Here is a 56,112-nt window from a genome sequence, read left to right as displayed (position 1 = left end):
TGCCGGCGGCCGCGGCAAGGGCAAGTTCGTCGAGCTCGGCCCCGATGCCAAGGGCGGCGTCCGCCTCGCCAAGACCGAGGACGAGGTTCGCGCAGCCGCTACCGACATGCTCGGCAACACGCTCGTCACCATCCAGACGGGTGATGCCGGCAAGCAGGTCAACCGCCTGTACGTCACCGACGGCGTCGACATCGACAAGGAATTCTACCTCGCGCTGACGCTCAACCGCACCACCGGCCGGGTGATGATGGTCGTCTCGACCGAAGGCGGCATGGACATCGAGGCGGTCGCGCACGACACGCCCGAGAAGATCCAGTCGATCGACATCGACCAGGCGACCGGCTTCATGCCGCACCACGGCCGCGCTGTCGCTGCCGCGCTGAAGCTGACCGGCGATCTCGCCAAGCAGGCCGCGAACACCGCGTCGAAGCTGTATGACGCGTTCATGGGTACCGATGCCGAGCAGATCGAGATCAACCCGCTCGCCGTGACGAACGACGGCAAGCTGATGGTGCTCGACGCGAAGGTCGCGTTCGACGGCAACGCGCTGTTCCGCCACAAGGATCTGCTCCAGCTGCGCGACGAGACCGAGGAAGATCCCGCCGAGCTCGAGGCGTCGAAGTACGACCTCGCCTATATCAAGCTCGATGGCGACATCGGCTGCATGGTCAACGGCGCCGGCCTCGCGATGGCGACGATGGACATCATCAAGCTGAACGGCATGTTCCCGGCCAACTTCCTCGACGTCGGCGGCGGCGCCAACAAGGAGAAGGTGACGGCCGCGTTCAAGATCATCCTCGCGGATCCGAACGTGAAGGGCATCCTGGTCAACATCTTCGGCGGCATCATGAAGTGCGACATCATCGCCGACGGCATCGTCGCCGCGGCGAAGGAAGTGAACCTGTCGGTGCCGCTCGTCGTCCGCCTCGAGGGCACGAATGTCGAGAAGGGCAAGGAAATCCTCGCAAACTCCGGCCTCGCGATCGTTCCCGCGAACGACCTCGGCGATGCGGCCAAGAAGATCGTCGCAGAGGTGCAGAAGGTCGCGGCGTAATCGCCCGGTCCTTCACATACTGACTTCGCGAAAAACGGGGCTCGGACGGAAACGTCCGGGCCCTTTTTCGTTGGACATGCGACTTGTCGGGCTCGTCGCTCGCCGTGACGCTACGGCACGGCGATGTTTCCATACCGGACTTGCGAAAACGGCTCGAAACAGCCATCTGTCGCCGCAACGGCCCCTGGGCAACAGGCGGGCGAAACGAATAGATTCACCTTGGAAGGAATCCCGATGAAGGTGCTGGTGCCGGTCAAGCGCGTGCTTGACTACAACGTGAAGCCTCGCGTGAAGGCGGACGGAACGGGCGTCGATCTGGCGAACGTCAAGATGAGCATGAACCCGTTCGACGAGATCGCGGTCGAAGAAGCGATCCGCCTGAAAGACAAGGGCGTGACCGAGATCGTCGTCGTCTCGATCGGCGAGCAGAAAAGCCAAGAAACGCTGCGCACCGCGCTCGCGATGGGTGCCGACCGCGCGATCCTCGTCATCAGCGAGACCAAGGTCGAGCCGCTCGGCGTCGCCAAGATCCTCGCCAAGATCGTCGAGGAGGAGAAGCCCGACCTCGTGATCCTCGGAAAGCAGGCGATCGACGACGACAACAACCAGACCGGGCAGATGCTCGCCGGGCTGCTCGGCTGGGGCCAGGGCACGTTCGCGTCGAAGGTCGAGATCGCCGACGGGTCGGTCAACGTGACCCGTGAAGTCGATGGCGGTGCCGAGACCGACACGCTGAAGCTGCCCGCGATCATCACCACCGATCTTCGCCTCAACGAGCCGCGCTATGCGTCGCTGCCGAACATCATGAAGGCGAAATCGAAGCCGATGGCGCAGAAGACGCCGGCCGATTTCGGCGTCGACGTGACGCCGCGCCTGACCACGCTGAAGGTGGTCGAACCCGCCAAGCGCTCGGCCGGGATCAAGGTCGCCGATGTCGACGCGCTGGTCGGCAAGCTCAAGGAAATGGGAGTCGCCAAGTGAAGACGCTCGTCTGGGTCGAACATGACGGTCAGGCCGTCAAGGATGCCACGCTGTCGGCGGTGACTGCCGCTTCGCAGCTCGGCGAAGTCCATCTGCTGGTCGTCGGCCAGGGCGTCGACGGCGTCGCGGCCGAAGCCGCCAAGATCGCGGGCGTCGGCAAGGTGCACGTCGCGGACGACGCTGCATTCGCGCATTCGCTTGCCGAGAACGTCGCGCCGCTGATCGTCGAGCTGATGGCCACCCACGACGCGTTCGTTGCGCCGTCGACCACGCACGGCAAGAACATCGCGCCGCGCGTGGCAGCGTTGCTCGACGTCATGCAGATCAGCGACATCCTGTCGGTCGAGAGCGAGGACACGTTCACGCGTCCGATCTACGCGGGCAACGCGATCGCGACGGTGCAGTCGTCGGATGCGAAGAAGGTCATCACGGTCCGCGGCACGGCGTTCGCCAAGGCCGCGACCGAGGGTGGTTCGGGCGAGATCGAAGCGGTCGCATCGACCGGCGACAAGGGTCTGTCGACCTTCGCCGGCTCGGAGATCGCCAAGAACGAGCGTCCCGAACTGACCAGCGCGAAGATCATCGTCTCGGGCGGCCGTGCGCTTGCCTCGAGCGACCAGTTCCACGCGCTGATCGATCCGCTGGCGGACAAGCTGGGCGCCGGCGTCGGTGCTTCGCGCGCCGCGGTCGACGCCGGTTACGCCCCGAACGACTATCAGGTCGGCCAGACCGGCAAGATCGTCGCGCCGGAAGTGTATGTCGCGGTCGGCATCTCTGGCGCGATCCAGCATCTGGCGGGGATGAAGGACTCGAAGGTTATCGTGGCGATCAACAAGGACGAGGACGCGCCGATCTTCCAGGTCGCGGACATCGGTTTGGTGGGCGATCTGTTTAAGATCGTGCCGGAGTTGACGGCGAAGCTGTAGGCGAATGCCGATGCGCAAGGCGAAGCCAAGCGCAACAGCAAGCCCGGCCGGCGGCGCTTCAGCGCCGACCGACGACGCGGGATTTACTCCCGCGGCGCGCGCCACGAACGGGCGGTGTGACTTAGGTCGCACCGCCCGTTCTTGCGTCTGCCGAACGTGCAGGTCGCCAATGCCCAACCGATACGCTTACAAACCGACGTCTATTTCACCCAAAGTGACCACCACCCCGGCGAAGGCCGGGGCCCAATTAGGAAACGGAGGTGACGACGGACGGTCCTTCGTTACATCGACCTTTCCACTTGGACCCCGGCCTGCGCCGGGGAGGTGCATCTGTCGGAGCGGGGTAAGTACCGAACACGTCCGGAGTACCGAGATCGTTCTCGCGCTCTCTCACACAGTTGCCGCACAATACCCGCCTACCCAATTACCCTGCATGTACGGCGCCCACCCGAACCCGCGCGACCGCCTGATATCCGCGGCCAGCGCCGCGGTACTTTGCGCCATCGTCGGCTACGCCCTCATCCTCGGCCTCGGCGTCAGCATCCCCACCGCTATCCCCAACGCGCTGAAGACGTTCGCCGTTGGCCTCACACCCCCTCCACCGCCGCCGCCTGAAAAGATCATCCCCCGCCCCGCGAAAAGCCACCGCCCTGAAGGCGCGGCCTCCCCGGCAAATCTCCGTTCGAAGGCGACCGAAGTCGTCGTCCCCGAACCGATCGTGCCGCCGATCATCCCTCCACCACCCGTCATCGCCACACTCAAACCCGGCCCCGGCAGCGATGCCACGATGGGTGCCGCGCCCATCCCCGGACCGGGCGCAGGCGCAGGCGGAGAAGGGAACGGCACGGGCAGCGGCCGCTCAGGGGATGGCGACGGCGACGGTGGCGAGGAGACCCCGCCCCGCCTCCTCAAGGGCCGCTTCAAGAACAAGGATTTCCCCAACGCCGAGGCGGTGATCGGTGCGGGCGGGATCGTCGGCGTACGCTACACCGTCGAGACCGACGGCAGCGTCACGCACTGCAGCGTAACACGCTCCAGCGGCAATGCGGTGCTCGACGCGACAACCTGCCGGCTGATCGAACTGCGCTTCCGCTACCGCCCCTGGCTCGACTCCGCCGGCCTTCCGGTCCGTTCGACCGTCGTTCGCAACCAGGAATGGGTGAACCAGCTCGGCCCGCCGCCACGCAGTAACTGAAGCCTACCGCCCCAGTCGCCCCCCGCTGAGCACCCGCGCCGCGGCTGGTGAAACCGTCATCACCCCCCGCCCCAGAACGACCGTGGCCCCGAGCACCAGCAACGGCTGCACCAGCAGATATGCCGGATACAGCCCGGCCCCGAGCGCGCCTGTCGCCAGACCGATCACCGGCCCGAACAGCCACAGCAGCACCAGATGATCGCAGAATGCGAGAAACCCGTAGCGCTCCGCAGCCCGCAGCCCTTCCGAAAAGCTACTCCCCGCCAGCGCCCATGCCAGCCGCCAGAACAGCATCGCCGACGCCAATCGAAACAATACATCGAACGCCGCCATCGCATGCGGATGCGCGTCGAAGAAGACGTTCCCCAGCAACGCGGTCCAGAGCCGCGGCGCGATCAGCACCACGAACGGCAGTGCGCAAAGGGCGACCGGCCACCCCGCCACCCGTTCCGCCACGACAAACCGCCGCGCGGCGATCCCGGCGGTGAAGAACAACAGGATCTGCGGCCGCAACAGCAGCGGGATGTGCACCCCGGACACGCTCCACACGACCACCACAAGCGAGACCAGCGCCAGCCAGATACTCGACGCGCGCACTAGAACCGGCGCGATCATCATGCAGACAAACAGATCGCGCAGGAACGGCATCTGCACGTTGATGTCGTTGGCGTGGGCGATCGGCACGAGTTCGTTCAGCGTCCAGCCGATGCTCGACGGTGTCGGCGCCTTCAGATCGCCGAACGTTGCCGCCGCCCCGACCAGCATGATCGCGATCGCATTCCACAGCAGCATCGGCAGCAGGATCGTCCGCGCCCTGCCGAGCAGGAACGGGCCGTAACCTTGGCGCGTCGCAGTCGAGACCACCAGCCAGCCGGAGATCATCCCGAGCAGCGGCACCGCGCTGCGCCCGAACATCTCGCTCAGGACGGTACGAAGAACCGCCTGCCAACTGAACGCGACCGCCGCCAGTTCCTCCGCGGTCCGTCCGGTCCAGGCATGGACATAGACGATTCCCATGATACCGATCAGTCGCGCGATCGCAATTGCGGTGGAGAGGCGGGGATCCGCCTTGCGCGCCGGTTCGGCCGTTACTGTGTCCACTTCCGCCCCTCTTCTCGCGTTCGGCGAGCGCCTTAGCCGGCTTGTCGCATGCGAACACCTCCTTCAGGATGGAGCGGACGCCACGGGGGACCAAGACATGATCGCCGCATTCCTGCTGCTGGCCGCGCAGGCGAGCCCGGACGCTGCCCTGTCGCGCCGGGTCGAACGCGTGCTGGAGCGTAGTCCGGTGATCGACGGGCATAACGACCTCGCCTGGGAAATCCGCGACCTGCACGACGCGAGAGTCGAGGCGGTCGATCTTTCCGTCGACACCGCGCGGCTGCCGAACCCGCTCCAGACCGACATTCCCCGTCTGCGCAAAGGTCATGTCGGCGGGCAGTTCTGGTCGGTCTACATCCCCGCCGACGCGCCGCGTGCGGTCGAGATGACCCTGGAGGAAATCGATATCGTCCGGCGATTCGTCGCCGCAAACCCGGCGACGTTCGAACTCGCCACGACCGCCGCGGACATCCGCCGGATCGAGAAGGCGGGACGGATCGCGTCGCTGATCGGCGTCGAGGGCGGGCACCAGATCGATGGGCGGCTGTCGGTGCTGCGGCAATATCGTGCGCTAGGTGTGGCGTACATGACGCTGACGCACGGCAAGAGCCTGAACTGGGCGGACAGTTCGACCGATGCGCCGCGTGCGAACGGGCTCAGCGATTTCGGGCGGCAGGTCGTCGCCGAGATGAACCGGATCGGGATGATCGTCGACGTCAGCCACGTCTCGGACGCGACGATGCCGGCCGCGCTGGCTGCGACCAAGGCGCCGGTGATCGCATCCCACTCCAGCGCGCGGGCGATCGCCGACGCGCCGCGTAACATCCCCGACGAGTTGCTCCGCGCGATCGGCGGGAACGGGGGCGTGGTGATGGTGAACTTCTACCCGTCGTTCCTGTCGGCCGAGTGGCGTGCCTGGGACGTCGTGCGGTCGGCCTATGCGAAGAGCGTCGGCGTGCCGGCGAACGTCTACGGCGCCAAGTCGCCCGCACCGCTGGTGGCTTGGGACGCGGCGCATCCGGAGCCGCAAGTCACCGCCGCGACGGTCGCCGATCATGTCGAGCATATCGCGAAGATCGCCGGTCACGACCATGTCGGGATTGGCGGCGATTTCGACGGGATCCAGGGGACCGGGCCGATCGGGCTGAAGGGCGTCGACGGCTACCCGCTGCTGTTCGCGGAACTGGCGCGGCGGGGGTGGAGCGATGGCGACTTGGCGAAGCTGTCCGGCGGCAACGTCCTCCGCGTCATGGAACGGGTCGAAGCGGTCGCGAAGGGGATGGCGGGTATGCCGCCGGTCGACGCGACGGACGTGGCGTCGCGATAGAGGAGGCGAATACTCGTTATCGAGCTTCGACCAAGCCTGCCAAATCTCGTCACCCCAGCGAAAGCTGGGGTATCCCTTCGTATCAGATGACGCGTGCCCCACCATGATATCCCAGCTTTTGCTGGGATGACGGGAATGGTTGGGATGCCGGATGGAGGGGCGTCAAGGATCCGGCATCCGCTGCGGCGCGGGCGGTTCCACCACCAGCGGTGGCACCGTGCGCAGCACCAGACCGATCAACAACGCGGCCACGCCGAGCAACAGGCAGAACGCCGTCACCCCCGGCCACCCGGCATGCGTCCACGCGAATCCGCCAGCCGATCCCAGCACGCTCGACCCCATATAATAGAAGAACAGGTAGAACGCCGCCGCCTGTCCCCGTGAGCCCTGCGCGCGACGGCCGACCCAGGCACTCGCGATCGAATGCGCGCCGAAGAAGCCGATCGTCACCACCGCGATCCCCGCGATCACCAGCACCAGTGGCGTCATCGCGGTCAGTGCGACGCCGGCGATCAGCAGCACGACGGGGATCCAGAACACCTTCCGCCGCCCGAGTCGTCCGGCGAGCGTCCCGAACTTTGCCGAACTGACCGATCCCAGCACGTAGAGCAGGAACACGCCGCCGACCGCCGCCTGGCTGAGCCCATAAGGCGGGCTCATCAACCGGAAGCCGGCATAGTTATAGATCGTGACGAACACCCCCATCAGCAGGAATGCCTCGATATACAGCAGCGGCATCGCGCGGTCGGTGAACAGCGACCCGGCACTCCGCACCAACGCGCCTGGCCGCCCAACACTCGGCGTGAAATTCCGCGAGAGCGGCGCGAGCCGGCGAAACGCCTCCGCCATCGCGAGGCCCGCGATCCCGACCGCGGCGAGCGCCCAGCGCCAGCCTTCGAGATCGGCGACGACGCTGACGACCAGCCGCCCAGCCATCCCGCCGAGCGCGCTCCCGGCGATATACAGCCCCATCGCCGCGCCTACCGCGCCCGCATCGACCTCCTCCGCGACATAGGCCATCGCCACCGCCGGCACGCCTGCGAGCGCGACGCCGGTCAGGAAGCGCAGCACCAGCAACCCGCTCCACCCCGGTACGACCGCCGCCGCCAAGGTCAGCGCACCCGCCGCGAACATCGCCGCGATCATCAGCGGACGCCGCCCGACCCGGTCCGAGACGAACCCCGCGAACAGGATACCGATCGCCAAAGGCCCGGTCGCGAGCGACACCGCCAGCGATGCCGCCTCTGCGGTCAGCCGATATTGTGCGGCGAACAGCGGCAGCAACGGCTGCACCGAATACAGCAGCGAGAAGGTCGAGAAGCCCGCGAACAACATCGCCAGCGTCAGCCGGCGATAGGCTGGCGTGCCCAGAGCGATCGGCGTCTCAGAAGCCACTCAGGAAGCTCGCGACGTTATGCCCCAGCGCGTCGACCGCGTAGCCGCCCTCCATGACGATGACGGTCGGCCAGCCGCGTGCCGCGATGTCGGCGGCCAGCACCGCATAGTCGGGCGTGGTCAGTTTGAAATGCGAGATCGGATCGCCCTCCCACGTGTCCGCGCCGAAGCTTACGACGAGCAGGCCGGGATCGAACGCAGCGATCGCATCGAGCGCGGTCGTCTGCGCCGCACGGAAGGCATTGATCGTCGTGCCGTGGGGGAGGGGGAGGTTCAGTGTCGTACCACGTCCTTCGCCTTCGCCGGTCTCGTCGGCATGGCCCCAATAGAACGGGTAGTCGGTTTTCGGATCGGCGTGGACCGAGGCGTAGAACACGTCGCCTCTCGTGTAGAAGATATCCTGCGTGCCGTTGCCGTGGTGATAGTCGATATCGAGGATCGCGACGCGGGCGACACTGGCGTCGCGCGCGGCTTGGGCGGCGATCGCGGCGGTGTTGAGGTGGCAGTATCCGCCGCAATAATCCGCGCCGGCGTGATGGCCGGGCGGGCGGCACAGCGCGAACGCTGCGCGGTCGCCGTCGAGGACCGCGTGCGTCGCAGCGAGCGCGGACTGGGCGCTGCCATAGGAGGCGGCCCAGCTCTCGGGCGTGATCGGCGTGGTCGCGTCGAAGCTGTACGCGCCGATCAGCGCGTCGATGCGGGTGAGGTCGAGCGGACGGCGGCCGCGGATCGGGAAGGTGTAGGGGATCGCGTCGCCGTCTCGCCCCGCTTCGCGCCAAAGTAGCGCGGCGTCCTTCAGGAACGCGACATAGGGCGCGGAATGGACGGCGAGGATCGGCGCTTCACCGCGATCCTCCGGCACCTCGACCGGGCCGATCGCGCGGAGGATCGAGTCGACGCGCGCAGGCGTCTCGGCATAGGCGGTGAATGCGCCATTGTGGAGTTCGCGCGCGGGCGCATGGGTCCGCTGAGCCTCGTCGAAAAATAGTCGCATTGTCGATCCTCCACGCGCGATCACTAGGGAAGAACCAACCGATCGCGCTGTGGGTCCTACCGGGTCGCGCGAGCCGGGCAAAACCAAAGCCTCAGAACAGCGCCAGTTGTCGATCGTCGTCGCCGTTCAGCAACCAGCGGCCGATCACGTCGTGACGCGTCCGGCCGACATGGCTGTGGACCAGCACGAACGCATCCACGTCCCAGCCGATCGGCGCAATGGGCTGTGTGAACGACACGCCGTCGCGGTAGCCGAGCGTCATGTGCGGGCTGAACCGATAGTGTTCGCGAGCGCGCAACCCCGCGGCCTCGCGCGCCACTGCGATCCGTTGATGCAATGCCGCGAGCGAGGCGTTCTTGTTGCGTGGACGCAGCGCGATGGATCGATCGCTGCCGATCGCCGTGTCGAACTGGAGCGCGAACGGCGCCGCTTCGACCGCATCGCCGATTGCCTTCAGGTCGCGTTCCAGCGCGGTCGAGACGCGATCATGGTCGTCGAGGATGTCGATCGTGACGTGGAGGTGCTCGGGGCGCAGCTTGTCTCCGTCCGTTTCGAACCACACCGCTGCGGCGGTAATCTGGCGCGCGAGCGGCAGTGGTGGGCGGATCGCGAAGAACAGGCGATGACGGGCGATCGCTCGATGAAACATGCCGGATTCCGAATCGGGGGAGGCGGGCCTGTTGCTAATATGTTCCACTGCTTTCGTCTAGTTGGCGCGAGAGATCGGACGACTCAAACACCACCCCGGCGAAGGCCGGGGCCCAATTGAAAAGGTCGGAGTAACGAGGCGTGGCGGCCAGTTAACAGCGTATCCCAATTGGGCCCCGGCCTCCGCCGGGGTGGATATCTCCTTCCGGGGTGAAGCCTTACCGCGCCAACGCTTCCGCAATCAGCTTCCGCGAGTTCGCCACGCTGTACAGCGCGATGAAGCTCCCCATCCGCGGGCCCTGCTCAGAGCCGAGCAACGTCTCGTACAGCGCCTTGAACCAGTCGCGCAGGTTCTCGAACCCGCCGGTCTTGCCGATCTCGTAGACGATGTTCTGAATATCCTCCGCGCTCGCCTCCGCCGGCAGCGCCGCGAGTTCCGCGTCGAGCCGCTCCAGCGCCGCGACCTCGACACCCTCGGGCGCGCGGCGCTTCAGCGTCGGCGCGACGAAATCGCGGCTATACGCCAGCGCATAGCCGATCAGCCGGTCAAGCTCGGGGTATTTCGCAGCGGACGCATCGGGCACGTAGTTCGCCAGATAGCCCCAGACCTGCTCCTTGCTCGCATCGCCCATCACGCCGACGAGGTTGAGCAGCAGCCCGAACGTCACCGGCAGTTCGCCGGTCGGCAGCTTGCCGTCGTGGATGTGATGAACCGGGTTGCCGAGCTTCTGCTTCACATCTTGGCCCGCATAATTGCCGCGGAACTGCCAATATTCGTCCACCGCGCGCGGAATGACGCCCATGTGCAGCGACTTGGCCTTCTTGGGCTCGCGGTACGCGTAGAACGCGAGCGATTCCTCCGGGCCGTAGGTCAGCCACTGCTCGAGGCTCAGGCCATTGCCCTTCGACTTCGAGATCTTCTCGCCATTCTCGTCGAGGAACATCTCGTAGTTGAACCCCTCGGGCGGGCGCCCGCCGAGCACGCGCGCGATCTTCGACGACTGGGTGACCGAGTCGATCAGGTCCTTGCCCGCCATCTCGTAATCGACGCCGAGCGCGACCCAGCGCATCGCCCAGTCGACCTTCCACTGGAGCTTGGCCTTGCCGCCGAGCACGCTCTGTTCGATCCGCTGGCCTTCATCCTCGAACGCGATCAGCCCGGCTTCGGCATCGATTACTTCGATCGGCACCTGCAGCACGATGCCGCTGGTCGGCGAGATCGGCAGCACCGGCGAATAGGTCGCGCGACGTTCTGCGCGGAGCGTCGGCAGCATCACGTCCTGGATACCCTGGAAGTGACGAAGTACGCCCTTGAGTGCCTCGTCGAAGCGGCCGGATGTGTAATATTCGGTGGACGAGGCGAACTCGTAGTCGAAGCCGTAGCGGTCGAGAAATTCGCGCAGAATCGCGTTGTTGTGCGCGGCGAAGCTGGAGTGCGTGCCGAACGGATCGGGGATCTGCGTCAGCGGCTTGCCGAGATGCTCGCGCAGCATGTCGCCGTTGGGGACGTTGTCCGGAACCTTGCGCAGGCCGTCCATGTCGTCCGAGAACGCGATCAGCCGGGTCGGCGTATCGCTGAGCGCGTGGAAGGCATTGCGCACCATCGTCGTGCGGAGGACTTCGTTGAACGTGCCGATATGCGGCAGGCCCGACGGTCCGTACCCGGTCTCGAACAGCACCGGCGCGCCCTGCTTGCCCTGCGGGTAGCGTTTGAGGAGTTTGCGCGCCTCCTCATACGGCCAGGCTTTGGACTCGAGGGCGGCGGTGCGGAGTTCGTCGGTCATGCTGGCGGCGATAGCGTGTGCGTCGTATTTCGTCACCCCGGCCGGTTCGGCATTATCGTCGCAAACCAACTGCACCTCCCCGGCGGAGGCCGGGGTCCAGTTGGGAGACGTTGCCAACGGAGAACTGCACGTCGTTACAACTGCCTTCTCTACTGGACCCCGGCCTCCGCCGGGGAGGTATAGTTGGTAAAGGCGAGCAGCCGCGCGAAAGCGCACTGCAAAAGGTTGCCCTTTCGTTCCTCTTCGCACAAGGTCGCGCGGTGCTCCCCTATCCCGCCCTCCACGCCAGCCACGCCGGCATCTGGATCGCGAACGCCGAGGGTGCGCGTCCGATCGGGCGGGGCGAGGCGATCCGGATCGCTGCCGATACGCCGGTCATCATGCTCAACGCGCCGCTGGTCGGGCAGCGGCTGGGCTATCCCGATCTGTCGGGGCTCGACCTGCTCGAACTCTACGCTTTCTTACGCCCCGCGCAATTCTCGGTGCCGACCCCCAAGGGGATCGCGCGGGTTACCGGGCTGGACGTGCCGAGCGAGGATGCCGAGGTCGCGCCGTTCCTGCTGCGCGCGGCGGAGGCGATGCTGGCGCTTACCGATGGCGACTGGCCCGAGCGTGAGGGTGCGTGGACGGCGGCGCAGTCGCTGTTCCGCCTGCGCTGGCCGTGGGCGCCGGTGGTTGCGGAGCGGCTGAAGAAGCCTGCGGTCAACGAACGCTGGCTGTTCTCGTCGCTTCCCGAATGGGAGGAGCACGCGCCGCGTCCCGCCCCGCGCACCGTGACGATCGAGCCCGGCGACGCGGAAGCGCGGCTCGTCGACCTCACCGGACACGGTGCCGAGGAGCGCCCGGGCCAGCGCGCTTATGCCGGCGCGGCCACCGCCGCGTTTGCGCCGCGGGCGATGCGCGACACGCCTAATCTCGTCCTCGCGGAGGCCGGCACCGGGATTGGCAAGACGTTGGGGTATCTCGCTCCCGCCTCGCTCTGGGCAGAGAAGGCGGGCGGCGCGGTGTGGATCTCGACCTACACCAAGACGCTGCAACGCCAGTTGGGGCAGGAAACCGCGCGCCTTTACCCCGACGCCGCGATCCGGAAAGCAAAGGTCGTCACGCGCAAAGGCCGCGAGAATTACCTCTGCCTGCTCAACCTGGAGGACGCGCTGCAAGGCGGGTTCGCCGGCCGTGCGGCGATTCTCGCGCACCTCGTCGCGCGCTGGGCTGCCTATAGCGCGGACGGCGACATGGTCGGCGGCGACCTGCCCGGCTGGTTGCCGACGCTGTTCCGCCGCAACGGCTCGACCGCGCTGACCGATCGGCGCGGCGAGTGCGTCTACGCCGGCTGCCCGCACTACCGGAAATGCTTCATCGAGCGCGCCGCCCGCGCCTCGTCGGACGCCGACATCGTCATCGCCAACCACGCACTGGTGATGGTCAACGCGGCACGAGGCCGCGAACTCGCGACCCGGCCGACGCGGTACGTGTTCGACGAGGGGCATCACATATTCGACGCCGCCGATTCGATGTTCGCCACCGCGCTGACCGGCGCCGAGACGATCGAACTGCGGCGCTGGATACTCGGCCCCGAATCGAGCGGTCGTGGGCGGCGTCGAGGTCTCGCCGCCCGCCTGTCCGATCTTGCCAGCTATGACGAACAGGGCGCGCGGGCGATCAGCGACGCGGTCACCGCGGCGGGGGCGCTGGCGTCCGATGGCTGGCTGCAACGGCTTGGCGAAGGCGCGCCGTTCGGGCCGATCGAGACGCTGCTCGCCGCCGTCCGTGGGCTTACATACGCGCGGGCCGAGCAGCCGGGCGACGCGGGCTATGGCCTGGAGACCGAACTTGCCGAACCCGACGCTACGCTGATCGAGGCCGCCGCGCCCGCTGCCGCAGCCCTCGACGCACTCGTCCGCCCGCTCGTCACACTCGGCCGTCGCCTCGAAGCCGTGCTCGCCGAAGCGCCCGACTGGATGGACGCGCCCGCCCGCGCGCGGGTCGAGGGCGCGATCGCTTCGATCGGCTGGCGCGCGGAGACGGTGGCGTCGTGGCTATCGTTGCTCGCGCGCGTCGGCGGGCCTGTCGATGGCGATTTCGTCGACTGGCTCGCGGTCGACCGGATCGAGGGCCGCGAGTTCGATATCGGGCTGCATCGCCACTGGCTCGACCCGACCCGCCCGTTCGCCGAGATCGTTCTGAAACCAGCACACGGTGCGCTCGTCACCTCGGCGACGCTCACCGGCGGCGGCGATTGGGAGGTCGCCGAAGCCCGCACCGGCGCCCCCCACCTCCTCCGACCCGCCGCAAGGTTCGAGGCGAAGAGCCCGTTCGACTATACGCGGCAGGCCGAAGTGCTGATCGTCACCGACGTGAAGCGCGGCGATATCGGCGCGCTCGCCAACGCCTATGCGCAGTTGATCGTCGCCAGCCGTGGCGGGACGCTTGGACTGTTCACCGCGATCCGGCGCCTGCGCGGCGTCCACGGCCGCATCGCTGATCGACTCGCGCGCGAAGGCCTGCCGCTCCACGCACAGCACGTCGACCCGATCGATACCGGCACGCTGGTCGACATTTTCCGCGACGATCCGGGGGCGTCGTTGCTCGGCACCGATGCACTCCGCGACGGCGTCGACGTGCCCGGCGAGTCGCTACGACTCGTGGTGATGGAGGGCGTGCCCTGGGCGAAACCCTCGGTGTTGCACGCCGCGCGGCGTCTGGCCGGTGGCGGTTCGGCGTACGACGACCGGCTTGTCCGCGCGCGTCTCGCGCAGGCATTCGGCCGACTGATCCGGCGCGCCGACGACTCCGGCGTGTTCGTGATGTTGTCCGCCGCGATGCCCTCCCGACTGCTCAGCGCGTTCCCGCCGGGCGTGCCGATCGCCCGCGTCACGCTCGAAGAAGCGGTGGCCCGAGTCGCGAGCCGGCTTTCCTCACGGGCTTCGGTAGGGCATGAAAGCCGCGAACCGGCTTGAGGATTGCCATGAAGACGTTGACGCTGTTGCGCCACGCCAAGTCCGGCTGGGACGATCCGGTCGCGCGCGATTTCGACCGTCCGCTCAACGCCAAGGGCAAGCGCGCCGCGGCGATGGTCGGCCGGCACATGCGGTCGCTGGGGCTCACGTTCGACCATGCGATCGCGTCGCCGGCGGTGCGGGTGACGGAGACGTTGGAGCAGATCGAATCGGGCTATGGCCGGACGATCGCGCCTGATTGGGACCGGCGGGTGTATCTCGCGTCGGCGGCGACATTGCTCGACGTGGTGCACGGCTTTCCGGCGGAGACGCAGAGCGCGCTGCTGGTCGGGCATAATCCGGGGTTGGAGGACCTCGTGCTGATGCTGGTTGCGGATGGAACTGACCCGTTGCGCGATGCGGTCGAGGATAAGTATCCGACTGCCAGCATTGCGGAGCTTCAGTTCGAGGGGGATAGCTGGGAAGACATTGCGTCTGGCAATGCGCGGCTGACCCGGTTCGTACGGCCGCGTGATCTCGATCCGACCTTGGGCCCCGACGCGGACTAAAGCGTGTTTCCCCGCGAAGGCGGGTATCCAGTCTGGGCACCCGCCTTCGCGGGTGAACACAGGGTCGGGAGATTGCCGCTCCTCCAACTGCACACCACCCCGGCGGAGGCCGGGGCCCAATTGGAGAGATGGATGTAACGGCGGACCGCCCTACCTCACTATTCGCCCCAATTGGGCCCCGGCCTTCGCCGGGGTGGTGCGGATGTTGGTGTGCGCTGATCTTTAACAAGCCCGCGACAGCAAACCTCACCCCTTACCCGCCATCCGCGCCTTCAAATCCGAAAACGCATTCGCCGGCCGGAACTCGTCCTCGCTGATCACCCCCGCCGCCGCCAGCGCAGCTGCGGCGTTAGGCCCCCTCGGGAACGGGTCGATCGCGAGCGCCAGCGTGTCCGCCGCCGCTTCGCCGAGGTCGATCGTGCCGCCTTCGATCGCGACCATGTCGAGCGCGTCGCCGGACAGTTCGACCTCGTCACCCTCGGCGATCAGTTGTTCGACGAACAGCAGCGCGACGGGCTCGTCGATCTGCGTATCGAGCGGGTCGTCGGTCACCGAACACGCCTGCACGCCCGCCCCCGTCACGCGGCCTTTCACGACGATGCCGCTGTCGGTGCGCTTGATCCCGAACCGCGCCTCGAGTCGCGCGATCGAGACCATGGCGAAACGCTTGGCCAGCGCCGCGCGCTCGTCCTCGGTCGCGACGATCTCGACGATCCGCTCGCGCTCGCCGATCGTGTCGAGGCGTTCGGGGCGGCTGAACTCGGTCTTCACGGCAGGTCTCCAGATAACAGGTTCGATAGCGGCGTCGCAGCCAGCCCGGCATGAAACGCCATCACCGACTCGCGGACGTGGACAAGCGCGGCGTCGTCCGGCGCGGCGCCGCGGTACAGGTTTCGCACCAGCGCCGGCGCGATATCGCCCGCCGCCAGCCCGTCGCGGTACGCGCCGAGCCGCCCGCCGAGCATGCTCATCATCTTGCCGATATGCTTGCCGACGATGATGTCGCCGATGCCGATCTCGCGCAGCTGCCCATCCATGTCGTCGACGAAGCGCTCGGCGAGCCGCGCCGCGGGATCGCCGCCCGCCGGCTCCGCCTCGAGCCGCAGCATCGTGAACGCGAGCAGCGTCGCGATCATGTCGAACCGGCCGTCGACCGTGTCCGGCACCGCGCCGTCCCTGTACCAGTGCTCCGCGCGCGCGCGCGCGACCACCGCGTTATACAGCGGCAATGCCTCGTCCGGCTTCTCGCCGAGCAGTCTTCCGAGCCAGCTCAATCCGTCGTCCTTCGGGTCGTACCTGCGCTTCGGCTTGTTTGCCCGCGCAACCTCGCATATCGAGGCGATCGGCGGTCGATGCAATCGGCCCGTGTTCCGCGTTACCAGTCTCGGCAGAGTATATGCCCCGGGAGAGTTTATGAGCGTCGTTTCCCCCCGTATCGTCCAGGTCGCGGCCATCGGTCTCGTCGCGCTGGCGAGTGCGGGCTGCACCCAGCTGCGTTCGCACCAGGGCTATGTGGTCGACACCGACCTCGTCAACTCGGTCCAGCCGGGCGTGGATAACCGCCAGTCGGTGCTCCAGACGCTCGGCAAGCCGACGCTCGCGGGCCAGTTCGACCAGGGCGACTGGTATTATCTCGCGCGCGACAGCCGCAACCTCGCGTTCCGTAATCCGCGCCCGAACGCGCAGATCACGCTGCAGATCAGCTTCGACCAGAAGGGCACCGTCACCGCGATCCGTCGCGGCGGGCTCGAGCAGGTCGCCTCGATCAGCCCGTACGGCAAGAAGACGCCGACGCTGGGCCGCCAGCGTGGCTTCTTCCAGGATCTGTTCGGCAACATCGGCACGGTCGGTGCGGCGGGTGCCGGCGGCGGCGCGGGCAACGGCAGCAACACCGGCGGCGGTGGTCGCGACCGGCCGTAATCGGCGCCGCGCCGGCGTCCTGGCCATCCGGCGCTTAACATCCGGCATACATCCGACGCCAAACATCCGATTCCGATCGGACTGAATCCGAAACGGATTTAACCTGCTGTAGCCTCGTCCCCGGGGGGCGTAGCGTGGGCGAGTCGCTGTGGATCATCGACACGATCGCGCATGAAGCGCTGCTCTTCGCCGCAGTAGGGCTGTGTGTTGGCGGGATCGACGACCTGCTGGTCGACATGGTCTTCATCGTCCACCGGGTCCTGCACGGGCGACGGCCGCGTCTCGCGCTGGATACGCTGCCATTGCCCCGCCGTCCGGGCCGGATCGCGGTGTTCGTCGCCGCATGGGACGAGGTCGCGGTGATCGGCGGGATGCTGTCGACCGCGCTCGATCGCTACGACCATGACGATTACACCATTTATGTCGGGGTCTATCCCAATGATCGCGGCACGATCGATGCCGCAGCCGCTGTCGCCGAGCGAGACGATCGCATCCGGCTGGTGATCGGCCCCCGCGACGGACCGACCACCAAGGCCGATTGCCTCAACACGCTGTGGCATGCGCTGCGCCGCGACGATGCGCGCGAAGACCGGCGGACCAAGGCGATCGTGCTCCACGACGCCGAAGACGTCGTGCACGCGCAGGAATTGCGCGTCTTCGACAGCCTGATCGATCGATACGAAGTGGTGCAGTTGCCCGTATTGCCGCTGGTCAATCGCGGCGCGCGGCTGGTGTCCGGCCATTACGCGGACGAATTCGCCGAATCGCACGCCAAGCAAATCATCGTCCGGACGGCGCTGGGCGCGGGCATGCCGCTGGCCGGCACGGGCTGTGCGATCGCCCCCGACGTGCTCGCCATGATCGCGCAGGGACGCGGCGGCGATCCGTTCGATGCGAGCAGCCTGACCGAGGATTACGAGCTCGGCCTACGTCTTGCCGAACTCGGCGCGCGGGGCATCTTCGCGCGCGTCGCGGCGGACGATGCCGGCGCCGTGGTGGCCGTCCGCGCCTATTTTCCCGGCACGATGAAAGAATCGATCCGCCAGAAGACGCGCTGGATGACGGGCATCGCGCTGGCCGGATGGGATCGCACCGGCTGGGCACGGCCGCATGCGATCGCCGATCACTGGATGCGCATGCGCGACCGCCGCGCGCCGCTGGCGGTGGTGGTCCTCGCCGTCGCCTATGCCGGGATATTGGCCTGGGGGCTGTCGTTGCTGGCGCATTGGCTGTTCGGACGGACGCTGCCCTATCCCGATCGCGCCGACCCGGTCGAATATTGGCTGCTCGTCGCCAACAGCGCGTTGCTGGCCTGGCGGCTGGCGATCCGGATGCTGTTCACGAGCCGCAGTTACGGTCCGCGCGAGGCGTTCTGGTCGCTGCCCCGGTTTCTGGTCGGCAATCTGGTATCGCTGATCGCCGCGCCGCGTGCGGTGCTGCGGTATATCCGGATGCTGCGCGGTGCGGCGCCGGTGTGGGACAAGACGCGCCATGATTTTCCCGACCTGCCGGCCGATCCGATCGGCTTGCCGGGCAGCGCAGGTCTCCTGACCGCACGGCGGGGATGACCGGCGGTCGCCCGCTGCGCTTTCTCGCGCTGGCCCTTGGCGGCTGGGTGGCGGTTCGAGTCGTCGTGCTCCTGCCGGAGATCGGCGCGCTTCCCGCCTCGGCAGTGATCCCGCACCTGATCAAGGCCCTCATCCCCGAGATATCCGCAACGGGCCTCAAGCGCACGCGCGCGGTGCCGGCGGTCGGGCAAGCACAAGTCGTCATGCCGCTCCCGATCGGGCGTGGCGAAGTGCCGCGGGTATCGGCTCACGCCATCCGGGCAGCGCCTTCGAACGCCGTGGTTATCCTGGCATCGCACGTCGCGGTGGCGGGTCATGTCGACCAGATCCCGTCACCGATCGCACCGCCCGCGCCGCTTCGCGGACCGAGCCGGCTGAACGGCAGTGCCTGGCTGCTCGTCCGAGGCGGCCCTGCGGGCACCGTGTCGGGCGGGCAGCTCGGCGCGTCGCAAGGCGGCATACGACTGACCTACGCGCTGGGCAGCCGCCGCCGGTTCGCGCTGGCCGCACGGCTGGCCGCCCCGCTCAAGGGGAAAGGCCGCGAGGCGGCGCTCGGGCTCGAGTGGCAACCGACCCGGCTGCCGATCCGCCTCGTCGCCGAGCAGCGCGTCGTGCTCGACGGTGGCCGCGGCGGGCCAACGCTGGGTGTGATCGCCGGCTATGGTCCATCCGATATCGCCCCCGGCCTTCGCCTCGAGGCGTACGGCCAGGCCGGCGGGATCGCCCGCGACGGGCTCGAGGGTTTCGTCGATGCCTCGGCCAGGATCACGCACCCGCTCGGACGGATCGGACGCGCGCGGATCGATATCGGCGCGGGCGCATGGGGCAGTGCGCAACGTGCCGCCGCGCGCTTCGATATCGGTCCGTCGATCGTCGCCACCCTACCCGTCCAGCACAAGACGATCCGCCTGACGCTGGACTGGCGCGAGCGGGTCGCCGGTGACGCACGGCCAGGCTCCGGGCCAGCGCTCTCGATCGGCAGCGACTTCTAAAGGCAGCATGGTCGCGTCCTGCCTAGCCCCGCGCGCGCAATCCGGTGTAACGCTGCTGGCGTGGATCTGTATCTCCCCGTCGCCAACCTGTCGGTCAACGCGCTCGTCATCATCCTGCTCGGCGGGGGCGTCGGCTTGCTCTCGGGCATGTTCGGGGTCGGCGGCGGCTTCCTGACGACGCCGCTGCTGATCGTCTACGGCATCCCGCCGACCGTCGCCGCCGCCTCGTCCGCCAGCCAGGTGACTGGCGCCAGCGTCTCGGGCGTATTCGCGCATTTCCGGCGCAAGGGCGTCGATACCAAGATGGGCGGGGTGCTCGTCGCGGGTGGTATCCTCGGCTCGTTCTTCGGCGCGTGGCTGTTCCGGCTGCTCCAGCAGAGCGGGCAGATCGATACCGTGATCGCGATCGTCTATGTCGTCATGCTCGGCTCGATCGGCGGCCTGATGGCGAAGGAATCGATCGGCACGATCGGTCGCGCGCGTACCGGACGGCCTCCAAAGGCGCGCAAACGTCGCCATCATCCGCTCGTCGCGGCGCTCCCGCTCCGCACGCGCTTCTACGCTTCCGGCCTCTACATCTCGCCGCTCGCGCCGCTGTTGCTCGGCTTCTTCACCGGCATTCTGACGATCCTGCTCGGCATCGGCGGCGGCTTCATCCTCGTCCCCGCGATGATCTACCTGCTCGGCATGGCGACCTCGGTGGTGGTCGGCACCTCGTTGTTTCAGACGCTGTTCGTGACCGCGGTCGCGACGATGGTGCACGCGACCACCACCAAGGCGGTCGATATCGTGCTTGCCGGGCTGCTGCTCCTCGGCTCGGTGGTCGGCGCGCAGGTCGGCGCGCGGTTTGCGACCAAGTTCCGCCCCGAATATCTCCGCCTGGCGCTGGCGGTGATGGTGCTGCTGGTCGGCGCGCGGATCCTGCTCGGGCTGGTCTGGCGCCCGGAGGAGATCTTCTCGGTCACGCTCTCGTGAGGCGCGCGCGCTGGCTCGTCCTGCTCGCGCCACTGCTCATGGCGCAGGCCAAGCCGGTCCTCGTCCCCGACGTGTCACAGCGCAATATCGAGATCGCCTACAGCTTCACCGGTGCCGAGCTGCTGCTGTTCGGCGCGATCCTCTACCCCGGCGGGCGCCTGCCGAGCGACGAGCATCCGACCGACGTGGTCGTCGTCGTGAAGGGACCCACGCAATCGATCCTGATGCGCGAAAAGGAGAAGGTCGCCGGCATCTGGGTCAACGCGTCGCGCCTGCGCTATCGCTCCGCCCCCAGTTTCTATGCGATCGCCTCGTCGAAACCGATCGGCCGGCTGGTCGACGATCGCACCCGCGCGATCTACGAGCTTGGGCTCGACAGCCTGCAATTGTCGCCCGCCTCCAGCGCCCCGACGGCGACGCAGGACCGCTTCCAGAAAGGCTTGGTCGACCTGAAGCGCCGCGCCGGCCTGTATTACGAGGCGCCACGCGCGGTCGAGATCACCGACGGCGTGCTCTACCGCGCGCGCGTATCGATCCCGGCGCGCGTCCCCGTCGGCCGCTTCACCGCGGAGACGTTCCTGATTCGCGATGGCCGCGTGCTGGCAGCTGCGGTGCGCGACATCGACATCCGCAAATCGGGGTTCGAGCGATTCGTCGCACGGGCCGCGGATCGCTCGTCGGTGATCTACGGCCTCGTCGCGGTGGCGCTGTCGGTGTTCCTCGGCTGGGCAGCCGGCTGGATCGCACGCCGGATGTAGCCGAATTCGGCATGCTCACCGTATGTTTACGCCTTTGACGCCATAGCTTCGATGCGACTGATCAGGGACTTAGCGAGAATGACCGACATGCCGGGGCCCAATGCATTTCTCCGAGCCATGCCGCTGAGTGGTACCGGGGTGGCAGGCGCGCCGATCCCCGACCCGATCGCCGACCCGCTGCCCGGACCGGCCGGCGCCGCCCCGATCGGCGCCGCACCGATCGGGGTAGTCTTCGCGATCGCCGGTTCCAGCAGCCGCGTGCTGCTCGATCGCGCGTCGATCGCCGCCATGTTCGACGATCCCGACCCGGTCGTCGCCGCCGCTGGCCAGGTCGGCAGCCAGATCAAGATGCGGGTCGGCAATGCGTGGCTGGTCGCCAACGTCCGCTCGCTCAAGCTTGAGGACACGGCCGGCACCTGCATCGCCGCCGATATCGATTATCTCGGCGAGGGCGACGAGGAACGGCTGACCGGCAAGCTCTACAAATTCCGCCGCGGCGTGACGCGGTATCCGATGCCCGGCTGCGAGGTGTTCCCGATCACCACGGCCGATCTCAAGCAGATCTATGCCGCCGAGGACCGCGCCAACATCACGATCGGCACGGTTTACCCGACCACCGACATCCGCGCCGCGCTGTATGTCGACGCGATGCTCGGCAAGCATTTCGCACTCGTCGGATCGACCGGCACGGGCAAGTCGACCAGCGCCGCGCTGATCCTCCACCGGATCTGCGAGATGGCGCCGCAGGGCCATATCGTGATGATCGATCCGCACGGCGAATATGCCGCCGCGTTCCGCACCAACGGCGCGATCTACGACGTGACGAACCTGCAGATGCCGTACTGGCTGATGAACTTCGAGGAGCATTGCGAGGTCTTCCTGACCAGCAGCGGTTCGGCGCGGCAGTTCGACGCCGATATCCTGGCCAAATGCCTGCTCATGGCGAAGGCGAAGAGCCGACTCGGCCAGGAGATCGCCAAGCTGACGGTCGACGCGCCGATTCCCTATCTGCTGAGCGATTTGACCAACATCATCGGCCTGGAAATGGGCAAGATGGACCGCGCCGGCGACACCGCGCCGTACCTGCGCCTGAAGACCAAGATCGACGAGATCAAGGCCGACCCGCGCTATGGCTTCATGTTCTCGGGCATGCTGGTCGCCGATACGATGGCGAGCTTCCTCAGCCGCATCTTCCGCCTGCCCGGCGACGGCAAGCCGATCTCGATCATCGACGTCTCGGGCGTGCCGTCGGACATCACCTCGGTGGTGGTCGCGGTGCTGGCGCGGATGACGTTCGACTTCGCGATCTGGTCGCGCAACGAGCCGCAGCGCCCGATCCTGCTCGTCTGCGAAGAGGCGCACCGCTACATTCCCGCAGGCCAGGAAACCAGCAGCTCGGTCGGCCGCATCCTCGGCCGGATCGCCAAGGAAGGCCGCAAATACGGCGTGTCGCTGGGTCTGATCACGCAGCGCCCGTCGGATTTGGCGGAAGGCGTGCTGTCGCAGTGCGGCACGATTATCGCGATGCGCCTCAACAACGACCGCGACCAGGCATTCGTCCGCGCGGCGATGCCGGAGGGCGCACGGGGGTTCCTCGATTCGATCCCGGCCTTGCGCAACCGCGAGTGCATCATCTGCGGCGAAGGCGTGACGATCCCGATCCGCGTGAGCTTCGACGACCTTGCCGAGTCGAAGCGCCCGGCGTCCGGCGACCCGCTATTCTCGGAACTGTGGCGCGACGTCGGCGGCGAAGACCAGATCATCGGCCGCACAATCCAGCGCTGGCGGGCGCAGGGGAAGTAGGCGCGTTTCGCTAGGGACGTCCGGATTTGGCTATGAAGAGTCGAACGCGACCGGTTGATGCGCGTAGGATGCACCAGACTTATGCATCGTCGTACCACGAGGTTTCGCGTCATTTATCGGCGGATAAAACTTGCGAGTTTCGCATCCGGTCAGGTCTACCAGACGGTTTTAAGTACCTCTTCGGCCGCGCTGCGTAGCAGGGGTTCGTTTCGTGACTGCACCTGGGGTCCAACGCGTTGAGCAAAGGGCATGAATGATCTTTGATCATTTTTCTGCATCGCGGTGCATGCTTGGCCAATCTCGGCGGCGCTGAGCGACTGCCAGCTAATAACCAAGTTCTTTTCCCACTCGGCGCTATGACGCTTAACGGCTGCGTCGATTGCCTGCGCAAGCTTTTGGTCACCCGAAGCACCGTCCCGGGCCTTCACCATAGCGGCTGTTTGGGTTCGCCCAACCGCCATGGTCAGTATCGACTTGAACTGCTCAGCGGGTTTCATCGAGGCAACGAGGCCCTGCGCATCGCGAGTGGCGCACTGTGCAGACGCGCTGCCACAGCTCGCGAGGGCTAAAGAGGCGGTGACGATCGTGAGAAGCCGTATCATGCTCAAAGCATGCGTTTGAAGGGTTAGGATTAACTGAAGACCGGATTCTTCGAACCGCTCTGTGCCGCGCTACTGTCCTCTCTGATGCGATACTTTTGCTTTTTGCATCGGGAGAGGGCGCTATCCGCCGACCCGCACCGCCATCAACCGCGCCACCTTAGCCTTGAACGCGCGCAGTTTCTCGCCCGACAATTGCGCAACGCTGGCGAACGACACCGTGCGCGGGTTGATTGCCGCGCCGTTCTTCCACACTTCCCAGTGGAGATGCGGGCCGGTCGACATGCCGGTCGAGCCGACATAGCCGATCACCTGCCCCTGCCGGACGCGCGTGCCCGACGACACCGCGATCCGGCTCATATGGCCGTAGCCGCTCGCCATGCCGCCGCCGTGCAGCAGCTTGACGAAATTGCCGTAGCCGCCGGTCCGCCCCGCGAACGCGACGATGCCGTCGGTCATCGCGTGGATCGGCGATCCGTAGGGCGCGCCGATATCGAGGCCCTTGTGCATCCGGGTGAAGCCCAGCAGCGGGTGCATGCGCAGCCCGAAGCTCGACGTGATCCGACCGATCACCGGCATGCCCGAGACGGCGCGGCGTTCGGTCTGGCCGTTCGCGTCGAACCAGCCGCCGCGGCTCGCTCCGTCGTTCGCGCCGGGGTCGGCATCGGCGGTTGCGGCATCGGGTGCGAACCGGACGAGCTGCACTTTCCTGCGGCCCTGGTCGATGCCGGCGAACAGCAGGTCGCCGATCCGCGTTTCGCCCGTGGCGGCGCGCTCGCGCTCGACGATCACGTCGAAACTGTCCGCCGCGGTGACGTCCCGGCCGATCGACAACCGCGTCGAGATTGCCTTGATGAACGATTCGACCGCCTTTGCAGGCACCCCCGCCGCGCGGGCAGAGCGGTAGAGGCTGGAGCCGACCAGGCCCTGGATGCGCAGCGGGGTGGAGTCGATCGCGATCGGCCTGCGGTTCACCGTCAACCCGCCCGCACCGCGCGCCAGCGACAGCGCCAGATCGAACCGCGCGCGGAAATCGAGCGTCTCCAGCGGCCGCGCGACGGTACGGTCCGCGCGCCGGCCGAGCGTGAGCGCGATCCGCGTGCCTGCCGGGATCGCGTGCGGATCGACCGACTGCGCGACCAGAGCCGCCGCCGCTTCGGCATCATTCCGGCCGACGCCAGCGCGGATCAGCACGCGGTCGAAGCTATCCCCGTCGCCCAGCGTCGCGGAGAGGTCTACGCTCGGCCGTTCGGGCACTTCGGCGAGCGGCGCGACGAGATCGTTCGCCGCCATCCGCCGCCCTGTCGTCGCGCCCTGCGCCAGTGACGCGATGCCCTGCGCCCGCATTTCATCCCATTCGGCACCGGCCAGCGGCGGCGGCACGGCGCCGACCAGGGGCCTGAACCCCGGCGCCAGCGCCCAGGTCGCGGCGCACAGCGCGGTGCACGTCGCAAGGCCGCGCCACCAGTCGAGACTGCCGATCCGGTGACCGAGATCGGGCACCCAGTCGATCCGCGTCGCGCGGTCGCGTAGCCCGGCAACGCCGAATGGCACGAGGGCGGGCATCGGCACAGGCATGACGGCGGGCATGACTGCGGGCGCACGGCCAAATCCCCGGCTCGCCGCAGTGCCGGCCAGTTCGAAGCCCTGATCGTTACGAAGATACACGCAAGGCCGCCCCGATGGTGCCGGTCCCCCCGGCGTCACGCGGTGGTTGTGATCGCTACATGCTAAAGTCAAATTAACCGATGTGTACGTGCGGATCGCTTTGCGGCGAGATGTGCCTGCTCGACGGCGGATCGTTAATGCCGAGGAAACTCTTGGCAGGTCATTGCGCCGCCACGCTTTACCCACGATGTTGCTGCCATGAACGATGCCCGGAATGATGGTGCGAACGACGGGATCACGGCGGTTCTCGGCCCGACCAATACCGGCAAGACGCACCTCGCGATCGAGCGGATGTGCGCGCATTCCAGTGGCATGATCGGTTTTCCGCTGCGACTGCTGGCGCGTGAGGTCTATGACCGGGTGGTCGCGATCAAGGGCGCGAACCGCGTGGCGCTGGTCACCGGCGAAGAGAAGATCGTGCCGCCCGATGCGCGCTGGTTCCTGTGTACTGCCGAATCGATGCCCGATCGCGACGTCGCGTTCGTCGGGCTGGACGAGGCGCAATTGGGGGCGGATCCCGAGCGCGGGCATGTCTTCACCGATCGCCTGATGCGCGCGCGGGGGCGCGAGGAGACGATGATCCTCGGTTCCGAGGCGCTGCGGCCGATGATCAAGGCGCTCGTGCCCAAGGCGGAGATCGTCAACCGGCCACGCTTCTCGACGCTGACCTATGCGGGCGCGAAGAAGATCAGCCGGCTGCCCAAGCGCTCGGCGATCGTCGCGTTCTCGGCCGAGGAGGTCTATGCGGTCGCCGAGATGCTCAGGCGTCTGCGTGGCGGTGCGGCGGTGGTGATGGGTGCGCTTTCACCCCGCACCCGCAACGCGCAGGTCGCGATGTTCCAAGCGGGCGAGGTTGATTACCTGGTCGCGACCGATGCGATCGGGATGGGGCTCAACATGGACGTCGCGCATGTCGCGTTCGCCAGCCTCAACAAGTTCGATGGCAAGCGCCAACGTCGCCTCACGGTGGCCGAAATGGCGCAGATCGCTGGGCGTGCGGGGCGACATCAGCGCGACGGCACGTTCGGCGCGCTGTCGGACGATGGTCCGGGTGCGTTTCTGCCCGAGGAAGTGCTGGCGATCGAGGAGCACCGGTTTCCGCGGCTCGAGAACCTCTATTGGCGGCAGGGCGAGCCCGATTTCTCCAGCATCGACGCGCTGGTGGCGAGCCTTGAGGCGCGGCCTCCCGCGGGTGTTTTGCGCGCTGCGCCACAAGCCCTCGATCTCGGCGTATTGAAGCGGTTGGCTGAAGAGGGCTGGGTGCGTGAACGGGCGCGGCATCCTTCGATGGTCGCGCGACTATGGGCGGCGTGTGGCGTGCCCGATTTCCGGAAAGTCGGGCTCGATCCGCATGCGCGCTTCGTGTCGCGGGTGTTCGGGCATCTGAGCGAGGGGCGCGGGCATATCCCGCACCAGTGGTTCGCGGACGAGATCGCGCGGCTCGATACGGTGGCAGGCGACGTGCCGGTGATCGCGGGGCGGATCGCGGCGACGCGGATCTGGGCATATATCGCGCAGCGGGCGGACTGGCTGGCCGAGCCAACCCTGTGGGCCGCGCGGACGGCGGCGTTGGAGGAACGGCTGTCGGATGCGCTGCATGCGAGCCTGACGCAGCGGTTCGTCGACAAGCGTACGACTGCGTTGATGCGCCAGATCGGCGCGGATGCGGGCGCGCTGCCGGTGGTGATCGGGCCCGAGGGCGAGGTGATGGTCGAGGATCATCCGATCGGCCGCCTCGACGGGTTCCGCTTCACCGTCGCGGCGGATGCGCGGGCGAGCGACAAACGGCTGTTGCTCGCGGCGGCGGAAAAGCGGCTGACCGGCGAGCGGTCGCGGCGCGGGCAGTCGCTGGTCGATGCGCCGGACGCCGATATCGCGCTCGACGATGCGGCGCAGGTGATATGGGCGGGGCACGCGGTCGCCAAGCTCGGCCCAGGGCCGTCGTTCGCACGGCCGAAGCTGATCCTCGATCGGTCGCTCGATTGCCTCGACAAGCCCGCGCGCGATCGAATCGAGGCGCGGCTGGCGCTTTGGCTTGGCGCGATGCTGAAGCGGCGGATTGCGGTGCTGGTCCACCTCGCCGAGGTGAGCCGCGATCCGAACGCCACGCCGGCGTTGCGCGCGGTTGCCAGCGCGATCGAGGAGGCCGGCGGGATCCTGCCGCGGTTGCCGATGCGGCTCGCGCTCGACGCGATCGATCCCGAGGAGCGCAAGCGGTTGCGCAAGATCGGGATCACGGTCGGCGCTTTGGATCTGTTCGATGCGCGGTTGCTCAAGCCGGAGTCGGCGCGCTGGCGGCGTATCCTCGCGGCGGCCCGCGGTACGACGATCACCGCCCCGCGTGATGGCGCTACGGTGCTGGCGCGTGGCAGCGAGGGAGCTGTCCTTGAGGCGGGGTTCCGTCCGCTCGGGCTGCAGGCGGTGCGCGTCGACCTGATCGAGCGGATCGCCCGGGCCGCGCACGATTCGCGGCAGGGTCGCACGCCGTTCGCGCCCGATCCGGCACTGGCGACGTCGATTGGCGTAGATCAAGCGTCGTTGGAGCGGTTGATGGCTGAACTCGGGTTCAAGGCGCTGGCGGGAGATACGCCGCGCTGGGTCTGGCGTGGGCGTCCGCCGGCGCGTGCCGTCGCCCCTGCCCCGATCGATCCGTCGCGGCAGAATGCCTTTGCCGGGTTGGCTGCACTGGTCCGCCATGGTTGAAGGCGCGATGCGGATCGATCGGTTCCTATGGTTCGTGCGGCTCGCGAAAACGCGCAGCGCCGCGCAGACGATCGCGGAGAAGGGGCATCTCCGCATCGATGGGCGTCCGATCGACCGCGCGCATTGTCCCGTCCGGGTGGGGAATGTCCTGACGTTTGCGATGTCGGATCAGGTGCGGGTGATCCGGATCGAGGCTCTGCCGGTCAGGCGAGGGCCGGCTCCCGAGGCGCAAGGATGTTATCAGGATCTGATTGCCGGGAGAACGCCTGCCGGAACAGTGCGCGATCCTGCCTCCGAGTAATCCTCCCCTGCAAGGGGAGGTGGCTGGCGCTTGCCAGACGGAGGGGTATCCGTACCATCGAGAGGGTGTCACCCCTCCGTCAGTCCTGCGGACTGCCACCTCCCCTTGCAGGGGAGGATCAACACGGCGCGACAAAGCCTGATAACGTCTCGCAGAAGGCTTGCTATGATTGACGCGACGGGCGTGCGCGCATAGTCGCTGGCGCGTTCGTCGCCGGGAAGGAATCCGGCCCAGGAGTTCTGCAATGACCTACGTCGTCACCGATGCCTGCATCCGCTGCAAGTACATGGACTGCGTGGAAGTGTGCCCGGTCGACTGCTTCTACGAAGGCGAGAACATGCTGGTGATCAATCCCAGCGAGTGCATCGACTGCGGCGTGTGCGAGCCCGAATGCCCCGCCGAAGCGATCCTGCCCGACACCGAGAGTGGGCTGGAGCAGTGGCTTGAGCTGAACACCACCTTCTCGGCGCAATGGCCCAACGTCACGCGCAACGACAACCAGACGCCGCCGGATGCCGACGCGATGAAGGGTGTCGAGGGCAAGTTCGACAAGTATTTCTCGCCCGAACCCGGCGCAGGCGACTGATCGATCCCGGTTAGGTCAAGCCGCCTGCCATGTACGGGCATGGGCGGCTGGTAATTTTGTTGCAAAGCTGCTATTGGGTCCGCGACGGGCGCGATGACGATAGTCGTGCGCCTGGCGTGAGTTAGACCTATCCCTCCCCCGATGCAGCAGCGACGAGTCCTTCGTCGAGGCGTCGCGTGGAGGCCTGATCCGGAAAGGCCCCAAATGGCTGCCAAGGCACTGTCCTTCGATGTCGGTGATTTCGTCGTTTACCCAAAGCACGGGGTCGGCCGTGTGATCGAGCTCCAGCGCTCGGAAATCGCCGGCATGACACTGGAACTCTACGTCCTCCGGTTCGAGAAGGAGCGCATGACGCTCCGCGTGCCGACCAACAAGGCCGAAAGCGTCGGCATGCGCAAGCTGTCGTCGGACAAGACGATGCGCGAGGCCATGGACACGCTCAAGGGCAAGCCCAAGGTCAAGCGCACCATGTGGTCGCGCCGTGCGCAGGAATATGAGGCGAAGATCAATTCGGGCGACCTCGTGTCGATCGCCGAAGTGGTCCGCGACCTGTTCCGTGCCGACGACCAGCCTGAGCAGAGCTATTCCGAGCGCCAGATCTTCGAAGGCGCGACCAGCCGCCTCGCCCGCGAACTGGCCGCTATGGAAGAGATCGACGAGCCCAAGGCGCAGGAGAAGATCCTCGACATCCTCCGCGCCGCGGCAGCGATCTACAACAAGGACAAGGTGCCGGCTTAATCGCCTTCGCCTCCGATCCGAGTATGAAAGGGCGGTCCTGCGGGGCCGCCCTTTTTCGTTTGCACCGAACTCAACGATCCTCCCCCGCAAGGGGGAGGTGGCACCGAAGGTGACGGAGGGGGAGGACACAGAACCTACGTTGCCCTTACCTCCCCCTCCGTATGGCAAGAGCCAGCCACCTCCCCCTGGCGGGGGAGGATTGAAAGGTGGCACCCTCCACGACCACCCCGGCGAAGGCCGGGGCCCAATTGGAGAGGCTGGAGTAACGAGACGCGACCTCGGTTTAGCGACGTTTCCCAATTGGGCCCCGGCCTCCGCCGGGGTGGTGCAAGTCCCTCAAGTATATCCCGCGATCATTTTTGTTGATTCCGCTAATCTGAACGTAAGCTTGCCATCGATCAAGAAAGCGACCGGCAGGATCGTTGCACACAAAATCCAGTCGCAGACTCCATCGTCGGACAAGTCTCGCCCTATCGAGTGAACGTCTCGCCGGATAGAGCGAACGTCTCACCGGATATCGATTGTTATTCCGCCGGCTCTCCGCTGACTGACGCCATCCATGTTTGGAAAGGTTAAGTCTATGCGTACGAATCTCCCGAAATACCCGACGGTCGCCCTGATCCTCATCGCCGGCATCGGCCTGAGCGGCTGCGCCACCAAGGGCTTCGTCCGTGAGCAGATCGGCGTGGTCAACACCCGGATCGACGGCATGGACGGTCGCTTGCGGACCGTCGAAGGCACGTCCGGCCAGGCCCTCGCCCAGGCTCAGGCGGCTGCCGGCCAGTCGCAGCAGAACGGTCAGCGTATCGATCAGCTCAACGGCCGCGTCGATGGCCTCGACCAGCAGATGCAGCTGCAGGCCCGGCAGCGCCAGCGCAAGCCGCGCGGCTAAGTCATCTTCGCTAGCGCCTGCTTCGACGGACAGCCTTGCTGGACACTGTCATCATGACGTCCGCGGGGCTGTTTCGCCGTGCCTGCCTGACGGGCATCGGCGTGGGGCTGGCGCTCGCGCTCGTCGCACCGCAGGCCGCATTGGCCGGTGGGGCGACAAGCGGGGCGACAAGTGGGGCGGCGGGCAAGTCGGCCGTCTCCACCAAGTCGCGCAAGGCGAAGGCTGCGAAGCGGTCTGGGACCAAGGCCGCCAAGCCGGTGGAGGCGCCCCCGCTGCTCCTGCCGCCGCAATCCGAGCCGACGAGTCGCATGATCGCCTGGATCGTGGCCGAACACGACAATGCGGGCCTGCCCTATGTCGTCATCGACAAGCAGGCAGCCTCGTTGCTGCTGTTCAGTGGCAAGGGCGAGTTTCTCGGCCAGGCGCCCGTACTGCTCGGTGTCGGCGTGGGGGATGATTCCTCGCCGGGCGTCGGCGCGAAGGACCTGTCGGACATTGGCCCGGCCGAGCGGACGACGCCAGCGGGGCGATTCGTCGCCAAGTTCGGACGTGCCTTTGGTCACCAGCGCGTGATCTGGGTCGATTACGCCAATTCGGTCGCGCTCCATGCTGTGATCACGACCCACAAGAGCGAGCACCGCGTCGACCGGCTGTTGTCGCCGACGCCGGACGACAACCGGATCAGCTTCGGCTGCATCAACGTCGGCACCAAATTCTACACCCGGACGCTCACCCCGCTGTTCCAGAAAAAGGGCGGCGTGGTCTATATCCTGCCCGATACCAAATCGCTCGACGACGTCTTCCCGCGCGTGCGCCTGCTGCCCTATGTCGGCGCGGCCGTCGCCAGCTAGCCCGCTGTCCGGCGCAAGGGAAAAACGATGATCCTGCTGATGCTTGCCACGCTCGCCGCGGCTGACCGACCCGCCGATCGACCAGCCGCTAAAAAGCCCGAGCGACCCGTCGTGGTGAGTTCGCTAACCACCCAGCAGCTGCTGGAATTCTGCCAGGGCAAGGACGGCGATCCGACCGCAAATTTCTGCACCGGCTACATCCTCGGCGAATTCGACGCCTTGTCGCTGGCCGGCGACATCTGCCCGCTGCCGGCGCGTGCCTCGAACATCGAGGTTGCCGCGGCAGTGCGGAAATATCTGCGTACGCGGGCCAAGAAGACGGGCACCGGTGCGCCGTCCTTCGTCGTGCGCGATGCGCTGCGCGACGCCTATCCCTGCAAGGGTCGCTAGGCTCCTAAATCCCCCCCCGCCAAGGGGGCGGATACCCAAGCCACGCCCCCCGATATTTCGCTTTGTTACGCTCCCGATCAGGTGTATTGTCAAAACAACACACAGGAGGATGCGATGAACTTTCTTGCGCTCGGTCTGATCATTCCTCTCGCGGCCTGTTCGTTCAGCTGGAACGGCGACGACGAAGGCTCGGGTGCCGCGGCATCGGGCTCGGGCACGACCCGCACCTACCAGGTCGCCGGCTTCAACGGCATCGACCTGCGCGGGTCGGACGATGTCGACGTCCGCGTCGGCACCGGCTTCTCGATCCGCGCCGAGGGCCCGAGCGAGCAGCTCGACCGGCTGCGGATCGACCGCGACGGCGACACGCTCGACATCGGCCGCAAGAACGGGACGAATTTCGGCTGGAGCAAGGGCGCCAAGGTCAAGGTGTACGTCACGCTGCCGCGGTTGACCGAGGCGAACGTCTCGGGATCGGGCAACATGGCGGTCGACCGCGTCGAGGGCGGCGGGTTCAAGGGCGGGATCGCCGGATCGGGCAATCTCGACATCGCCGCGATCCAGGTCGACGATGCGCAATTCTCGATCGCGGGCTCGGGCACCGCACGCGCGAGCGGCACCGCGCGCGACCTGAAGGTCGAGATCGCCGGATCGGGCGACGTCGACGGGTCGAAGCTCCAGGCGCAGTCGGCCAAGATCGAGATCGCCGGCTCGGGCAGCGTCCGCGCGATCGTCAACGGTCCGGCGAGCGTCGACATGATGGGATCGGGCGACGTCGATCTCGGCCCGAATTCGCGCTGCAAGACGTCGAAGATGGGCTCGGGCAAGGTGCGCTGCGGCGGCTGACTTGCGTGCCGGGGAGCTTGCGTGACAATCGGGAAGCGTCGACGGTCGCGGGCATGAGATATCTGTTCGCACCGCTGCTGCTCCTGTCCTTGCCGGCCGTCTCGCAGGCCTCTGCCCAGAGCCGTACCGTGTCGGTCGGCAGCTTCGACCGTATCCGGGTCGAGGGACCGTTCGAGGTGCGCGTGACGATTGGCTCGCCGCGCGCGACGATCACGCGCGGGGGTGGGGCCCGGGGCGAGGACGGCGTCGCGGTCCGGGTCGATGGCACGACGCTGTCCGTCCGCAAGGGCACGGGCGGCTGGGGCGAACAGCCGCGTGCCGGTGCCACTGGGAGTGGGAGCGGGCCGATCGTGGTCACGCTCTCGACTCCCGGCCTCACCTCGGCCAGCGTATCGGCGGGCGGGCGCATGACGATCGCCCGGATGCGCGGCATGCGGGTCGACGTGACGGTCAGCGGCAATGGGAGCCTGGCGCTTGCCGCCGCCGACACCGACCAGCTGAACGCGACGCTGATCGGCACCGGCGAGATGACGCTCGCCGGCCGGGCGGCGCGGGCGCGACTGATCACCAGCGGGCCCGGCATGATCGATGCGTCCGCGCTGGCGGTAAACGACCTCACCGTCCATCTCGACGGGGTCGGCGAGACCAAGGCGGCGGCGCGCTATACCGCGCAGGTGACGAACGGCGGCTTGGGGACGGTCACGATCATCGGCCCTGCGAAATGCCGCGTGGATGCGGCGGCTGGCGGGCCGGTGGTATGCGGCAAGCCGGGTGCGATGGCGCCGTAAGGGCGGCGCCGATCGCTCCGAACCGACCGCCATTATCTGATCCTCCCCCGCCAGGGGGAGGTGGCGCCAAAGGCGACGGAGGGGGAGGACACGCTACAGACTTGGTCGCAAACCGCCCCCTCCGTCAGGCTGACGCCTGCCACCTCCCCCTGGCGGGGGAGGATCAGACAGTCGCCCCGTCTCCACATCCGTCACCCCAGCCGTATCCGTCACCCCAGCGAAAGCTGGGGTATTTCACGGGGCACGCGACGCTGGCCAAACGGGGAGATCCCGGCTTTCGCTGGGATGACGGGAAGGGCGAGGGATGACGGGAGGGGATCGGATGGCGGCCCGGGGGCGGCGGCGGGGGATCGACAACGCCGCCGGTATTCCGCTCAGATCAGCGCCAGCTCCGCCAGCTTGGTCATCAACGCCGGTGGCATCACGTCCAGTCCGGTCGCATCGCCGCCCAGATCGAGCGGTGCGTCCGCGCCCTCCAGATACCGCCAGCCCTGGTGCGCGCGCTTGGGGCGCGCCTGCACCAGTACGAGCTTCGGATCGATATGGATCGCAACGCGCCCGCCCTCGGCCTCGCCAAAGCCCAGGATCGGCGAGCGCGCGATCAGCTGGTGCTTGAGGATCCAGAACATCGAGCCCTGACCGGCGACCTCCTCATGCCGCTTGGGCAGATAGCGCGTGGTGAGGAACACCGGCCCCTCCTCGCCACGCAGGCGAAGCCGCTCGGCGAGATGGTCGACGCTTTCCGCGCCGAACGCGACTTTGGTGAGATGGAGCGGCATGGCGTTGGAAATGGGCTTTAAATGCTGGCGATCAACCGTGCAGTCCCCACAATGCCGCCAGTCCGAGGAACGAAAAGAACCCCATCGTGTCGGTCATCGTCGTCACGAACACCGCGGACGACACCGCCGGATCGATCCGGAACTTGTCGAGCGTGATCGGCACCAGCACCCCGGCAAGCCCCGCGGTCAGATTGTTGGTCAGCATCGCCGCCGCGATCACGATGGAGAGATCGGTGTTGCGGAAGATCACGTAGGTCCCAAGGCCGATCAACGTCCCCAGCATGACGCCGTTCGCCGATGCGATACGAAACTCGCGCCCGATCATCCGCCGCGTATTGGAACTCGTCAGCTGGTTGGTCGCGAGCGCACGCACCACCACCGCCAGCGTCTGGGTGCCCGCGTTGCCGCCCATGCCCGAGACGATCGGCATCAGCACGGCCAGCAGCGCGAAGCTCGCGATGGTGCCCTGGAACAGCCCGACGACCGACGACGCGACCATCGCAGTGCCGAGATTGACCACCAGCCACGTGAACCGCGTCCGCACCGTCAGCCGGATCGGCTCGTTGATGTCGCCGTCGCCCGCACCCGCCAGCCGCAGCGAATCCTCGCCTGCTTCTTCCGAAATGATGTGGACGATGTCGTCGACCGTGATCATCCCGACCAGCCGCCCGCCATGATCCACGACCGCAGCCGAAATCAGCGCGTATTTCTGGAAGCGCAGCGCGACTTCCTCCTGGTCCATGTCGACCGGGATCAGCGTCTGTTCGCGCTTCATCACGTCGGCCATCGCGATCCCGCGCGGCGTGCGCAGCATCCAGGAGAGCTGGCACGTGCCGATCGGCTTGTGCGCCGGATCGACGACGAAGATCTCCCAGAAATCGGTCGTCAGTTCCTCGTGCCCGCGCAGATAATCGATCGCGTCGCCGACGGTCCAATGCTCAGGGACAGCGATCAGCTCGCGCTGCATCAGGCGGCCGGCAGATTCCTCGGGATAGCTCAGCGCCTCCTCGATCGCCGCACGATCGTCGGGATCGAGCGCACGCAGCACCGCGCGCTGCTCGTCCTCGTCCATGTCCTCGATGATCGCGACGGCATCGTCGGTATCGAGTTCCGACGCGAGATCGGCGACCTCGGTCGGCGTCAGCGCATCGATCAGGTCCTCGCGGACGTAATCGTTCATCTCGGCGAACACGTCGCCGTCGAGCAGGTCGGTGACCGCCCGCGCCAGCGCGGCGCGATCTTCCTGCGGGGTCAGCTCGAACAGATCGGCGATGTCGGCCGGATGCAGCGGCTCGACCAGCGCGCGTGCCGCCTCGTCGTCGCCATTCTCGACCGCATCGAGCACGGCGCGAACGAATTCGGGCCGCAGATGGTCGTCGCGATCGAGTTGGTTTTCGGGCTGGGTGTCGGTTTCGGGCTCGGGAAGCTCGAGTTCGCTCATGGCTGCCTCCCTTAAAAGATGGTCGGTTGGGCCCTAACGTGGCGCGCATGCATTTGCCAGTCGGAGTGCGGCTCCCTATCTGCCGCGCATCAATTCAGGAGAAGACTCAAATGGCCGATACCCCCGAAACGCTGACGCTGACCCTCGACGGCGGCGACGTCACGATCAAGCTGCGCCCCGATCTGGCGCCCAAGCACGTCGAGCGGATCGTCGAGCTGGCCAACGAAGGCTTTTACGACGGCGTTCCTTTCCACCGCGTGATCCCGGGCTTCATGGCGCAGGGCGGTGACGGCGGTCGCGGCGACGGCACCGGCGGCTCGAGCAAGCCCAACCTCAAGGCGGAATTCTCGGCCGAGCCGCACGTCCGCGGCGTGTGCTCGATGGCGCGCACCAACCAGCCCGACACGGCGAACTCGCAGTTCTTCATCGTGTTCGACGACGCGCGCTTCCTCGACAAGCAGTACACCGTCTGGGGCGAAGTGACCGACGGCATGGACCTGGTCGACAAGCTGCCCAAGGGTGAGCCGCCGAAGTCGCCGGGCAAGATCGTCAAGGCACGCGCGGCCTGAGCTGAAGACTGCACCGGCGCAGCGAAGCTGCGCCGGAGACAGCCAAAGCCGGCCGGCGGAGCAACGCTCCGTCCGACGGCGCGGCATAGCCGCGACGCGCTTCGTATTCCGAGCTTCGGGCTCAAGGCGCGTCGCGGCGAGCACTTCTTATCTTCCCCCCACACACCGTCATCCCAGCGAAAGCTGGGATCTCCCGGGTCAAGTCTCAGCGCGTCCCAACAGGGATACCCCAGCTTTCGCTGGGGTGACGGTAGAGTGGGGCAGAGAATAAGAACCCGCTGCGCAAGCTGAATTCCCCTCCCGCTTGCGGGAGGGGCTAGGGGAGGGCGCGACGTACGTACTGGCGTCCGGTACATTAGGCACGCCCCTCCCCCGACCCCTCCCGCAGGCGGGAGGGGAGTAGCGGTCAAACTTCTGCCAAGGTCCGAATCAACCAGTCGTGAAACAACCGCACAGGCTTGGTCTGCAACGCCCGCGGGCGGCAGACGAACCAGTAGCTGTACGGGCTCTCGACCTCGATATCGAACAGCCGCACCAGCCGCGGATCGTTCGCATCCGCAAAATGACTCGCATGCATGAACGCGACGCCCAGGCCCTGCGCGGCCGCCTCCAGCATCAGCGCCCCTGAATCGAAATGATCGATCGCCAGCGGCTCGATATCGTCGAGCCCCGCCGCCGTCCGCCACGCCGTGAAGGTATCCGTCATGTCGCGGTGCACCAGCGCGGTCAGCGTCGAGAGTTGCTCGGGCCGCGTGATCGGGTCCGCACGCTCCAGCAAGCTGCGCGCGCCGATCACATACACCGAGTTCCGATCGAGCCGCCGCGCGTAGAAGGACGGATCGATCTCGCGCGACAAGGCGATCACCGCATCGAGTCCGTCGCCAAGCCGCGACACCAGATGCGCCGCAGTATCGATGTCGAGGTGCAGCTCGGGATGCGTGGTGCGCAACTCGCCCAGCCGTGGGAACAGCTTCTGCGACGCGTACAGCGGCAGGATGCCGAGCCGCAGCCGCAGCACCTCGGTCGTACTGGTCAGCGATTCGACCGCATCGGACAATGAATCCAGCACCGGGGCGATCTGTGCCAGCAGCCGTTCGCCATCCGCGTTTAGCACCATCGCCTGATGTCGCCTCGCGAACAAAGGCTTGGCGATGAAGCGCTCGAGGCTCTGCACACGCCGGCTGAGCGCGGGCGCCGACAGCGCCAGATCCTCGGCCGCGGCCTTGATTGACCCCAGCCGCGCGACCTGCACGAATGCCTCGATAGCCCCCAGTGGCGGCAGCCTGCGCATGATCCCTCTTTCGACTCGACGATTGTGACAATGACCGCTGGGCGCATTCATGCATGCGATTGCAGTTAGCGCAATCGTAGCTGATCCCTTCGCACTTGCAACACGAACCGTCTGGACGCAAAAAGACCTCGCCTTTCAGGCATCCTCTCCTAAAAACTTTCATGGGCTGGCCTTTATTGGCCGGCCCTTTTTTTTGTGTTTTTACCGGCCCGCGTGCCGTTCAAGTCCTCGCACCGGCGGAACCGGCTCCCCATCTCACACGCTTCGAGTTCGAAGGAATTGAGATGCCCGACAGCGAAGTGCCAACGCGGAAAATCCAGGTAGCCAATGCGCGTCCCGAGGATAGCGGCCGTGGCCTGGCGCATTTGCCGCGCGCGTTGATGGCGACGCTCGGGATCGGCGAGGGCGACGTGATCGAAATCCTCGGCAAGCAGAACACGCCCGCGCGCGCCGTCGGGCCGTATCCCGAAGACGAAGGCCTCGACATCCTCCGTATCGACGGCCTCCAGCGCGCCAATGCCGGCGTCGGCTCGGGCGATTTCGTCGAGGTGCGCAAGGCCGAATCCAAGCCCGCCACCCGTGTCGTCTTCGCCCCCGCGCAGCAGAACCTTCGCCTCCAGGGTTCGACCAACGCGCTCAAGCGCACCTTTCTCGGCCGGCCGATCTGCCAGGGCGATATCGTCGCGACCGCAGGGCATCAGCGCGTCGGCAACATGCCCCCCAACGTCCAGCAGTTCATGAACGCGCCGGCGTACGCGCTCCAGGAGATCCGCCTCGCGGTGATCGCGGCCAGCCCCAAGGGCGTGGTGCATATCGACGAGAATACCGAGATCGAACTGCGCTCCGAGTACGAAGAACCGCAGGCCGCACGCCGTGCCGACGTCACCTATGACGATATCGGCGGCATGGCGCAAACCATCGACCAGCTGCGCGAGATGGTCGAGCTGCCGCTGCGCTATCCCGAACTGTTCCAGCGGCTCGGCGTCGACCCCCCCAAGGGCGTGTTGCTGCATGGCCCTCCCGGCACCGGCAAGACGCGTCTCGCGCGTGCCGTTGCCAACGAATCGGATGCGCAGTTCTTCCTGATCAACGGCCCCGAGATCATGGGCTCGGCCTATGGCGAATCCGAATCACGCTTGCGCGAAGTGTTCGAGGAAGCCGCGAAGGCAGCGCCTTCGATCGTGTTCATCGACGAGATCGATTCGATCGCGCCGAAGCGTGGCCAGGTGTCAGGTGAGGCCGAAAAGCGTCTCGTCGCGCAGTTGCTGACGCTGATGGACGGGATCGAGTCGCGCGCGAACCTCGTCGTGATCGCCGCCACCAATCGCCCGGAAGCGATCGACGAAGCGCTGCGTCGTCCCGGCCGGTTCGACCGTGAGATCGTCGTCGGCGTGCCGGACGAGCGTGGCCGTCGCGAGATCCTTGGCATTCACACGCGCGGCATGCCGCTGGGTGATCGTGTCGATCTCGACGAGCTATCGCGCACCACCTACGGCTTCGTCGGCGCCGATCTCGCCGCGCTGACCCGCGAGGCGGCGATCGAGGCGGTGCGCCGGATCATGCCTAAGCTCAACCTCGAGGAACGAACGATCCCGCCCGAGGTGCTCGACGAATTGTCGGTCACCCGCGAGGATTTCCTGGGGGCGCTCAAACGCGTGCAGCCGTCCGCAATGCGCGAAGTCATGGTACAGGCGCCGACCGTGCGCTGGGCCGATGTCGGCGGGCTCGACGATGCGCAGATGCGGCTGAAGGAGGGCGTCGAACTTCCTCTGAAGAATCCCGACGCGTTCCGCCGGCTCGGCATCCGCCCGGCCAAGGGCTTCCTGCTCTACGGCCCGCCCGGCACCGGCAAGACGTTGCTGGCGAAGGCGGTCGCGCGCGAGGCGGAGGCGAACTTCATCGCCACCAAATCGTCCGACCTGCTCAGCAAATGGTACGGCGAAAGCGAACAGCAGATCGCCCGGCTGTTTCAGCGCGCACGCCAGGTCGCACCCTGCGTGATCTTCATCGACGAACTCGATTCGCTGGTGCCCGCACGCGGCAGCGGCTCGGGCGAGCCGCAGGTGACCGAGCGTGTCGTCAACACGATCCTGGCCGAGATGGACGGGCTGGAGGAACTGCAGTCGGTCGTCGTGATCGGTGCGACCAACCGGCCCAACCTGATCGACCCGGCGTTGCTGCGTCCGGGCCGGTTCGACGAACTCGTCTATGTCGGCGTTCCCGACAAGGCAGGCCGCCGCCGCATCCTCGGCATCCAGACCCAGAAAATGCCGCTGGCATCGGACGTCGACCTTGATCGCCTCGCTGACCGCACTGATCGTTTCTCCGGCGCGGACCTGGAGGACGTCGTCCGCCGCGCCGGCCTGGTGGCATTGCGCCGCTCGATCGACTCGACCGACGTGACGATGGCCGACTTTGAAGGCGCGCTGAAGGAGTCGCGTGCCAGCGTCACGCCAGAGACGGAACGCGAGTACGAACAGATGGCCGCTCGCTTGAAGCAGGATGCGACGGCGATCCAGCCGCTCGGTTTCGCCTTTCCGTCGAGGGCCGACGACTAAGCCCCGTTCTCACCCTTCCCAACCGGAATGCGTCGGACGGGAAGGGTGAGAATTAAGCGGTCGATCAGCAGATCGCCAAAGCAGACCGGCTGCTTACGACGCTTCGAATGAGTTAGTTGTCGTTATTCAATCCCGGCGTGCGAGGCCCCGGCCACTCATCACGGGGGGCGTCGGACACCACGCTCATGCTTTTACCTTTGGTGGCCCGCACCGGCAGGGATCCAACGTCAAAGCCGTCCAAACAGAAGACATTTACCCCAAAGTGATCAGGTGCGGCCCGCTTCCGATGAAAAACATATATGCCGCATTGGCGGCAGAAATGATGCTTGGCCTTCCGACTGTTCCACTCATAGGTCGCAAGCAACGCGTGGCCCTTCTGAAGCGAAAGAGCAGCCTCCGGCACCTTCACCATCAGGGCGTTGCGTTTGATGCAAAGAGAGCAATCGCAGGTCGTCAGCTCGACCGGCTCGTAGTTCACGGTAAAACGAACGCCACCGCAATGGCAGGAACCGGAGTGGATCATCGTTAGACGCTACGCAAAATCTAACGGCATCGCCAAGCATGAATGAGCGTCTGCAATCGGACAGCGCGAGGGCGGCCTTAAGCGGCTAGCTATGGGCGCTAGCGGACAATCAAGCGCCGAGCAGGGAGTTTTAGTCTAAAGTGGCCTGCCAGTCCTTCGGATCCTTCAGCGCCACATACGCATATGCGATCATCACCACGCACGCCGCACCCGCGACCAGGTACGGGAGCGAGTGCTGCGCTTCGTACAGGCCGACGCCGATCGACGGGCCCAGCACGAAGCTCGCGCCGTTGATGCTCGTGACCTTGCCGGCGACCGAGCCTTGCGCATTTGCCCCAACCGCCAGCGACGAACCCGCGGTGAAGCCCGGTCGCGTGAAGCCGAAGCCGAGGCTCGCCAGCGCATAGGCGGTCGCGATCGTGTAGAGCGACGTCGCGATCCCGGTCAGCGCGGTGCCCGCCGCCGCCAGTACCAGTCCCGTCAGCACCAGCTGACGCGGGGTCATGTTGAGGCGCGGGATGATGCCCCATTGCGCGAGCAGAGCGGCGCCCGCGCCCATCATCAGGACGATGCCCGTCGGCTCCAGCGCGAGTGCGGGGGCGAGGTGGAGGCGGTCGATGACGAGGAAGCCGATCGCCTGACCCGTCATCGCCTGCGCGTGGCCCATTACCAGCCCGGCGATCATCCACGCGCGGATGCGGGGGTCGGTGTAGCCGACATGCTCGACATGCGATCCGGTCGCGGCGGCAACCGAGGCCCCGGTCGGTGCACCGCCGATCGAGGGATAGGCCGAACTCGCGCCATGCGTCTCGTGCGGGGCGACTATGCGGTCGTCGGGCAGCATCCGCCGCACCGTGATCCACACCGCCACGCCGAAGAGCGCGAACAGGAAGGCGGGGCCGGCCAGCCCGATCTCGACCCCGCCGATCGAGCCGAGGATCAGATACGGCGCGATCGCCGGCCCCAATATGGTGCCGAGCCCGAACGCCGACGCCAGCAAAGTCAGCGCCTTGGTCCGTTCTTCGCGCGTCGTCTCGCCGGCGACCAGCGCCTGCACCGCGGGTGGCGCGGCGGCGCCGAACGTGCCGTAGATCAGCCGCCCGCCGATGAAGCACAGGAACGCCGCGGTGCCGCCGATCCACGCGTTGATCCCCGCCATCAGGAACACGCCGCACAAGCTCAGCGAGACGCTGAACCCGCCGACGCCGAGCAGGATCATCGCGCGCCGGCCATGCCGATCCGACCGGTTCGCCCAGAACGGCGCGGCGATCACCCACAGCAGCGCCGACACCGAGAACGCCGCCGCCACCGCGCTGTCGGCGACGCCGAGCGAGCGGCCGAGCGCGGGCAGCACCGATTGCAGCGCGGTATTCCCCGCCGCGATGGTCAACATCACGAGGAACATCAGCGCGAAGCGGCGGTCGATCCTCGGGCCTTCGGTCGCCCCACCGATCGACGGGCCAGCCACCCCGCCAGCCACTGGGCCGATCATGGCCGCACCCAGTCATAGCCGCGCTCGACCCGCGCGACGGTCACCGAATAGCGATCGTACCAGCGCGCGCGCCCAGAGTCGCGAATCGCGGCATGCTCCGGGTGGTTACGCCACGCGATCGCGGCGGCGTCGTCCGCCCAGTAGCTGACGGTGATCCCCATGCCGTCCGCCTCGCGCGCGCTGTCGACTCCGCGATAGCCGGGCTGCGCGGCGGCGAGCGCGTCCATCGCCGCCGCCGCCTCACCATACCCGATCACGTCCGCGCCGTTACGAAACGACACGAAAATGACCGCCACTTGTCCTGTTCGATCGTCGTGCATGGCCTGTGCTTAAGCGATGCCACGGGCTTGGCAACGCTCTTGGGAAATCGGCGGAACCGCTTGTCGCCGCACGACTTCCGCTTCGGTTCGTCGCCGCATGCAACCCGCGGCCCTTGAAACGCGTTCGGAATTCGTGCGACGGGAGGGGCAAAGCTCCGCCACCGTGCGGGACCCCTGATCGTAAGGAACACGATGCCCAGTTCGACCACCGCCACCCGGCGTGCACGCAGCCGACCCGCCGGCGTGCCGTCCCCGTGGCAGATGTTCTTTTCAGGGTTCCTGAAACATCCGGTCATGGTCGGTTCGATCGTGCCGTCGTCCGACAAGCTGATCCGCAAGATGCTGGGTCCGGTCGACTGGGCGAACTGCAAGCTGTTCGTCGAATACGGCCCGGGCGTCGGCACCTTCTGCCGCCCGATCCTCGACCGCATGGCGCCCGACGCCAAGCTGGTGGTGATCGACACCAACCCCGAGTTCATCCAATATCTTCGCCACACGATCACCGATCCGCGTTTCTTCGCGGTGCTGGGCTCGGCGGACGAGGTCGAGACGATCGTTGCCGACCACGGCTTCGAAAAGGCCGATTACGTGCTGTCGGGGCTGCCGTTTTCGACGCTGCCCCCCGGTGTCGGCCCGGCGATCGCGGCGGCGACGCATGCGGTGCTGCGGACCGGCGGCGCGTTCCTGGTCTATCAGTTCTCGCCCAAGGTGAAGGACTTCCTGACCCCGCATTTCGAGTCGATCGACCACGACATGGAGTGGTGGAACGTACCCCCGGCGCAGCTGTACTGGGCGTGGAAGGACTGACGCAGGCGTGGCCACGCCCGCGCCGCTGCGCAAAGCGATAGCGAAGCGCAGCGTCAGGCCCGGCCGGCGGGTCGGCCAAGCCGAACCCGGCCGACGGCGGCTTTGCCGTCGGCGCATTGCCGTGACGAGAAGCTAGCCCCGAGCGACTTCGCCCAACCACCGTTTGGCGTCGGCAACAGCCAGAAACACGCGAACCCGAGGATGCACGAGCGTGCGCTCGGCCTGCACCTTGTTCAGGTGGCTGCCGACCACGACCGCCGCATGGCCGCTGGTCTGTGCCATCCCGCCGCGCATGATGTTGATCAGCAGATCCGCGACGTCGATCGCCTGGACGGGAAAGCCCAGCGACTCGACGATCACGTTGAAGTCCGTCCGGATCGCGATCACCTCCTGCACCTTGGCGCCAACGCTCGCGGCGAACGCCGCGACGTCGTCCGGCTGCCAAAAGCCTGCGACCGTCAGGGTCAGAAGATTGGTGCGGGCGTCATATTCGACCTGAAACATGGGCTCTCATTCCGTCGTGAAAATGCCGAGACTGCGAGAGCGGCCTTCTGGCATGCCATGGCTAACGAGACATTAGCGATCGGGTCGCCACACGCCCTTACTCGTCGATCCCGAAGTTCAGCCCGCGCGACAGGCTCGGGTCCACCACCGCCACCACGAAATACGCGCCAAGCTGCTTCAGCCGCTGCACCCAGCCGGTGTTCGCCTGGTACAGCGCCTTGGTCACTTCGGTCGACTTCGCCACTTCGCCGTCGACATAGCGGCGGACGTGCGCGGCGAACGCGGCATCCTCGATCCGCAGCATCAGCTCCATGTTGATGAACAGGCTGCGCATGTCGAAATTCGCCGAGCCGATATGGACCGCATCGTCGATCACGTAGAGCTTGGTATGCAGCTTGGTCGGCTGGTATTCGAACAGCCGCACGCCCTTGCGCAACAGCCCGGCATAGGTGAACCGCGCCGCGGCGATCGTCGCGTTGTTGTCCGATTTGCTCGCGGTGACGATGCGTACATCGGCCTTGCGCCGACCTGCCCGATCCAGCCGGCGCAACAGCGTCGGGCTCGGCGTGAAATAGCCCGCGATCACGTCGATCCGCCGCCCCGCCCGCATGTCGTCGCGCACCGCCCGCGCCCAGGGCGACAGCTTCCGCGTCGGGCCGCCGATCAGCCACCGCGTGGCGCCCTTGGTCTCGCTCCAACGCGACAGAGCCGCATTCAACTTGCGCAGCTTGCCCTTCGGCTCGTGGATCCAGTCCTTCAGCGCATCGAAATAGCCGGCGAGCCGGCCCGCCGCCGGTCCCTCGACCAGCAGGCCGAGATCGCGCCACGCCTGTTCGGCGGCGGTGCCGAAATAATCGTCCTCGATGTTGAAGCCGCCGATGATGATCCGCGCCTCGTCGGCAAGCGCGAGCTTCTGGTGGTTGCGCAGCAGATAGCGGCGACCGAACCTGGCGGAGAAGCGGCAGACCGAGATGCCGGCGGCTTCGAGCGGCTCGAAGAACGCGTGCGGGGCGTCGTCGCTGCCGAAGCCGTCGACGATCAGCGCAACCTCGACGCCGCGCTTCGCAGCGGCGATCAGCGCGGCATTCACGCGCTTGCCGGACTCGTCGTCGGCGTAGATGTAATAGAGCACGCGCAAGGTGCGTTCGGCGCCGTCGATCAGCGCGAGCACCGCATCGAGGCGGCGCGGGCCGGTATCGAGCAACGTCATCTGGTTGCCGTCGACGGCGAAAGTCGGCTGGTCTGCAAGATCGTCCATGCCGGGCGTGATGGACACCGGGCGCCCGGGTGGCAACCCGGGCACGCCGATCCGCGCATTTCTTGACTTTGCAGGGTATCGCCCGTAGGCGACGCATTCTCATTCTATCGTTGTTACGAAGGAAGCCGCATGGCGCGCGTTACCGTCGAGGATTGTGTCGACAAGATCCCCAACCGGTTCGACCTGGTGTTGTTCGCGGCCCAGCGTGCGCGCCAGATCTCGGGCGGCGCCGAACTGACGCTCGAGCGCGACCGCGACAAGAACCCGGTCGTCGCGCTGCGCGAGATCGCCGACGAGAACGTCAAGCCGGCGCATCTCAAGGAACAGGTCATCCAGGGCCTGCAGAAGGTTCGCGTCGACGACGACGACGAGGTCGATGCCGTCGGCAGCCTGGCCGCGTCGGCCGAGGCCCTCCGCCTCACCGCCGCCGCACCGCCGCGGAACCAGAACCTGGGTGCTGATTACGAGGGCTGATCGGCTCTTCGGTTTGGTATTGAAAAGACCCGCGGCACTGGGTGTGCCGCGGGTCTTTTCGTGTCTGGCAGCTGAGAGAAGGCGTGAAGGCGTGAAGGCGTTCACGAACTTCTTCCGTCAGGATGACGGAGGTCAAGGTGGTGCCGTTGGCGAGCCGCCGGCAAAGCCGTCGTCGGACGGTTCGGCGTTAGCCGACCGCCGGCCGTGCCGGGCGCTGCTCGCTCGTGCGAGCATCGGCGCGGGCGTTGCCGCGCCTGCGCCCGTCAGTCAAACAGGCTCGACACCGACGTCTCGTCCGCTATCCGCTTGATCGCCTCGCCGAGCAGCGGCGCGATCTGGAGGTGGCGAATCTTGCCGCCGGCGCCCTTGATGATGTCGTGGTTGCCGATCGAATCGGTGATGACCAGCTCGCGCAGTTCGGAGCCTTCGACCCGTGCGACCGCGCCACCCGAAAGGACGCCGTGCGTGACGTAAGCGACGACGTCCTCGGCGCCCGCTTCCTTCAGCGCCGCCGCCGCATTGCAGAGCGTGCCCGCCGAATCGACGATGTCGTCGACCAGGATGCAGAACCGCCCCTCGACTTCGCCGATGATGTTCATCACCTCCGACTCGCCCGCACGCTCGCGACGCTTGTCGACGATCGCGAGCGGCGCGTTGTCGAGCCGCTTGGCGAGCACGCGTGCCCGAACGACGCCGCCGACGTCGGGCGACACGACCATCAAATTCTTGCCCTTGAACCGCGCGAGGATGTCCGCCGACATCACCGGTGCCGCATAGAGATTGTCGGTCGGGATATCGAAGAAGCCCTGGATCTGGCCGGCGTGCAGATCGACCGACAGCACGCGGTTCGCACCCGCGACGGTGATCAGGTTGGCGACGAGCTTGGCCGAGATCGGCGTCCGCGGGCCCGGCTTCCGGTCCTGCCTCGCATAGCCCATGTACGGGATCACCGCGGTGATGCGGCGCGCCGACGCACGCTTCAGCGCGTCGATCATGATCAGCAATTCCATGAGATTGTCGTTGGCGGGGTAGCCGGTCGACTGGATCACGAACACGTCCTCGCCGCGGACGTTCTCGTTGATCTCGACGAACACCTCCTCGTCGGCGAAGCGCCGCACGCTGACGTCGGTCAGCGGCGTTTCGAGATAGGCGGCGATCTCCTGCGCGAGTGGCAGGTTCGAATTGCCGGTCATCAGTTTCATGAAAGTCTTCCCCGCTCGATCACGCGCACCCCTTAGGCGCACGAATCGTGTCGTGGAAGGGTTTGCCCGTCGCCGCACTCCTACTAGAGCAGCCGCATGACCGTAATCACCCGTTTCGCCCCCTCGCCTACCGGCCGGCTGCATGTCGGCAACATCCGCACCGCGCTCCACAACTGGATGTTCGCGCGGGCGAACGGAGGCAAATTCGTGCTGCGGATCGACGATACCGACCCCGAACGCAGCGAGGAGCGCTTCGTCGATGCGATCCGCGCCGATCTCGACTGGCTCGGGATGACGCCCGATGCGGAGGAGCGGCAGTCGGCAAGGTTCGCGCTGTACGAGGCGCGGTTCGCGGCGCTGGTCGCGAGCGGGCACGTGTATCCCGCGTACGAGACGACGCAGGAACTCGACCTGAAGCGCAAGATCCAGGCTGGGCGCGGGTTGCCGCCGATCTATGATCGCGCGGCGCTGGCGCTCGATGACGAGGCTCGCGCAAAGCTGGAGGCGGAGGGGACGCGGCCGCATTGGCGGTTCAAGCTCGATCACGACTCGGCGATCGCCTGGGACGATCTGATCCGCGGCGCGGCGCATTTCGAGGCGAAGACGATGAGCGATCCGGTCATCCGCCGCGCGGATAGGTCGTGGCTGTATATGCTGCCGTCGGCGATCGACGATGCCGAGATGGGCGTGACGCACGTGGTGCGCGGCGAGGATCACGTGTCGAACACCGCGCTCCAGTTGCAGATGTTCGCAGCACTCGGCGTCGCGCCGCCGCGGTTTGCGCATGAAGCATTGCTGACGGGGGCGGAGGGCAAGCTGTCGAAGCGGCTCGGCTCGCTCGGCGTCGATCATTTCCGCGAGGTCGGGATCGAGCCGCAGGCGGTGCGTGCGCTGCTGGCGCGGATCGGGACGAGCGACCCGGTCGAGCCGATCGCCGACGCCGCGCCGCTGATCGCGGGGTTCGACTTCGCGCGGTTCGGGCGCGCGCCTGCGCGGTTCGACGAGGCGGAACTGGCGGCGCTGAACGCGCGGATTTTGCATGCGCTGCCGTTCGAGGCAGTGGCCGAGCGCTTGCCTCAGGGTATGGATGTGCCGGCGTGGGAGGCGGTGCGGCCGAACCTCGTGACGCTGGCCGATGCGGCGGACTGGTGGGGCGTGATCGAGGGGCCGGTTGCCCCCGAGGGCGACGTGGAGGCAGAGTATCTCGATCAGGCGCTGGCCGCGGCGGGTGAGATCGATTGGTCGAGCGATCCGTGGCATGCGCTGACCGCTCGGCTGAAGACGGAGACCGGACGCAAGGGCAAGGCGCTGTTCCTGCCGTTGCGCCGCGCGCTGACCGGGCGCGATCATGGGCCGGACATGGCGGCGCTGCTCCCGCTGATCGGGCGCGAGCGGGCTTTGGAGCGGTTGGCGGCCCGCTGATCTAGCCTCCTCGAAGGTCACCCAAAAAGCATGTTCTCCCGCGAAGGCGGGAGTCCAGCCTGGGCTCCCGCCTTCGCGGGAGAACAAGGAGGGGGGCGCTGACGGTCGAGTTGGACGTAACAGACTAGCTTTACCGACGGCCGAAAGAAGCATCGCCCCACCACAAACACCACCCCGGCGAAGGCCGGGGCCCAGTTGGAAAGGTCACAGTAACGAAGCGCCGGCCTTGGTTAGCAACGTCCCCCAACTGGGCCCCGGCCTCCGCCGGGGTGGTATGGGGATGAGAGCGAGGGATGCTGCCCGACTGGCTCAACCAGCACGGCAGGCCAGTCCGCCGTGTCCGCCGGATCGAGAAAGTCACTGGCGCGGATCTTACACCGTTCAGCCAGCCCATACCGCATTCCCTACCCTCCCCCCAAACCCCTTGCCCCATAAATGTAATGATGTACCATACCAACCGGCGGTACCTATCTCGCCGCCATCCTCGAGGAGAAGCAGGGGAGACGGAAAATGTACGCGGATCGACCAAACCGGACGGGCGGATTCAATCCCGGGAGCCTCGGCGTCGCGCTGGCTATCAACTGCGCGGTGATCGGAGCGTTGTTCTTCGCGGCGCCGAACGTGCGGCCGTTCGTGCCCGACAAACCGCTCATAACCTATGTGCCGTACACCCCGCCGCCGCCGCCCGAACCGGTGCCACCCACAGACCCGCTGATCCGCCAGCAACCGCGCCCCGCCCCGCGTCCCGATGCGCCGATCACAATAGTGCAGATACCGCAAACCGACGGCTTTACGGTCGCCCCCGATCCGCTCCCCTACACCCCGCCCATCGGCGTCGAAGGCGTCGGGACCGGCACCGTCGCGGTCGATCCCCCGAAACCCGCGCCGCTGTTCGTCCAACCGGGGATCGACCCGCGCTATGCCGCCGACTTCCAGCCGAGCTACCCGTCCGAGGAACGTCGCGCCGAACGCGAGGGCAAGGTCGTCGTTCGTGTGCTGGTCGGCACCGACGGTCGCGTGAAACAGGTCGAGCGGGTCAGCGCGACCACCGACGCGTTCTACCGCGCGACGCTCGATCGCGCGCTGGCGAAATGGCGGTTCAAGCCGGCGACGCGGGACGGCGTTCCGATCGAGGCGTGGCGATCGATGTCGCTCACCTTCGTCCTGCAGAACTAAAGCGCCAGAAACCAAAGCTGGGGCGTGCAGGGCTGGCCTAGCCGGCCAAGCCCCCCTATCTTGGCGCGCATGGGCTTTTTCAGTCGTTTCACGCCGATCGTCGCCTATCGCGACCTGCGGCTCTTCCTCAGCCAGCGCCGGCCGTACGAGCTCATTTTTCTCGTGGCCGCGCTCGGCGTCACCAGCTTCCTGATCTACGCGTTCATGAAGGATTCGTACGTCGAGCAGGAATACCGCCCGAAGATCATCTATGTCGAGCAATGGCCCGCGGATCGCACCGATGCGCAAATCCTCGCCCAGCAGAAGATCGACGCGCCGATCAAGGCCAAGGCGCTCGCCGAGCAGAAGGCCCGCGAGGATGCGCAGCGCGCCGCGTTCAAGCGACTGGACGACAAGCTCAAAGCGATGGGAATCTGACCGACCAGCGCTGGATGGGCGCCGCGTTGGCGCTTGCCGAGCGGGGCCGTGGACGGACCGCGCCCAATCCCAATGTCGGCTGCGTAATCGTGCGCGACGGCCGCGTCGTCGGGCGCGGCTGGACGCAGGCGGGCGGGCGACCGCATGCCGAAGCGATGGCGCTGGCCGAGGCTGGCGCGAAAGCACGCGGCGCTACGGCTTACGTCACGCTCGAACCCTGCGCGCACAAATCCCCCCGCGGGCCGGCCTGTAGCGACCTGCTGATCGAGTCGGGCGTCTCGCGGGTCGTCGCAGCGCTTGAAGATCCAGACTTACGAACGGCCGGCCAGGGATTCGCCCGGCTTCAGGCGGCCGGCATCACCGTCACGCACGGCGTTCGCGTGGAAGACGCCCTTCGCTCGATGGCTGGGTTCCTGACCCGGCAGGCGCGCGGCCGCCCCCATGTCACCCTGAAGCTCGCCACATCGCTCGACGGCTGCATTGCGATGGCGGATGGGTCGAGTCGCTGGATCACCGGTCCTCAGGCGCGCGCCCATGCGCATCTGGAGCGGAGTCGGCACGAAGCGATCCTCGTCGGACGTGGCACGTACGAGGCCGATGCACCGCGACTCGACGTGCGGTTGCCGGGTTTGGAAGACCGTGGGCCGAAGCGGGTGTTGCTTTCAACTACCCTAACCGCCCCCTCCCCCCGTCATTCCAGCGAAAGCTGGAATATTCCCGTTGGCGACCACGACCGAGCCTCACCGGGAGACCCCAGCGTTCGCTGGGGTGACGGAATTGGAAATTGGACCGTCATCTCCTCCCCGCAAGCTATCACTACCCTCCCCAACACCGACCACATCCTGGTCGAAGGCGGCGCGGCCGTAGCGTCGGCTTTCCTCGCCGCCGACTTGGTCGACCGACTCCTCCTTTACCGCGCACCGATCCTGATCGGCGGCGGCAAACACGCACTCCGCGACATCGGCCTCACCGACTTGGCAGACGCCCATGGTCGCTGGGCGATCGTCGATGCACGGCAACTTGGCAGCGACCGGCTCGAGGTCTACGAGCGCGAACGAAACGAGGCATAATGTTCACCGGAATCGTCACCGACATAGGCTCTGTCACCAGCGTGGAATCGCCCGGCGATACGCGTGTGGTCGTCAGCACCGCCTATGATACCGCCACCATCGATCTCGGCGCGTCGATCTCGTGCTCGGGCGTCTGCCTGACTGTCGTCGATAAAGGCCCGAATTGGTTCGCGGTCGACGTCTCCGGCGAGACGATCAGCCGCACGGCCAAGGATCAGTGGACGCAAGGGCGCAAATTCAACCTCGAACGCGCGATGAAGCTCGGCGACGAACTCGGCGGCCACATCGTCACCGGCCATGTCGACGGCCTCGGCACCGTCGTCGCGCTGGCGGAGGAAGGCGGCTCGCACCGCGTCACCATCCGCGCCGGTGCCGACATCGCGCCGTTCATCGCGCCCAAGGGTTCGGTCACGGTCGACGGCGTCTCGCTGACCGTCAACGCCATCAAGGATATCGATGGTGAAGTAGAATTCGGCCTCAACATCATCCCGCATACCTGGGCGGTCACCACGCTCGGGACGATCCAGATGGGGCAGTCGGTCAATATCGAGATCGACGTCCTCGCCCGCTATCTCCAACGCATGGAACATTACCGTGTCAAAGCCAGCTGAACTCGCCCGTCTGAAGCACGGCTATCTGTCGAGCCCCGAAGAGATCATCGACGAGGCGCGCAACGGCCGGATGTTCATCCTGGTCGACGACGAGGATCGTGAGAACGAGGGCGACCTGGTCATCCCCGCGCAGATGGCGACGCCGGAAAAGATCAACTTCATGGCGAAGTTCGGCCGCGGCTTGATCTGCCTCGCGCTGACCAAGGATCGCACCGAGGAACTCGGGCTCGAACTGATGAGCCGCAACAACGGCACGCGTCACGAGACTGCGTTCACCGTGTCGATCGAGGCGCTGGAAGGCGTCACGACGGGTATCTCGGCCGCCGACCGTGCGCGCACCATCGCGGTGGCGATCGACGCGACCAAGCAGAAGGCGGACATCGTCACCCCCGGCCACGTCTTCCCGCTGGTCGCGCGCGAGGGCGGCGTGCTGGTCCGTGCGGGCCATACCGAGGCGGCAGTCGACGTCGCGCGGCTTGCCGGGCTCAACCCGTCGGGCGTGATCTGCGAGATCATGAACGAGGACGGCACGATGGCGCGGATGGACGATCTCGTCACCTTCGCGCAGTTCCACAACGTCAAGATCGGCACGATCCGCGACCTGATCGCGTATCGCCGCCGCTACGACCACCTCGTCGAGAAGCGCGCCGAGGCCAGGTTCACGTCGGAATGGGGCGGCGACTGGACCGCGCTGACGTTCTGGAACAAGGCGACCGGCACCGAGCAGGTCGCGCTGGTCAAGGGCAAGATCGACCCCGCCAAGCCGACGCTCGTCCGCATGCACGCGCTGTCGCCGTTCGCGGATATCTTCGGCGAATCGGGCGATCGCGGCCGTATCCTGGCGCGCTCGATGCAGATGATCGCCGACGAAGGCGCCGGCGTGATCGTCGTGATCAGCCGCCCGCGCAGCAACACCTTCACCTCCGCGGTGATGAAGAAGGCCGGCGCGGAGATCACCCCGGACATGGAGGAACTGCGCGACTACGGCGTCGGCGCGATGATCCTGACCGAACTCGGCGTCCATGACATGGTGCTGATCACCAACACGCACCACACGCTGGTCGGGCTCGACGGCTACGGCCTGTCGATCGTCGGCGAGCGTCGCATTGCCCCCCTGGATACCGAAAAGAGCAACTGATGGCGCATCTCCTCATCGTCGAAGCGCGCTTCTACGACCATCTGAACGACCTCCTCGTCGAGGGCGCGAAGGCGGCGATCGAAGCCGCCGGCCACACCCACGAGACGATCACCGTGCCCGGCGCGCTCGAAGTCCCTGGCGCGATCGCGCTGGCGGCGGAGAGCGAGACGTTCGACGCCTATGTCGCGCTCGGCGTCGTGATCCGCGGCGAGACCTATCATTTCGAGATCGTCGCGGGCGAGAGCGCACGCGGGATCATGCAGCTGACGATGGACGGGCTGCCGATCGGCAACGGCATCCTGACGACCGAGAACGAGGCGCAGGCGCTTACGCGGGCCAAGCCGACCGAGGGCGACAAGGGCGGTGGCGCGGCCAAGGCGGCGCTGGCGATGCTGGCGCTGAAGGACCGCTTCCTCGCGTGAGGCGGGCCCGTGGGTGAGGTGATCAACCTGCGGCTTGCGCGAAAGCAGCGGGCACGGGCCGAGGCTTCGACGCGGGCGGACCAGAACCGGCGGCTGTTCGGGCGGACGGCGGCGGAGAAGGCGGCGGAAGCGGTGGTGAAGGCTCGGGTCGAGGCGACGCTCGACGGCGCGAAACTCGATAGCCCCAAGCCCGGCAAACCCTAAGCCCCACCACCCTACACAACCACGGTACCTATATCGCTTTCAGCAAGTACGTGTCGGCAGTTGTGCGGCACCACGCCGTTCCTCGTTCTCCCGCGAAGGCGGGAGCCCAGTCTGGATCCCCGCCTTCGCGGGGAAACAAACTTACGGGTAGCCGCCGACAACCACACCCCATTGCGCCTGCACAGGAACGTCGCGGCCACCGCGCCGTTATGCCCCCGTAACAAAGGGGCATTCATGATTTCGGACGCGAACGCGACACTGCTCGCCAAGCTCGGCTTTGCCGCCCGCGGGGTGGTCTACATCCTCGTCGGCTGGTTCGCAGTCGACGCGGCACTGCGCGGCGGCAAGATTGCCGACAACCAAGGCGCGATCGGATCGATGGCAGACGAGCCATTCGGGCCAGCACTGCTCGCGATCGTCGCGGCCGGGTTGCTCGGCTACGCGGTCTGGCGCCTGACCGAGGCCGCGGCCAACCCTGAGGGGATCGGCAGCGACATCAAGGGCAGCCTCAAGCGGATCGGCCATGTCATCAGCGGGATCGCGCACCTGGTCCTCGCCTGGACCGCGGCCAAGCTCGCCATGAAAACCGGGTCGCGCGATGCCGCCGTCTCGCCCGGCGACGAGAGCGCCCGCGACTGGACCGCGCTGCTGCTCGACCAGCCCGCCGGCCGCGTTCTGGTCGGCGCGGTTGCGATCGGGATCCTCGTCGCCGCGTTCCAGCAGGCGCAGAAGGCATGGCGCGGCGACTTCATCCACGATCTGCGCGGCGATGCCCCCGCGCCGGGCTATGTCTGCACGATGGGGCGGATCGGCTACGGCGCGCGCGCACTCGTATTCCTGATCGTCGCCGGGCTGTTCGCGCTGGCGGCATGGAGTTCGCATGCAAGCGACGCGGGCGGCGTCGCCGAGGCGCTGGAAACGCTCCAGTCGCAGCCGGGCGGCAAATGGCTGCTCGTGCTGACCGGGATCGGGCTGGCGCTGTTCGGTGCATACAGCCTGATCGAGGCGCGCTTTCGGCGGTTGCATGTCGACTTGCCCGGCACCGACTGATCCGCAACGGCCAAAGCGGTGGCTCGCCGGTGACAGGATCAGTCCTGTGGCACGGTCTCGGCGAGCGCCGCCTCGACCTCTTCGATCGTGATGCCGAACGCGCCGGCGAGCCCCGATAAGGACGCGCCGCGATCCGCTAGCGTGCGGATTCGGGCAGTATCGACGATCGTCTTGTAGCTGCGCGTGTCGCGATCGGTCTTCGACTCCGCGCCGCTGCGCGCGAGCGCGCCCGAGCGGCGGCGTTTGGAGATTTTCAGCGCCTCGACGTCGTTGGTCGGCGGCGCATCGAGCCGCGCCTTGATCCGCTGATCTTCCTCGATCCGCCGGCTTTCGCGGGCACGTTCGCGTTCCTGGGACTGGAGATCACGCTGGGCAGCGCGCGACTCGGATCGCTGTTCGGACGCGGCAAGCCGCTCCTTCGCGCGCTGCTCGCGACCGTTGGCGCGCTCCTCCGCCCGCTTTGCGGCCCGGTCGGCGGTGCCCGGCATGAGCGGCCCCGTTCCCCTGCCGCCGCTCGGCCAGCCGTCGGTCATTGCATATCCTGTCACCGATGCGCCGTACGACGCGGAGGCGCGCTGCTAGGCGATGGCGGCGCGGGTGACTAGGGCAAGGATCACGTTAAAGAGCGACTAACCAGCCTCCGTCATGCCGGGCTTGTTCCGGCATCCACCGTTCCGCAAGATCGAGAGGATCGATCGTGCGGAACAGTGGACCCCGGAACAAGCCCGGGGTGACGGGGTGGTTTGGGCGATCCTCGCGGATCAACGCTGGACGTCGATCCATCTATCAGAAGTTACGCGTTCGCAGTCTCGAGCGCGGGGTAGTCGATATAGCCCTCGGGGCCCTGGCTGTACCACGTCTTCGCATCGTCCTTCGCAAGCGGTGCGCCGGTGCGCAGACGCTCGGGCAGGTCCGGGTTGGCGATGAACGTACGGCCAAAGCTGATCGCATCGGCATTGCCCGAATCGAGCTCGGCCTGGGCCTTCTCCAGCGTGTCATAGTCCGAGTTCACGACCAGCACGCCCTTGAACACTTTCCGGATCGCAGGGCTAAGCTTCGGCACGTCGGTCTTGCCGAAGGTGCCGTCGGGGCCGGGCTCGCGCAGTTCGAGGAACGCGATGCCGAGGTCGGACAGCGCCTTGGCAGCCGCGGTGAACAGCGGCTCTGGGTTGCTGTCGTCGACGCCCTGCGAATCGCCGTTGGGCGACAGGCGGACGCTGACGCGGTCGGCCCCTGCGACCGAGATCACGCGCTCGGCGACTTCGCGCAGCAGGCGGATGCGGTTTTCGATCGAGCCGCCATACTCGTCGGTACGCAGGTTCGCGTTGTCGCGCAGGAACTGGTCGATCAGATAGCCGTTCGCCGCGTGAATCTGCACGCCGTCAAAGCCTGCCGCCAGCGCGTTCTTCGTTGCCAGCTCGTAATCGTTCAGCAGGCGCGGAATCTCGTTGGTCTCGAGCGGACGCGCGACCTCGAAGTCCTTCTTGCCTTCGAACGTGTGCGCCTGACCTTCGGTCTTGGTGGCCGACGACGACACGGGCTGCGTCTCGTACACCGATGAGTGGCCCTGGCGACCCATGTGCCACAGCTGGGCGACGATACGGCCGCCGGCAGCATGGACGGAGTCGGTGACGGGCTTCCAGGCGGCGACCTGCGCATCGGTCCACAGACCCGGCGCGAACGGCCAGCCTAGGCCTTCGCGGCTGATGCCGGTGGCTTCCGAAATGATCAGGCCGGCGCTCGCACGCTGCGTGTAATATTCGACCATGATGTCGGTCGGCACCGCATCCCTGTCGGCACGCCCGCGGGTGAGCGGAGCCATGATGATGCGGTTCGGCGCTTCGACGGCACCAAGGGTAATCGGATCGAAAAGGCTAGGCATGGGGGCTCCTTATTGGCCTGACGGGCGGAAGATAGGAGGCTACAGGGCGGCATGCATCGCCCCGACCCGCAAAGATTATCTAGCACGCCCGATACGCCGCACGGTTTGACCATGGGGGCGAACACTGTCGCTGTTGCGGGCGCCGCGCCGGGCCTGATCGCGTTCGCGGCGCTGGTGGTGGCGAACGTCGCGCTCGCATTCGGGCCGTGGT

At 66.8% G+C, this 56,112-nt stretch carries 56 protein-coding genes (2 of these 56 cut by a window edge); 36 read left to right on the top strand and 20 right to left on the bottom strand.

The genetic code is table 11. The annotated features are described in order from the left end of the window. From sucC to VH567_RS06285, 4 genes are all read left to right on the top strand, one after another. Positions 1-1,054, top strand: partial view of an ADP-forming succinate--CoA ligase subunit beta gene (sucC, locus tag VH567_RS06300; protein WP_423324254.1) — the 3' portion only. The gene continues 149 nt to the left of window position 1, outside the view; 1,054 of the gene's 1,203 nt are visible here — the last part of the coding sequence; the start codon falls outside the window, past its left edge; the stop codon is at positions 1,052-1,054. Positions 1,055-1,288: 234 nt separating this feature from the next. Then, positions 1,289-2,035: an electron transfer flavoprotein subunit beta/FixA family protein gene (locus tag VH567_RS06295; protein WP_423324251.1), complete on the top strand. Its 747-nt coding sequence runs from the start codon at positions 1,289-1,291 to the stop codon at positions 2,033-2,035. Beyond that, positions 2,032-2,961: an electron transfer flavoprotein subunit alpha/FixB family protein gene (locus VH567_RS06290; RefSeq protein WP_423324249.1), complete on the top strand. Its 930-nt coding sequence runs from the start codon at positions 2,032-2,034 to the stop codon at positions 2,959-2,961. Before VH567_RS06295 ends, VH567_RS06290 begins: the two co-directional genes overlap by 4 nt. Before the next feature lie 433 nt (positions 2,962-3,394). Continuing rightward, complete coding sequence (locus VH567_RS06285) at positions 3,395-4,156, top strand: energy transducer TonB (protein WP_423324246.1); 762 nt, start codon at positions 3,395-3,397, stop codon at positions 4,154-4,156. Between the two features lie 3 nt (positions 4,157-4,159). Here the strand turns inward: VH567_RS06285 and VH567_RS06280 are convergent, their stop codons facing one another. Next, positions 4,160-5,257, bottom strand: a complete 1,098-nt coding sequence (locus tag VH567_RS06280; protein ID WP_423324242.1) for an acyltransferase family protein — start codon at positions 5,255-5,257, stop codon at positions 4,160-4,162. A 97-nt stretch (positions 5,258-5,354) separates the two neighbouring features. On the opposite strand from VH567_RS06280, the gene VH567_RS06275 reads away from it, so the two are divergent. After that, positions 5,355-6,584: a dipeptidase gene (locus VH567_RS06275; RefSeq protein WP_423324239.1), complete on the top strand. Its 1,230-nt coding sequence runs from the start codon at positions 5,355-5,357 to the stop codon at positions 6,582-6,584. Positions 6,585-6,746: 162 nt separating this feature from the next. On the opposite strand, the gene VH567_RS06270 is transcribed toward VH567_RS06275, so the two are convergent. The 4 genes from VH567_RS06270 to VH567_RS06255 all read right to left on the bottom strand — a co-directional run bounded on the left by VH567_RS06270 (position 6,747) and on the right by VH567_RS06255 (position 11,405). After that, positions 6,747-7,979 carry an MFS transporter gene (locus tag VH567_RS06270; protein WP_423324236.1) on the bottom strand — a complete coding sequence of 411 codons (1,233 nt, stop codon included), beginning with the start codon at positions 7,977-7,979 and terminating at the stop codon, positions 6,747-6,749. Next, entirely contained in the window at positions 7,969-8,973 is a 1,005-nt protein-coding gene (locus VH567_RS06265) for a histone deacetylase family protein (protein WP_423324233.1), read from the bottom strand. The genes VH567_RS06270 and VH567_RS06265 overlap by 11 nt, the downstream gene beginning before the upstream one ends. 91 nt (positions 8,974-9,064) lie before the next feature. Beyond that, a complete protein-coding gene (locus tag VH567_RS06260) occupies positions 9,065-9,622 on the bottom strand; it encodes a 2'-5' RNA ligase family protein (RefSeq protein WP_423324231.1) in 558 nt (185 codons plus the stop codon). 217 nt (positions 9,623-9,839) lie between these two features. After that, the gene (locus tag VH567_RS06255) at positions 9,840-11,405 is read right to left on the bottom strand and encodes a lysine--tRNA ligase (protein ID WP_423324229.1); all 1,566 of its coding nucleotides are present in this window, start codon (positions 11,403-11,405) and stop codon (positions 9,840-9,842) included. 260 nt (positions 11,406-11,665) lie between these two features. Between VH567_RS06255 and VH567_RS06250 the strand changes: the two genes are divergently transcribed. Continuing rightward, on the top strand, positions 11,666-14,365 hold the full coding sequence (locus tag VH567_RS06250) for an ATP-dependent DNA helicase (RefSeq protein ID WP_423324227.1): 2,700 nt from the start codon (positions 11,666-11,668) through the stop codon (positions 14,363-14,365). Positions 14,366-14,373: 8 nt separating this feature from the next. Next, positions 14,374-14,913 (top strand): SixA phosphatase family protein, encoded by a 540-nt coding sequence (locus tag VH567_RS06245; RefSeq protein ID WP_423324225.1) that lies wholly within the window; start codon positions 14,374-14,376, stop codon positions 14,911-14,913. Between the two features lie 246 nt (positions 14,914-15,159). Here VH567_RS06245 and VH567_RS06240 read toward each other — a convergent pair whose 3' ends face one another. Both VH567_RS06240 and VH567_RS06235 read right to left on the bottom strand, forming a co-directional pair. Then, positions 15,160-15,684, bottom strand: coding sequence for a DUF177 domain-containing protein (locus VH567_RS06240; RefSeq protein ID WP_423324223.1), 525 nt, complete (start codon positions 15,682-15,684; stop codon positions 15,160-15,162). After that, positions 15,681-16,187, bottom strand: a complete 507-nt coding sequence (locus VH567_RS06235; protein WP_423324221.1) for a ubiquinol-cytochrome C chaperone family protein — start codon at positions 16,185-16,187, stop codon at positions 15,681-15,683. The genes VH567_RS06240 and VH567_RS06235 overlap by 4 nt, the downstream gene beginning before the upstream one ends. 139 nt (positions 16,188-16,326) lie before the next feature. Between VH567_RS06235 and VH567_RS06230 the strand changes: the two genes are divergently transcribed. The 6 genes from VH567_RS06230 (at position 16,327) to VH567_RS06205 (ending at position 22,929) form a co-directional block, all read left to right on the top strand. Beyond that, positions 16,327-16,833, top strand: coding sequence for an outer membrane protein assembly factor BamE (locus tag VH567_RS06230; RefSeq protein WP_423324219.1), 507 nt, complete (start codon positions 16,327-16,329; stop codon positions 16,831-16,833). 134 nt (positions 16,834-16,967) lie between these two features. Continuing rightward, entirely contained in the window at positions 16,968-18,401 is a 1,434-nt protein-coding gene (locus tag VH567_RS06225; RefSeq protein ID WP_423324217.1) for a glycosyl transferase family protein, read from the top strand. After that, positions 18,398-19,393: a hypothetical protein gene (locus VH567_RS06220; RefSeq protein WP_423324215.1), complete on the top strand. Its 996-nt coding sequence runs from the start codon at positions 18,398-18,400 to the stop codon at positions 19,391-19,393. The genes VH567_RS06225 and VH567_RS06220 overlap by 4 nt, the downstream gene beginning before the upstream one ends. 60 nt (positions 19,394-19,453) lie before the next feature. Beyond that, positions 19,454-20,368: a sulfite exporter TauE/SafE family protein gene (locus VH567_RS06215; protein ID WP_423324213.1), complete on the top strand. Its 915-nt coding sequence runs from the start codon at positions 19,454-19,456 to the stop codon at positions 20,366-20,368. Between the two features lie 38 nt (positions 20,369-20,406). Next, positions 20,407-21,126, top strand: a complete 720-nt coding sequence (locus VH567_RS06210) for a TIGR02186 family protein (RefSeq protein ID WP_423324999.1) — start codon at positions 20,407-20,409, stop codon at positions 21,124-21,126. A 78-nt stretch (positions 21,127-21,204) separates the two neighbouring features. Then, positions 21,205-22,929 carry an ATP-binding protein gene (locus VH567_RS06205; RefSeq protein ID WP_423324211.1) on the top strand — a complete coding sequence of 575 codons (1,725 nt, stop codon included), beginning with the start codon at positions 21,205-21,207 and terminating at the stop codon, positions 22,927-22,929. 155 nt (positions 22,930-23,084) lie between these two features. Here the strand turns inward: VH567_RS06205 and VH567_RS06200 are convergent, their stop codons facing one another. After that, positions 23,085-23,531, bottom strand: a complete 447-nt coding sequence (locus VH567_RS06200; RefSeq protein WP_423324209.1) for a hypothetical protein — start codon at positions 23,529-23,531, stop codon at positions 23,085-23,087. Positions 23,532-23,651: 120 nt separating this feature from the next. After that, positions 23,652-25,196 carry a peptidoglycan DD-metalloendopeptidase family protein gene (locus tag VH567_RS06195; RefSeq protein WP_423324207.1) on the bottom strand — a complete coding sequence of 515 codons (1,545 nt, stop codon included), beginning with the start codon at positions 25,194-25,196 and terminating at the stop codon, positions 23,652-23,654. Between the two features lie 198 nt (positions 25,197-25,394). Between VH567_RS06195 and VH567_RS06190 the strand changes: the two genes are divergently transcribed. The 9 genes from VH567_RS06190 (at position 25,395) to VH567_RS06150 (ending at position 33,291) form a co-directional block, all read left to right on the top strand. Continuing rightward, positions 25,395-27,899: a helicase-related protein gene (locus tag VH567_RS06190; protein ID WP_423324205.1), complete on the top strand. Its 2,505-nt coding sequence runs from the start codon at positions 25,395-25,397 to the stop codon at positions 27,897-27,899. 7 nt (positions 27,900-27,906) lie between these two features. Next, positions 27,907-28,200 carry an RNA-binding S4 domain-containing protein gene (locus VH567_RS06185; protein ID WP_423324203.1) on the top strand — a complete coding sequence of 98 codons (294 nt, stop codon included), beginning with the start codon at positions 27,907-27,909 and terminating at the stop codon, positions 28,198-28,200. 244 nt (positions 28,201-28,444) lie between these two features. Beyond that, positions 28,445-28,786, top strand: coding sequence for a ferredoxin FdxA (gene fdxA, locus VH567_RS06180; RefSeq protein WP_031393648.1), 342 nt, complete (start codon positions 28,445-28,447; stop codon positions 28,784-28,786). Between the two features lie 204 nt (positions 28,787-28,990). Beyond that, positions 28,991-29,524, top strand: coding sequence for a CarD family transcriptional regulator (locus VH567_RS06175; protein ID WP_056018441.1), 534 nt, complete (start codon positions 28,991-28,993; stop codon positions 29,522-29,524). Positions 29,525-30,104: 580 nt separating this feature from the next. Then, on the top strand, positions 30,105-30,416 hold the full coding sequence (locus tag VH567_RS06170) for a hypothetical protein (protein WP_423324200.1): 312 nt from the start codon (positions 30,105-30,107) through the stop codon (positions 30,414-30,416). Positions 30,417-30,451: 35 nt separating this feature from the next. Continuing rightward, a complete protein-coding gene (locus tag VH567_RS06165) occupies positions 30,452-31,267 on the top strand; it encodes a hypothetical protein (RefSeq protein ID WP_423324198.1) in 816 nt (271 codons plus the stop codon). Positions 31,268-31,294: 27 nt separating this feature from the next. Further along, a complete protein-coding gene (locus tag VH567_RS06160; RefSeq protein ID WP_423324196.1) occupies positions 31,295-31,657 on the top strand; it encodes a Rap1a/Tai family immunity protein in 363 nt (120 codons plus the stop codon). Between the two features lie 114 nt (positions 31,658-31,771). Then, the gene (locus VH567_RS06155) at positions 31,772-32,503 is read left to right on the top strand and encodes a head GIN domain-containing protein (protein WP_423324194.1); all 732 of its coding nucleotides are present in this window, start codon (positions 31,772-31,774) and stop codon (positions 32,501-32,503) included. Between the two features lie 53 nt (positions 32,504-32,556). Then, the gene (locus VH567_RS06150) at positions 32,557-33,291 is read left to right on the top strand and encodes a GIN domain-containing protein (protein WP_423324192.1); all 735 of its coding nucleotides are present in this window, start codon (positions 32,557-32,559) and stop codon (positions 33,289-33,291) included. A 374-nt stretch (positions 33,292-33,665) separates the two neighbouring features. On the opposite strand, the gene VH567_RS06145 is transcribed toward VH567_RS06150, so the two are convergent. Together VH567_RS06145 and mgtE are read right to left on the bottom strand one after the other, a co-directional pair. After that, the gene (locus VH567_RS06145; protein WP_423324190.1) at positions 33,666-34,070 is read right to left on the bottom strand and encodes a DUF1489 family protein; all 405 of its coding nucleotides are present in this window, start codon (positions 34,068-34,070) and stop codon (positions 33,666-33,668) included. Between the two features lie 31 nt (positions 34,071-34,101). Further along, a complete protein-coding gene (gene mgtE, locus VH567_RS06140) occupies positions 34,102-35,511 on the bottom strand; it encodes a magnesium transporter (RefSeq protein ID WP_423324188.1) in 1,410 nt (469 codons plus the stop codon). Positions 35,512-35,621: 110 nt separating this feature from the next. Here mgtE and VH567_RS06135 point away from each other — a divergent pair, with 110 nt between their 5' ends. Beyond that, positions 35,622-36,080, top strand: a complete 459-nt coding sequence (locus VH567_RS06135; RefSeq protein WP_423324186.1) for a peptidylprolyl isomerase — start codon at positions 35,622-35,624, stop codon at positions 36,078-36,080. 406 nt (positions 36,081-36,486) lie between these two features. Here the strand turns inward: VH567_RS06135 and VH567_RS06130 are convergent, their stop codons facing one another. Further along, on the bottom strand, positions 36,487-37,371 hold the full coding sequence (locus VH567_RS06130) for a LysR substrate-binding domain-containing protein (RefSeq protein WP_423324184.1): 885 nt from the start codon (positions 37,369-37,371) through the stop codon (positions 36,487-36,489). A 284-nt stretch (positions 37,372-37,655) separates the two neighbouring features. On the opposite strand from VH567_RS06130, the gene VH567_RS06125 reads away from it, so the two are divergent. Next, the gene (locus VH567_RS06125) at positions 37,656-39,929 is read left to right on the top strand and encodes a CDC48 family AAA ATPase (protein ID WP_423324182.1); all 2,274 of its coding nucleotides are present in this window, start codon (positions 37,656-37,658) and stop codon (positions 39,927-39,929) included. 112 nt (positions 39,930-40,041) lie between these two features. On the opposite strand, the gene VH567_RS06120 is transcribed toward VH567_RS06125, so the two are convergent. The 3 genes from VH567_RS06120 to VH567_RS06110 form a co-directional block, all read right to left on the bottom strand. Next, positions 40,042-40,452, bottom strand: coding sequence for a GFA family protein (locus tag VH567_RS06120; RefSeq protein WP_423324180.1), 411 nt, complete (start codon positions 40,450-40,452; stop codon positions 40,042-40,044). Positions 40,453-40,582: 130 nt separating this feature from the next. Next, complete coding sequence (locus VH567_RS06115) at positions 40,583-41,857, bottom strand: MFS transporter (protein ID WP_423324997.1); 1,275 nt, start codon at positions 41,855-41,857, stop codon at positions 40,583-40,585. Between the two features lie 83 nt (positions 41,858-41,940). After that, positions 41,941-42,264 (bottom strand): antibiotic biosynthesis monooxygenase, encoded by a 324-nt coding sequence (locus VH567_RS06110; RefSeq protein WP_423324178.1) that lies wholly within the window; start codon positions 42,262-42,264, stop codon positions 41,941-41,943. Between the two features lie 192 nt (positions 42,265-42,456). Between VH567_RS06110 and VH567_RS06105 the strand changes: the two genes are divergently transcribed. After that, positions 42,457-43,071 (top strand): class I SAM-dependent methyltransferase, encoded by a 615-nt coding sequence (locus tag VH567_RS06105; protein ID WP_423324176.1) that lies wholly within the window; start codon positions 42,457-42,459, stop codon positions 43,069-43,071. Positions 43,072-43,203: 132 nt separating this feature from the next. On the opposite strand, the gene VH567_RS06100 is transcribed toward VH567_RS06105, so the two are convergent. Further along, positions 43,204-43,575 carry a hypothetical protein gene (locus tag VH567_RS06100; RefSeq protein ID WP_423324174.1) on the bottom strand — a complete coding sequence of 124 codons (372 nt, stop codon included), beginning with the start codon at positions 43,573-43,575 and terminating at the stop codon, positions 43,204-43,206. Positions 43,576-43,672: 97 nt separating this feature from the next. Then, entirely contained in the window at positions 43,673-44,833 is a 1,161-nt protein-coding gene (locus VH567_RS06095) for a phospholipase D-like domain-containing protein (protein WP_423324172.1), read from the bottom strand. 129 nt (positions 44,834-44,962) lie between these two features. Here VH567_RS06095 and rpoZ point away from each other — a divergent pair, with 129 nt between their 5' ends. Beyond that, complete coding sequence (rpoZ, locus tag VH567_RS06090; RefSeq protein WP_423324170.1) at positions 44,963-45,307, top strand: DNA-directed RNA polymerase subunit omega; 345 nt, start codon at positions 44,963-44,965, stop codon at positions 45,305-45,307. 263 nt (positions 45,308-45,570) lie between these two features. Here rpoZ and VH567_RS06085 read toward each other — a convergent pair whose 3' ends face one another. Continuing rightward, positions 45,571-46,509, bottom strand: coding sequence for a ribose-phosphate pyrophosphokinase (locus VH567_RS06085; RefSeq protein WP_423324168.1), 939 nt, complete (start codon positions 46,507-46,509; stop codon positions 45,571-45,573). A 96-nt stretch (positions 46,510-46,605) separates the two neighbouring features. Here VH567_RS06085 and gltX point away from each other — a divergent pair, with 96 nt between their 5' ends. The 9 genes from gltX (at position 46,606) to VH567_RS06040 (ending at position 54,019) form a co-directional block, all read left to right on the top strand. After that, entirely contained in the window at positions 46,606-47,931 is a 1,326-nt protein-coding gene (gene gltX / locus VH567_RS06080) for a glutamate--tRNA ligase (protein WP_423324166.1), read from the top strand. Between the two features lie 510 nt (positions 47,932-48,441). Further along, positions 48,442-49,107: an energy transducer TonB gene (locus VH567_RS06075; protein ID WP_423324164.1), complete on the top strand. Its 666-nt coding sequence runs from the start codon at positions 48,442-48,444 to the stop codon at positions 49,105-49,107. 69 nt (positions 49,108-49,176) lie between these two features. Next, entirely contained in the window at positions 49,177-49,524 is a 348-nt protein-coding gene (locus VH567_RS06070) for a hypothetical protein (protein ID WP_423324162.1), read from the top strand. Between the two features lie 14 nt (positions 49,525-49,538). Beyond that, complete coding sequence (gene ribD / locus VH567_RS06065) at positions 49,539-50,594, top strand: bifunctional diaminohydroxyphosphoribosylaminopyrimidine deaminase/5-amino-6-(5-phosphoribosylamino)uracil reductase RibD (protein WP_423324160.1); 1,056 nt, start codon at positions 49,539-49,541, stop codon at positions 50,592-50,594. Beyond that, on the top strand, positions 50,594-51,205 hold the full coding sequence (locus tag VH567_RS06060) for a riboflavin synthase (protein WP_423324158.1): 612 nt from the start codon (positions 50,594-50,596) through the stop codon (positions 51,203-51,205). Before ribD ends, VH567_RS06060 begins: the two co-directional genes overlap by 1 nt. Continuing rightward, positions 51,189-52,343, top strand: coding sequence for a 3,4-dihydroxy-2-butanone-4-phosphate synthase (ribB, locus tag VH567_RS06055; protein ID WP_423324156.1), 1,155 nt, complete (start codon positions 51,189-51,191; stop codon positions 52,341-52,343). The genes VH567_RS06060 and ribB overlap by 17 nt, the downstream gene beginning before the upstream one ends. Then, positions 52,343-52,765 (top strand): 6,7-dimethyl-8-ribityllumazine synthase, encoded by a 423-nt coding sequence (gene ribH, locus VH567_RS06050; RefSeq protein ID WP_332755942.1) that lies wholly within the window; start codon positions 52,343-52,345, stop codon positions 52,763-52,765. The genes ribB and ribH overlap by 1 nt, the downstream gene beginning before the upstream one ends. A 9-nt stretch (positions 52,766-52,774) precedes the next feature. Continuing rightward, on the top strand, positions 52,775-52,969 hold the full coding sequence (locus tag VH567_RS06045) for a DUF4169 family protein (protein ID WP_423324153.1): 195 nt from the start codon (positions 52,775-52,777) through the stop codon (positions 52,967-52,969). 234 nt (positions 52,970-53,203) lie between these two features. After that, a complete protein-coding gene (locus VH567_RS06040) occupies positions 53,204-54,019 on the top strand; it encodes a DUF1206 domain-containing protein (RefSeq protein WP_423324151.1) in 816 nt (271 codons plus the stop codon). 38 nt (positions 54,020-54,057) lie between these two features. On the opposite strand, the gene VH567_RS06035 is transcribed toward VH567_RS06040, so the two are convergent. Together VH567_RS06035 and VH567_RS06030 are read right to left on the bottom strand one after the other, a co-directional pair. Then, positions 54,058-54,552: a hypothetical protein gene (locus VH567_RS06035; protein WP_423324149.1), complete on the bottom strand. Its 495-nt coding sequence runs from the start codon at positions 54,550-54,552 to the stop codon at positions 54,058-54,060. A gap of 260 nt (positions 54,553-54,812) precedes the next feature. Then, positions 54,813-55,901 (bottom strand): alkene reductase, encoded by a 1,089-nt coding sequence (locus VH567_RS06030; RefSeq protein ID WP_423324146.1) that lies wholly within the window; start codon positions 55,899-55,901, stop codon positions 54,813-54,815. A gap of 51 nt (positions 55,902-55,952) precedes the next feature. Here VH567_RS06030 and VH567_RS06025 point away from each other — a divergent pair, with 51 nt between their 5' ends. After that, positions 55,953-56,112 carry the 5' end (the start) of a DMT family transporter gene (locus tag VH567_RS06025; protein ID WP_423324144.1) on the top strand. The gene runs 845 nt beyond the window's last position, so the window shows 160 of its 1,005 coding nt (coding positions 1-160); it begins with the start codon at positions 55,953-55,955; its stop codon lies off the right edge, out of view.

Origin of the sequence: Sphingomonas sp. 4RDLI-65, from assembly GCF_049472435.1 — a bacterium.
Classification (GTDB): Bacteria; Pseudomonadota; Alphaproteobacteria; order Sphingomonadales; family Sphingomonadaceae; genus Sphingomonas.
Note: the sequence above shows the minus strand (reverse complement) of the source record. Positions and strands in the feature narration are given on the sequence as shown.

Coding starts and splice junctions, on each gene's coding strand:
- VH567_RS06125 (WP_423324182.1), top strand. CDS start 37,656: ATGCCCGACAGCGAAGTGCCAACGCGGAAAATCCAGGTAGCCAATGCG.
- VH567_RS06115 (WP_423324997.1), bottom strand. CDS start 41,857: ATGTTCCTCGTGATGTTGACCATCGCGGCGGGGAATACCGCGCTGCAA.
- VH567_RS06210 (WP_423324999.1), top strand. CDS start 20,407: ATGGCGCAGGCCAAGCCGGTCCTCGTCCCCGACGTGTCACAGCGCAAT.
- VH567_RS06285 (WP_423324246.1), top strand. CDS start 3,395: ATGTACGGCGCCCACCCGAACCCGCGCGACCGCCTGATATCCGCGGCC.
- VH567_RS06095 (WP_423324172.1), bottom strand. CDS start 44,833: ATGGACGATCTTGCAGACCAGCCGACTTTCGCCGTCGACGGCAACCAG.
- VH567_RS06185 (WP_423324203.1), top strand. CDS start 27,907: ATGCGGATCGATCGGTTCCTATGGTTCGTGCGGCTCGCGAAAACGCGC.
- ribH (WP_332755942.1), top strand. CDS start 52,343: ATGGCGCATCTCCTCATCGTCGAAGCGCGCTTCTACGACCATCTGAAC.
- VH567_RS06035 (WP_423324149.1), bottom strand. CDS start 54,552: ATGACCGACGGCTGGCCGAGCGGCGGCAGGGGAACGGGGCCGCTCATG.
- ribD (WP_423324160.1), top strand. CDS start 49,539: ATGGGCGCCGCGTTGGCGCTTGCCGAGCGGGGCCGTGGACGGACCGCG.
- VH567_RS06200 (WP_423324209.1), bottom strand. CDS start 23,531: ATGATACGGCTTCTCACGATCGTCACCGCCTCTTTAGCCCTCGCGAGC.
- VH567_RS06030 (WP_423324146.1), bottom strand. CDS start 55,901: ATGCCTAGCCTTTTCGATCCGATTACCCTTGGTGCCGTCGAAGCGCCG.
- fdxA (WP_031393648.1), top strand. CDS start 28,445: ATGACCTACGTCGTCACCGATGCCTGCATCCGCTGCAAGTACATGGAC.
- VH567_RS06275 (WP_423324239.1), top strand. CDS start 5,355: ATGATCGCCGCATTCCTGCTGCTGGCCGCGCAGGCGAGCCCGGACGCT.
- VH567_RS06130 (WP_423324184.1), bottom strand. CDS start 37,371: ATGCGCAGGCTGCCGCCACTGGGGGCTATCGAGGCATTCGTGCAGGTC.
- VH567_RS06145 (WP_423324190.1), bottom strand. CDS start 34,070: ATGCCGCTCCATCTCACCAAAGTCGCGTTCGGCGCGGAAAGCGTCGAC.
- VH567_RS06220 (WP_423324215.1), top strand. CDS start 18,398: ATGACCGGCGGTCGCCCGCTGCGCTTTCTCGCGCTGGCCCTTGGCGGC.
- VH567_RS06295 (WP_423324251.1), top strand. CDS start 1,289: ATGAAGGTGCTGGTGCCGGTCAAGCGCGTGCTTGACTACAACGTGAAG.
- VH567_RS06075 (WP_423324164.1), top strand. CDS start 48,442: ATGTACGCGGATCGACCAAACCGGACGGGCGGATTCAATCCCGGGAGC.
- VH567_RS06230 (WP_423324219.1), top strand. CDS start 16,327: ATGAGCGTCGTTTCCCCCCGTATCGTCCAGGTCGCGGCCATCGGTCTC.
- VH567_RS06120 (WP_423324180.1), bottom strand. CDS start 40,452: ATGATCCACTCCGGTTCCTGCCATTGCGGTGGCGTTCGTTTTACCGTG.
- VH567_RS06085 (WP_423324168.1), bottom strand. CDS start 46,509: ATGAAACTGATGACCGGCAATTCGAACCTGCCACTCGCGCAGGAGATC.
- VH567_RS06260 (WP_423324231.1), bottom strand. CDS start 9,622: ATGTTTCATCGAGCGATCGCCCGTCATCGCCTGTTCTTCGCGATCCGC.
- VH567_RS06175 (WP_056018441.1), top strand. CDS start 28,991: ATGGCTGCCAAGGCACTGTCCTTCGATGTCGGTGATTTCGTCGTTTAC.
- VH567_RS06110 (WP_423324178.1), bottom strand. CDS start 42,264: ATGCACGACGATCGAACAGGACAAGTGGCGGTCATTTTCGTGTCGTTT.
- mgtE (WP_423324188.1), bottom strand. CDS start 35,511: ATGAGCGAACTCGAGCTTCCCGAGCCCGAAACCGACACCCAGCCCGAA.
- VH567_RS06155 (WP_423324194.1), top strand. CDS start 31,772: ATGAACTTTCTTGCGCTCGGTCTGATCATTCCTCTCGCGGCCTGTTCG.
- VH567_RS06150 (WP_423324192.1), top strand. CDS start 32,557: ATGAGATATCTGTTCGCACCGCTGCTGCTCCTGTCCTTGCCGGCCGTC.
- VH567_RS06105 (WP_423324176.1), top strand. CDS start 42,457: ATGCCCAGTTCGACCACCGCCACCCGGCGTGCACGCAGCCGACCCGCC.
- gltX (WP_423324166.1), top strand. CDS start 46,606: ATGACCGTAATCACCCGTTTCGCCCCCTCGCCTACCGGCCGGCTGCAT.
- VH567_RS06205 (WP_423324211.1), top strand. CDS start 21,205: ATGACCGACATGCCGGGGCCCAATGCATTTCTCCGAGCCATGCCGCTG.
- rpoZ (WP_423324170.1), top strand. CDS start 44,963: ATGGCGCGCGTTACCGTCGAGGATTGTGTCGACAAGATCCCCAACCGG.
- VH567_RS06265 (WP_423324233.1), bottom strand. CDS start 8,973: ATGCGACTATTTTTCGACGAGGCTCAGCGGACCCATGCGCCCGCGCGC.
- VH567_RS06245 (WP_423324225.1), top strand. CDS start 14,374: ATGAAGACGTTGACGCTGTTGCGCCACGCCAAGTCCGGCTGGGACGAT.
- VH567_RS06170 (WP_423324200.1), top strand. CDS start 30,105: ATGCGTACGAATCTCCCGAAATACCCGACGGTCGCCCTGATCCTCATC.
- VH567_RS06060 (WP_423324158.1), top strand. CDS start 50,594: ATGTTCACCGGAATCGTCACCGACATAGGCTCTGTCACCAGCGTGGAA.
- VH567_RS06160 (WP_423324196.1), top strand. CDS start 31,295: ATGATCCTGCTGATGCTTGCCACGCTCGCCGCGGCTGACCGACCCGCC.
- VH567_RS06070 (WP_423324162.1), top strand. CDS start 49,177: ATGGGCTTTTTCAGTCGTTTCACGCCGATCGTCGCCTATCGCGACCTG.
- VH567_RS06040 (WP_423324151.1), top strand. CDS start 53,204: ATGATTTCGGACGCGAACGCGACACTGCTCGCCAAGCTCGGCTTTGCC.
- VH567_RS06255 (WP_423324229.1), bottom strand. CDS start 11,405: ATGACCGACGAACTCCGCACCGCCGCCCTCGAGTCCAAAGCCTGGCCG.
- VH567_RS06190 (WP_423324205.1), top strand. CDS start 25,395: ATGAACGATGCCCGGAATGATGGTGCGAACGACGGGATCACGGCGGTT.
- VH567_RS06135 (WP_423324186.1), top strand. CDS start 35,622: ATGGCCGATACCCCCGAAACGCTGACGCTGACCCTCGACGGCGGCGAC.
- VH567_RS06100 (WP_423324174.1), bottom strand. CDS start 43,575: ATGTTTCAGGTCGAATATGACGCCCGCACCAATCTTCTGACCCTGACG.